The sequence below is a fragment of the Brevibacillus laterosporus DSM 25 genome, assembly GCF_002706795.1.
Classification (GTDB): Bacteria; Bacillota; Bacilli; order Brevibacillales; family Brevibacillaceae; genus Brevibacillus_B; species Brevibacillus_B laterosporus.
Genome location: NZ_CP017705.1, coordinates 2,407,672 through 2,465,342, shown reverse-complemented (window position 1 = coordinate 2,465,342; position 57,671 = coordinate 2,407,672). Strand labels below are relative to the sequence as shown.

Genomic DNA, 57,671 nt, shown 5'->3' with positions numbered 1-57,671 from the left:
ATCTCATTTCGTAACCTCCTATGCTTTTTTCATTTCCAGCTAATCATATCATAGGAATCTTACCTTTCCAAACATTCGATATTCATATGTCTGTTTTTAAAATGATAACTTTTGAACAAATTCATCCCTTGTATATAAGTATATAATGATTCATTATGGCACTCAGTAATTTACCTATCTTTCATGCATGAAAACATAAAAAAAGACCATCTTATGTGAGGAGAAGGTCTTGGTCAAATGTACATCTACGAACATCATTTACATGAATGATTCCTGTCGAAACTTTTTACTTATTTATTGAGCTCTATAACAACTTGCTTCCCATTAATCAAAACTTCCGCTACCGCCATTACGATTTCAACTGATTTTTTCACCATTCTCATTCCTGTCATCTCCTCAGTGGTTAGGTTCATTTCTTAGCTCTTGTCCTTATTGTAGGAAAAATAAGAAAGGCACACCATCGAATGGGATTACAAGAAGCTTACATGTTTGTAAGTATGCTGGCACTAGAAAGCACAGGAAACCTCTGATACATGATCTTCACATTCTTTTCACAAAAAAGACTGGACTTTAAGATTAATTAGTATTATTATTAATTTATAATTAATATAAAATAATACAAATTATAAAAAGGGAGTTGTTCTTCTATGGCACAACAAGTAATGGTAAGCAATCAAAAAGTAATCGACGTTCTTAATCGCCAAGTAGCAAACTGGAATGTTCTCTTTGTTAAATTGCATAACTATCATTGGTTTGTTAAAGGTCCCCATTTCTTCACTTTACATGAAAAATTTGAAGAATTGTTTAACGAAGCAACAACTAGAATTGATGAATTGGGTGAGCGCGTATTAGCTATTGGTGGTAAACCAGCAGCAACATTAACAGAGTACGCAACGCTTTCAACCATTAAAGAGGCCTCCTGTAACGAATCTGCTGAGGAGATGGTACAAGCAATCATCAACGACTTCCAAATCCTAGTAGATGAATGTCAAAAAGGTATGGATATCGCTCAAGAAGTTGGTGATGAAAGCACTAGCGATATGTTGCTTGGTACCCTTACTGATCTGCAAAAACATATTTGGATGTTAAATGCTTATCTCGGTAAATAAGATAAAAAGAAGCTCTCCATCTAGCTATCAAGCTATGTTGGAGAGCTTTATTTCATTGATAATTAATTCTCTAACAATATAGTCTATAGTCCGAACACCAAGCTAATAAATACAACAATAATAGCTACAGGTACTACATATTTGAGTAAGCAGTACCACGCTTTGAACCAGACTACTTTACCTGTTGAGCCTTGTTGTACTTCTGCTAGTAAGATATCACGCTTCATCTTCCACGCTACAAATATAGAAATAAGTAAAGCTCCAAGTGGCATTAAGATATTACTTACCAAGAAATCCGCTGCATCAAAGAAGCTTTTACCAAAGATCGTTATATCACCTAACACTCCGTATGCTAATGCAGAAGGAATTCCTAATACGAAAATCAAAATGCCTACCTTCCAAGCAGCGGAAGCACGTTTTGCCTGATTGCCCTTTGTGATCGCTGCTACACTAATTTCTAGCATGGAGAATGCAGAGGTTAAGGTAGCAAACAAGAACAATAACAAGAAGGTGGTCAAGAAAAAGGCTCCAAACGGAATATGATCAAACACTGCTGGCAAGACCACGAATAAAAGTCCAGGTCCTTCCGTAGGCTTCATTCCTAATGAGAAAACAGCTGGAAAGATTGCCAAGCCGGCTAACAGAGAGGTGATAATGGTCAAAATTACAATGGAAACTGTAGATTTTGGTAAGCTTTCATTCTTTGGCAAATAGGAGCTGAAGGTCACCATAACCGATACACCTACGCTTAACGAGAAGAAAGCCTGTCCCAAAGCATACAAAATTGATTTAGAAGTTAATTCGCTAAAATTTGGTTGTAGGAAGAAGGTAATTCCTTCCCAAGCTCCCGGCAACGTAACGGAACGAACAATAAGGGCGAGAAAAATCAGAAAGAGTGCCGGCATCATATATTTATTAGCTTTTTCGATCCCATTAGTAACTCCTCGGGACACAACCAAAATCGTAATTATCATAAATAAAAATTGAACAGACAACACTAGCCATGAGTCTGAAATGGTTTGACCAAATAATTGATTATAATCTAAACCTTGGCCAATCAATTGTCCTGTGATGCTTTTAATGAAATACAGAAGAATCCAGCCACCTACAACACTGTAGAATGATAATAAGATAAAACAAGTAACAATACCTAATCTACCCACCCAGTGCCATGGGGTATTAGGTGCGATCGCTTTATAAGCAGAAACAGCATCTTTTCCCGTGCTTCGTCCAACTATTAGCTCTCCTAGTAATAAAGGAGTACCTAGCAACAGCGTAAATAACAAAAACAGTAAGAAAAAAGCTCCTCCACCACTCGTACCAGCAACATAAGGGAACTTCCAAATCGCCCCTAGCCCTATTGCTGATCCTGCGGCAGCCAAAATAAAACCTAACTTTGAAGTCCACTGTTCACTTTTTGACATGTTTTTCTCCTCACTGCATTTGATTTCCGTACATTATAACAAACTTCACATCAAATGGTATGTTTATTTGTAAAATAATATAGTTTCCACTTTTTTTGAAAAGATTGAATCCAGATACTGCTTACCTTCATGAGTTCTCGAGAAAAATAAAACAACCCGAAGCTTACCCCCGGGTTGTTTATATCAGATAATAACTTGCAGGATATTTATCTACTTTTAACCAATATATCGACAGCTTCTTTAATTACCTGTTCTGGATCATTTCCCTTTTCCAATTCTTCACGTATACAATGCTCCAGATTACTCGCGACGACTAGACCAATTACACGATCTACAGCGGTACGAACGGCAGAAAGCTGTGTCACCACGTCTCGACAGTCCTTATCTTCTTCCATCATCTTCAGTACACCGCGTACCTGACCCTCTATTCGCTTCAATCGATTTTTGACAGAATCATTATAATCCATCCGTTTCACCTCTCTTCTCCAATGTCTTTTTCATTAAATAAATAAATTAAGTCCCGATTCTTGCGCATCGCTCAGATATGAAGCAACACCGGCTACATCTACTCCGTCAATTAATTCTTCTTGTTTAATCCCCATGATATCCATACTCATGGCGCAGGCTACCAATTTGACTCCTACTTCTTGAGCATTCTTCATTAGTGTCTCTAAGGAGTCTACATTTTTCTTTTCCATGACATGCTGCATCATTTTCGTACCCATTCCTGCCATGTTCATTTTCGATAATGTTAGCTTATTTGCCCCTTTTGGCATCATCATTCCAAACATCTTTTCCAGCGTATCCTTCTCAACTACCGGCGCATGTTCGCGACGTAAAATGTTTAGCCCCCAGAAAGTAAAGAACATCGTCACCTTTTTACCCATAGAAGCCGCTCCTGAAGCAATGATAAACGAAGCCATCGCTTTATCTAAATCACCACTAAAAACGACCATAGTAGCTCCCGTTTTATCAATTTGTTTTTCATCATTGGCTTGTTGCATAGCAGATCCTGCGATTGAGGTAGGCATGTTTGTACCCTTTTGAATAAAAACATGGGCTACTTTATTGCTATATTCGGAGGAGAGAAGGGTATTCCCTGTTTTGTTACACCACGCAGCAATATCGGCCATAAATCCAGGGTCTGTGGCTTTTACTTCAATTATCTGTCCGTCTTGGGCTCGTGATACAGCTTGGAAAACTTGCATAATTGGACCTGGACATTGTAACCCGCATGCATCAATAGTAATCGATGGGCTATCAATGGTAGAAGATGATAAATTGGATCGCTTTGATTGTGATTGTTCGTCTGATGAATGTTTTCCGGATTGGCTTCCTATCACTGGAGTTACATCCTCTTTTCTTGGATTGATCGCTTCTTCTGTCGATTTGCCCATACGATATGTTTTATAGCCACCATCTACATTTTTCACCTGATAACCATATTCACTAAGCAAACGTGCCGCTAAATATCCGCGTAATCCCACTTGGCAGGATACATAGATTGTTTGGTCTTTTGGTAGCTCAGCATGTCGATTGCGTAGCTCTGGTAGAGGAATATTGATAGAACCCTTGATAAAACCTGCTTCTCTTTCAATTGGCTCACGTACGTCGACCAGTAAACCACCATTGGCCACAATCTGATCGATCTCATGCCACTGAACAATATCAACCAAGCCGTCAGCAATATTGCTCGCTACATACCCTATCATATTAACTGGATCTTTAGCAGAGGAATATGGAGGGGCATAAGCCAATTCCAGATCAGGAAGGTCGTGAATGGTTAATCCTCCTTTAATCGCTGTTGCAATCACGTCGATACGTTTGTCAGCCCCATCTGCTGAAATCGCCTGCGCTCCATAGATTTTGCCTGTGGTTTTATCAAACAGAAGCTTCATCCAAATAGGCGCTGCTCCAGGGTAGTACCCAGCATGAGAAGCAGGATGTACATGGATTGCTGTATATTCCATTCCAGTTCGTAATAGGGTTTTTTCATTATTTCCTGTTGTGGCGACAGTAAGATCAAACACTTTGGCAATAGACGTACCAAGTGTGCCGTTATATTGAACATTACGTCCATTAATATGATCTGCTACTAAGCGTCCTTGACGATTGGCCGGCCATGCTAACGGTATATGTGTTGCTTGATTATTAATATAATCTGTTACCTCTACTGCATCACCAATAGCGTAAATTGCTGGGTCGTCGGTTTGCATATGCTTATTGACACGAATAGCTCCACGTACTCCTACGGAAAGTCCTGCTTCCTTTGCTAGCTGTGACTCAGGCTGTACACCAATAGCTAAAATGATCATGTCTGTCACTAATTCGCGCCCACTGCTGAGACGAACAATATTACCTTGATCGTTAAAAGCCTCTACTCCATCCTGAAGCAGTAGCGTAATGCCCTTCGCCCGCATATGCTCGTGTACCACAGCAGCCATTTCTATATCAAGCGGTGCCATAACCTGCTTACCCATCTCGACTAGAGTAACATCAAGCCCACGCTCAGATAGGTTTTCTGCCATTTCTACACCAATAAATCCACCGCCAATGACAACGGCGCGAGTAGGCTTTTGTTGATCTACATAGCTTTTAATCGCATCTGTATCTGGTACGCTGCGCAGTGTGAATAATTGTTTTGCCTCATCAATACCTGGAATAGCTGGTCGAATCGGCTTCGCACCAGGAGACAGGATCAGAATATCGTAACTCTCTTCGTATATCTCTTTCGATTGCAGATTGTGGATCGTAACCGTCTTCTGCTCTCGGTTAATGTGAGTGACTTCGCTTCTAATTCGAATATCCATGTTAAAACGCTGAGACATCCCCTCTACCGATTGTAAAAAGAGCTTGCTCCGTTGCTCGATGACCCCGCCAATATAATAGGGAAGACCACAATTAGCGTAAGAAATATATTCACCGCGTTCGACCATTATCAGTTCGTGTCGCTCACTTAGCCGACGTAATCTCGCTGCCGCTGTCGCTCCACCTGCTACTCCACCTACTATGATGATTTTCTTTTTCATAAGTTGTTTGCCCCTTTTGTATATTGAATGTCCAGTTCTTACATCAAACCAAACATACCCCTACGGGTATTAAAGAAGATAAAAAAATATCTCAACAAATCTATCCTTATAAGGTTTTTTATACCCCGATGGGTATATAATAAACTCTAATCCTCCTCCAAGTCAACAGGAGAATACACCATCCAAGAAAAATAACGTGTCTCACGAATATTTAATCATAACAAGAGCTTTATCGCGCTTCTGCTGCGTGATAAAGCTCTTGTTGTTAGCTACTTATTTAATAATAAAGACCGGGCACGGTGCTAATTGTGTGATACGATGACTAACGCTACCTAGCATCAATTCTTTAAAATCTCCCAACCCACGGCTACCCATCATAATAAGGTCAGCATTCTTTTCTTTAACCAAGGCGAGCAATTCATTGGCTGGGTCCCCTTGAAGCAGGATAGCTTCACATTGAACTCCTTCTTTTTCTGCCGCTTCGCATGCTTGATCTAGTAATTCTTGACCGTATTTTTTGGCTTCTTCTAGATATTCAGATTGAACATCGTGGACCATAAATACTAATTGACTAGCTACATAGGCAGGTAATTCTTTTACAACATGCACAAAAGTGAGCGAGGATTTATTCTCACGGGCAAATAAAATCGCCGCTTCCTGTACTTTTGGACTTAACTGTGAACCATCCAAAGCTATCACCATTTTATCAAACATAGTATGGCCTCCTTGTTAAATCGGTTCTATATTATCATTGTAGCATGTAGATCAGCAAAGATTTCACATATTTATGAAAAATCCGGAAACGTTTTTACGTAGAAAAATGAACGCTCAAAGTTAAAAGAACTTCCGCGCAAAGGATAGCAGCATGATTACAGCCACCACCATGCAAAGAATAAATAAGCCCTTTTCTTGTTTTTTAAATGGATCCATATCTTCTCCCCATTCCTTACACCATTCCTCTTAGGTTACCCCTATTATAGAAGGAGAACACATCCTTACCTGTCCTTTTGGATGTCTGTTCTGTGAAGGATTGCACAAGCTGTAAGAAAATAGAACGAGGCAAAGAGAGACCCACACGATCTGTGGATCAATCTATATAAATAGTCCGACCTTCCCTACTGCTTTGAAAAGCCACTTCAATTAGAAAAATATTCATACGCGCCTGTTCTGCACGGACGGGCACATTTTTACCTAGACGAATTGCCTCATACAACTTGTCATAGTAACGTTGATAGGAGCCTTTTTCAGACACGATTTTTTTTGTAACAGGCTTACCTTCTACCATTGTAGTTAACTCCCCATACCATTCTTTCTCTTCTTGACCCCAATTAGGAGCGTTCAGAGGCTGATTGTTGCGGATAGCACCCTCCTGCACGTCAAATCCAAACTTACTATAACTCCCCTTATCACCATGCACCTGAAAACGTGGACCCGGTTGAACTGTCAACATGCCAGCGTGTAAAATCACTCGCAAACGCTCATACTGCAAGATGACATGGAAATAATCATCTGTTTTAGCCCCTGGTCGTTGTGCTTGTACATCAGCTGTAACTGCTTTAGGCATTCCAAACATCATAATGGCCTGATCCAACAGGTGAGAGCCTAGATCATACAAAATTCCCGAGCCTGGCCCTGCGTTTTCTCTCCACCGATCACGTACTTCAGGTCGGTATCGATCATAATGAGATTCAAAATGATAGATATCACCTAGTCGTCCTTCCTGATACAGACGTTGGATTGTCAAAAAGTCATTATCCCACCGTCTGTTTTGATAAACGCTTAATACCTTACCTGTCGGCTTATTTAGCTCAATTAGCTCATCTGCTTCTTGGGTTGTTACGACAAACGGCTTCTCAACAACAATATGCACACCCGCATGTATCGCCTCTTTTACCATTTCATAATGAAGCGATGTGGGCGCGGTTATGATGACCAATTCCATCTTGGGATGCTGTAGTAACTCTTGTAATTGAGAGACCACCTGCACATCCCCCAGATCTGCTTTTACCTTTTCTGGTTTAGAAGATAGGACAGCCACAATCTCATAATGCTCTGACGCTTGTAAAAAAGGAACGTGAAAGGTAGTAGCTGACGGACCATACCCAACAATACCAACTCTGATTTTCTGCATTTTCATTCCCTCCTGCAAATGGAATCCTATCTCTATGTTATTCTGCATGCTCGTCTGGTTTTCTTATCATAAATGAAAAATATAGAGTTTCCAAGAATAGAGTGCGCGCTGAATAGTCTCATTTATATTAGTCCAACTTATGCACAAAAGATTACTAGTTTTTGGTCTTCTCTAATTATGTCATCCTGCTTTATAATGAGCCTAATAGAAGGTAATCATATCGATCATCTTTTGCTTCTATCCAATCTTTGCAAATTACCTGGCAACAGATCAACTGGCAAAGGAGGTTGTATCCATGTCGCTCGATAAACGAAGCGCTGCGATTTTGCATAAAATTATGCAAGCTGACTCATATGTAACCGTACAGGAGCTCTTAGAATCACAAGGAATTTCGAAACGTACACTTTATTATGATATGAACAAAATAAACGATTGGCTGGAAGAAAATCAACTCCCTACTGTTCAATATATCCGAAGCACCGGCTACTATATAGACGAACTGACCAAACAAAAAATACCTGATAAACTTCAAGGTATGAAGAAATGGCAATATGAGTATTCCGCCAAGGAGCGTAAGGCTTGGCTAACGATCTATCTCTTAACCCGAGAAGGGCGTATCTTGCTAGAAGATTTGATGAATCGGCTAGGTGTTAGTCGCAACACCACCCTGGACGATCTGAAAAAATTAAAAATGGAGCTTCATACCTTCCATATATCGCTCAATTTTGACCGCAAACAAGGCTACTTCATTCAAGGTGAAGAGCAGGACAAACGAAAAGCACTTATTTTCTATCTCTCTCAGGCTGTAACAACTCAAAGCTGGAATCAACTCATCTCCCACATTCAAACGATGGCACATTCTACTTCACTGGTAGCAGAGGAACAGCAAGAGGATTTCTTGAAAACAAAAGAAATTCAGGTGATCCGCGAAGCCCTATCAGTTTGCGAGCGCTTATTAGGCATTCAATATACCGATGAGGTTCTGGAGAGCTTAAGTATTCACATCCATTTGTTCCGTAAGCGATTTAGTCGTGGACAGCATGTCACAATTGATATGGAAGAGAAAGAAGTATTGAAAAAAACAAAGCATTTTGAAGCCGCGACCTATATAAGCAATGAACTGTCGAAAACTCTACAAATTGATATACCAGAAGATGAAACCTATTACATTGCTACGCATCTCTTAGGCGCTCGTGTGATGAACCAATATCATTCGGATCAGGAAAATACTCATACTCAAATGCTATTGGAAGCTGTTCGTCGTATGGTTACTGACTTTCAAAAGTTCGCTTGTATTATGTTTGAAGACCAAGATGGGTTAAAACGTGATTTAATGCTGCACCTCAAACCTGCCTTTTATCGAATCAAGTACGGAATTAATATGGACAATCCGCTGATTGATTCCATTAAAACACACTATCATGAAATTTTCTTACTAACTCAGAAGGTTATTGTTCATTTTGAACAGCTGGTCGGGCAACAGGTATGTGAGGATGAGATCGCTTATATTGCTATGCATTTTGGAGCATGGTTGCGAAAGCAAGGAGCGAATCCCGCACCGCGAAAAAGAGCACTGATCGTATGTCCAAACGGCATTGGTACCTCACTTATTCTGCAAAATCAGTTAGAAAACCTATTCTCATCCATTGATATTTATAAGACGGTTTCCTTACGAGAGTATGAATCCCAATCTTATGATGTTGATCTGATTTTTTCTACTACCACTTTGACAAAAAGCGATGCACCCGTCTATGTGGTAAATCCAATTCTTAACGACGCAGAAAAGGCTCGCTTATTAAGACGAGTAGGAGCCTATATCTCTGACAAAGACAAGCAGCCGACAGAATCGTTAGAAGGCATGATGTCTATCATTCGTCGTCATGCAGTGATAGAAAATGAAGAAGCTCTCCATCAAGAGTTAAAGGAATACCTTCTGGAACCTGCTGCTTTAAGTAAAGAGCTTTCCTATAAGCCCACTGTTGCAGACATACTTACGAAGGATCAAATTCAGGTAGCACAAACCGTGGCTAATTGGGAAGAAGCGATTCGACTCGCCTCAGCACCTTTAGTTCGCAATGGAAGTATTCTACCTTCATATGTGGACGCCATGATTCGCTCCGTGTATGATCATGGACCATACATTGTAATCGCACCGAAAATTGCTATTCCGCACTCTAGACCACAGGATGGCGTCCAACGATTGAGCATGAGCTTCCTACAATTAAAGCATCCCGTATCCTTCTCAGAAAGGCCAGAGCATTCTGCACAGTTATTTATTGTACTAGCGGCTGTAGATAATGAGTCACATCTGCGCGCATTGGCTCAGCTAACAGCAGTTCTCTCTTCTCCAGAAGCATTGCAAACCTTATTGCAGACCGATCAAATTGATGATGTTCTTCGATTATTAGAGATTTACTCCCAGCATCAGCTACCCGCTGGATTATAAAATAAAGCAAAAACCAACCAAAGCATTTCGCGATGGTTGGTTTTTGCATTTTCCTCACACCTTGATTTCTGACATCGTAAGCGAAACAGATTGCATGTTGACCCTTTTGACCGATTGGTGCTGAGATTGCTTGACTGGAAACAATCGAATTGATTTAAGGTTTACATAGAGTTGCCGAGAAGAATCCTCCCAAAGCTCTCGATATTGCTCGCCATTTAGCTCTAATTCAAACAACGTTCCATCTACCGTTAACTGACATTCTAGACGGACAAGTGGTCCCAATAAAGAGACATGTAACAAAGTAGCTTCAGCCCAGCTTTCCCCTTTTGAAGTGCGCGATAGCTCCATCTGATGAGGCCTGATGTAACCAACTGCTTCTGTATGATTCCAGTTCAAAACTTCTTCTGATTTCCACGATAGATGTCCCATATGAATAGTTCCTTCGTGTCCACAAACACGAAATTGATTTACTCTTCCTAAAAAGCTATACACGAAGGGATTACTAGGACTCTGATAGACTTCGATAGGCGTTCCCACTTGTTCAATTTTACCCTTGTTTACTATCACCACTTGATCTGCCATCTCCAGGGCTTCCTCTTGATCATGGGTCACGAACACGGTAGTGATTTTAAGCGTATTGTGCAATTGTTTGAGCCAACGACGTAGTTCCTGTCGTACCTGCGCGTCGAGTGCCCCAAACGGTTCATCCAATAATAATACGTTTGGTTCAATGGCAAGTGCACGAGCTAGTGCAACCCGTTGTCGTTGCCCACCAGACAGTTGACTAGGGAAACGTGATTCTAGTCCATTCAATTGAACTAAGCGAAGTAGCTCCATTACTTTTGTTCGAATGCTGTCTTTAGAAGGACGCTTTCCACGGGGAAGCACTTGTAGACCAAAGGCAATATTATCAAATACACTCATGTGACGAAATAGAGCATAATGCTGAAAGACAAATCCAACCCTTCTCTCCTGAACTGTTTTCCTAGTGGCATCTACCCCATCAAAGCGTATGACTCCCCGCTCCATCTGCTCAAGACCCGCAATAAGCCGAAGCAAGGTGGTTTTTCCCGATCCTGAAGGTCCCAATAGTGCAACTAACTCTCCACTTGGAATCTGTAAGTTAATATGATCAAGGGCAGAAAATGCCCCAAAGCTTTTGGATACCTGCTTAATTTCAATGCCCATGTATACCCTCCCCCGTTTCATAACCCCAGACAGTTACGTCTACATTCTTCTGTTTGTATTGCCGCTCAGCTTTCCATTCCATTATGCTCTTAATGATAAGGGTCACGATGGCTAAAAAGGCTAATAGAGTGGCTACGGCAAAGGCCGCTACAAAATTATATTCGTTATATAAAATTTCCACTTGCAGTGGCACCGTGTTAGTCATACCACGAATATGTCCTGATACGACAGAAACCGCACCAAATTCGCCCATGGCACGCGCATTACAAAGGATAATTCCATACAACAACCCCCATTTAAGATTAGGTAATGTGACGCGCCAGAAGGTTTGCCATCCCGTAGCTCCAAGTGACAATGCCGCTTCCTCTTCATCATTTCCCAGCGATTGCATGGCAGGAATCAGTTCACGTGCTACATAGGGAAAGGTAACGAAAATGGTTGCTAAAATAATGCCAGGCACCGCAAAGATGATTTTGATATCGTAGGTTTCTAACCACGGTCCAAGCAATCCTTGCGTACCAAATAACAGTACAAACAAGAACCCCGAGATAACAGGAGAAACAGCTACAGGCAAATCGATTAAGGTGAGTAGAATACTTTTCCCCCGAAACTGATATTTGGCAATGGTCCAAGCCGCCGCAATCCCAAACACCGCATTTAGTGGAACAGAAATTACAGCAACCAGCAGAGTAAGCTGTATTGCTGCTACCGCATCCGGTTCAGCGATTGCCTCCCAAAATGGTTGGAACCCGTGCTTTAGTGCCTCTGTAAACACCGATAATAACGGCACAATCAAAAACAATCCCAAAAACAGTACGGAGAGTACGATCATGATCCAAGCCCCTGGGTGTTTGGCAGTATCAGATTGGTTAGACAATGACATGTGTATCCTCTCCTTTTCTATGTGTCCATTCGATACATTCTCCGACTCCACCACTGTAAAACATTGGTCAACAGCAGAATAACAAACGATAACAACAGCATGACCGAAGCAATCGCTGTTGCTCCTGCATAATCAAACTGCTCTAGCTTTGTCATAATTAAAAGTGGAGTAATTTCAGTTTTCATCGGCATATTTCCTGATATAAATACAACAGAGCCATACTCGCCAACTGCTCTAGCTAAGGCTAACGTGAAGCCTGTTAGCAAGGCAGGTAAGAGCTGAGGGAAAATAACTCGCCAAAACGTAATCCACCGAGCGGCACCGAGACTCGCAGCTGCCTCTTCCATTTGCCGATCCACATCCTGCAATACAGGTTGAACAGTGCGAATCACGAACGGTATCCCAATGAAAATGAAGGCAACCGTAACTCCGAGTGATGTAAATGCCACCTTAATGCCCAGAGGCTCTATATATTGCCCAATCCAGCCGTTAGGTGCATAGACCGACGTAAGAGAAATACCAGCTACCGCAGTGGGTAAGGCAAAAGGCAGATCAACTAGTCCATCAAGAATTTTTTTGCCAGGAAAGCGATAACGTACCAGTACCCAAGCGATCAGTAACCCAAACACCGTATTTACTAAGGCTGCTACCAGAGAAGCTAAAAAACTAAGCTTATAGGATGCAATCACGCGATCAGCAAGTACAATAGCTAGAAATTGATCCCAGCTAAGAGAGCTAGTCGATAACACAAGCACAGATAACGGAAATAGAACAAGGAGGCTTACATAGACAACCGTATACCCTAGCGATAAACCGAATCCTGGTATGATACTCGACTGTTTCCAGCTGTTTTTCATGTTTTACACCACCTTGTGAGTCAGTTGATTCTAATACACGTTATGGTTGATAAATTTGATCAAAAATTCCTCCATCAGCAAAATGGACTCGATGAGCTTCCTGCCAATTTCCAGCTATTTCTTCAATAGTGAAGAGCTTGATGGTAGGAAATTGATTTTCATATGCTTTGGCTACAGACTCTAGTCGTGGCCGGTAAAAATTCGCAGCTGCAATTTTCTGCCCTTCCTCCGAATACAAGTATTTCAGATAAGCCTCTGCTACTTCTTTTGTACCTTTTTTGTCAGTGACTTTATCCACGACGGTCACAGGTGGCTCTGCTAAAATACTAACGGAGGGTACGACGATTTCCACTTTGTCCTTCCCGATTTCATTGATTGCCAAAAACGCTTCATTTTCCCAAGCAAGAAGTACATCGCCAATTCCCCGCTCGACAAAAGTTGTTGTGGAACCGCGCGCTCCAGAATCCAGAACGGGCACATGCTTAAATAGCTGTTGCACAAATTCTTTAGCCTTTTCGTCGCTGTTGGGGTTGAGTTGTTTGGCATAGCCCCAAGCAGCTAAGTAGTTCCATCTAGCCCCTCCTGACGTTTTAGGATTAGGCGTTATTACTTGAACGTCTTGTTTTAGTAAGTCGTTCCAATCCTTAATCTGCTTTGGATTACCCTTACGAACGAGAAACACAATGGTAGAGGTATAAGGGGAGCTTTTTTGTTCCAAGCGGGATTGCCATTCTTTTTGAATAAGTCCTTTATCTGCAATAGCATCAATGTCATATGCAAGCGCTAACGTGACAACGTCAGCTCCCAGCCCATCAATAACTGAGCGTGATTGCTTACCAGAGCCACCATGTGATTGCTTGATGGTAACAGTTTGACCTGTTTTGTTTTGCCAGTAATCAATAAAGCCTTTGTTATAAGCCTGGTATAACTCACGTGTCGGATCATAGGAAACATTTAGTAGCTCAATTGGTTTAGACGACTGTTTATCATTGCTAGAAACAGCTGTGGTGCTACCTGCTCCGTTAGCTCCTTTATCAGTCTCTGAACCTGTCGGGAATGCTCCCCCTCCGCATCCTGCTACTACAAGCGCCAAACTACCGGAAAGAAAACAGGTTAACCATCGAAGTCGCTTTTTTCTGTTTAGAAATGATGCATTGGTTATGATCGTAGAGCTTATTTTCATTGAGTTACCTCCCTAATCTTCTCTAGTTCATCCGATCAAGCATGTTGCACATGTATACAAAAAAAGACTCCTCTCGCTCATCCTTCACTGGCGAACGTAAGGAGCCTTCGGTTGTCCGATCGGCACTCTATCCTTTTTGTCTTTTTGAAAATTCTTTCTTTTCTAACGAATAACGATGACGCTCCACACGCTCAATTTGTGTGATGTTCGAATCATGGATCGTAATATGCACGGAGCCATACTCAATACCTTTCAAAGCATCTAAAATTTTCTGCATCCATAGGTCTTGTCGACTTGCCTGTTGTTGTTCAGACATACCGTTTGCCTCCTTTATGCCTGTTCCACCTTTTTGATAGACATCAAAAATTAGGAAACTTTGTATTTGAGTTTAATCACATAATTCCTATATGTCAAGTTGGAATTAAACAAAAAAAGCATATTTCCTGCGACATGCACAAGAATATGCTTAGGTGTGAAAATAAGGATTCTACTAAAGTGAATTAGCTCTATGACTACCGCATCATTTGCAAAAGAATGCCTTGCTGCAGTTCAATAAAAAATTGTTCCCGCTCCATCAGTAGCTTTTCAGATTCGTCCCTTTCTATCTCTGTAAACATGATCTCTTCCCCTGGCTTCATCTGGGCCAAAATCGGTAAATCTACTGTAGCAACCTGACCAATTCGTGGGTAACCTCCCGTCGTCTGTCGATCAGCGAGTAAAATAATAGGGTACCCCTCTGCCGGTACCTGAATCGTCCCAAAGGCTACAGCCTCTGATAATAATTCAATCGGTTCTACCAAATCAAGCATCGCCCCCTGAAGACGATAGCCCATGCGGTCTGATTGGGGCGTAATTTTATAGGGGGATTGAAATAAATTCTGTTGGCTTTCTGATGTAAACAAGGAAAAATGGGTTCCTCGACTAATGCGCACTTGTGGATTTCTTCGGTACGTCGCTAGGCAATCAGCGCTAACACTCCAATCTACACTTGTCCAGCTCCTCAATGATGTCTGCTTGGCCAACCTGTTGTACCATTTCTCCAGAAAAGCGCGCGTCACATTAGCTGGCTCGCCCACTGATATATAGTCGCCTGCCTGTAAGCTTCTGCCCTGATAGCCCCCCATTCCTGCACGCGCATATGTACTGCGGCTACCTAGCACCTGCTCGACCTCAATCCCACCTGCAATAGCTAGGTAAGCGCGACAGCCCGTCCGACAACCTCCACCTTTCACAACCGTACCTGATCTGACAAAAATAGGACGCCACATAGGTAAACGCTCACCATTGATTGTAAAAGACAACTCTGCTCCTGTAATTGCAATGAGGCTATCGTGCTCAAAAGCTAACTCTGCTCCTGTAAGCGTCATCTCTAACGTGGCAAGCTGCTCTGCATTGCCCACCAGCATGTTGGCAATTCGCAAGGCCATAGGGTCCATCGCTTCGCTGGTAACAACCCCATATTTTCGAAAGCCAAACCGCCCTTGATCCTGGATCAATGTGAGCAACCCCGGTTTGATAACACGTATACTCATGACTCTTCCCCTCCCCATTCCAGATATTCCTGTTGGGTAATCGGACGGAAGCGGACAGTATCACCTGCTTGTAAGTAGCTAGGTGGATTCTGTTTGGGGCGAAACAACGCAAGAGGTGTCCGACCAATCAACTGCCAACCGCCTGGGGTTTCTATCGGATAGACGCCCGTCTGCTCTCCACCGATACCTACTGAGCCAGCGGGAATCTGTAAGCGTGGGGAAGCTCTTCTTGGAGTAGCAATCTCAGTGGACATTCCTCCAAGATACGGGAACCCAGGTGCAAAACCAATCATATAAACCTTATACATAGCCTGGGAATGAATACGAATAACTTCTTCTGGAGCAAGCTGATGATACTTGGCTACCTCCTCCAAATCTGGTCCATACTCTCCTCCGTAGCAAACGGGAATTTCAATTACTCGGGAGTGACTCTCTAATTGGCTAATATGCCCTGCTAACATCCCACGCACTTTATTCACTACGATCTCATATGCGGTGCTGTCTGACTGTTGGTTCACTACCTGTTTAACCGTGATAGGATCATAATAAATCGCCACACTTGTAAAAGCCGGCACAAATTCAATCATGCCTGGAAACGGATGCTGTTCGATATGAGTAGCAAAAGCCTGTACAAGCTGGTAAATATCCGCGTTACCATTGTCCGCCAATTTGAATTGCACCAACACTGCTGCATCTCCAAGCGGTAGAATTTGAACAGGCCATTTTTGTTCGATCGTTTGTCCTTCTATCTGTTTATCTGGCTTTTGCTTCACCTGATCACCTCTACCATCTATCTCTAACTGATCTGTCCTTCTATCGCCTTAATATCTTGTTCGACTCCTACACTGGTCCGAACGACGACCTCCAAAGCCTTTATAACGCACATCAAGCTCATACTAGGCTGCCCAGGGAACCGAACGGCCTGTTCAGGTAAATAGGGAATATGAATAAAACCACCCTTTGTTCTTGTATAACGCGTAGAAATCAGATGAGCCAATCCATAAAAGAGATGATTACAAACGAATGTACCGGCTGTCTGAGAAACGGATGCAGGAATCCCGACCAGACGAACTTCTTTGACAATAGCCTTAATTGGCAACGTAGACCAATAAGCTACCGGCCCCTCTTCTATAATAGGCTGATCGATTGGCTGATTTCCTTCATTATCCGGAATGCGTGCATCATCTGTATTAATCGCTACCCGTTCTACTGTGATATCTGCACGCCCTCCCGCCTGTCCGACACAAATAACCACGTCAGGTTGTACCTCTTCCATGATGGTTTCCAAGACTTCCAGAGAGCGATGAAATACAGTAGGAATTTGTTTAATGATTACTTCGACATCGGGGATATCAAATTGTATGCATTGTTGTACTGCTTCCCATGCGGGATTAATCTGTTCCCCACCAAAAGGATCAAAACCAGTTAACAAAACTTTTTTCATCATGATATTCCCCCTAGAACAGCAAATAGTACATCAAAAAGATATTAATTCCTAACAATAGCAAAGCAGTAGGAGCCTGTGCTTTTATAACGGCATTCTTATCAGGTAAATCTAATAGAGCCGCTGGAACAATATTAAAGTTGGCTGCCATCGGAGTAAGCAAAGTGCCACAATAACCAGAAAACATACCAATTGCTCCTAACACGGCCGGGTTTCCTCCGTGCATTTGCACTAACAAGGGTAGACCAATACCAGCAGTCATGACGGGAAAGGCTGCAAATGCATTCCCCATTACCATCGTGAACAAGGCCATTCCCAGTACGTATGCAACTACCACTAAGAAACGATTATCCACCGGAATCGCAGAGCTTACCAGGTCAGCAATCACTGTGCCCACTCCTGCTGCTCCAAATAGCGCTCCCAATGTGGCTAGCATTTGAGGCAAGACAGCAGCCCAGCCGATCGCATCCAGCAGACGACGAGACTCTTTTACTGGTTGAATACCTTTGGTTTTGGTAATGCTCATCGCTACCACTAACGATACTAAGCAAGCTACTCCCAAGCTCACCAGTGTAACGTTCTGTTGATCAAGTAAAAATATTTCGCCTATTTTGGCATTTTTCAACAAAACACTACCAATTACGGTCACAACTGGAATTAATAGTGCTGGGATAAACAATCGATTCCCAAAGCGTTTGGCGCTAGCCTCTCTTTGTTCATCCGTTGTTTGCTGGTACGTCCCCAGTCGGACCCCGCCCAAGCCAGCAATAAGCGCCATTAGCAACACAACAATTCCCATTACAAATGAAGAAACCAGTTTGCCTCCTAAAAAGGAAAAGGCAAATAACGCCCAGAAAAGGGAGGTGGTAAAACGGCGAGAATTACTTTTATCTCTTAACGCTAAAATCGCAATAATGACAAGAAACACGCCGGCAAGATAATAGATAAAATCTAATTGGATGAACATAGCGGTCACCTTCCCTTCCATGTATTCCTACGCACTTTTGCGCAGTTGTTTGCTTTCTTCCATGTATCTTCTGATTTTTCCATCAAATAAATATAATCTTGTGCCATGAATCAGGAAGGCCGCAATGGCAGTTGGAATCCCCCATACTGCTATATGAAGAGGTTCAAGCGAGATACCGTTTTGTTGGAAGAATCCATGCATCAATAGGACTGCACCAAAAGCGATAAAAATATCTTCTCCAAAAAATAAACCAATATTATCTGTAGCTGCTGACTGAGCCTTAATCTTGTCACTTAGCTCTTTAGGTAGTTGACCGTGCTTGTTCTCAGCAGCCCCTTCTGCCATCGGTGCTACCAACGGACGAACCATCTGAGCATGTCCACCTAAGCTGGTTAGTCCTAGCATGGCAGTCACTTCTCGTACAAATAGATACAAAATCAATAATCGACCTGTAGTCGCTGCTTTTACTTTTCGAATTAATCGCTGTGACTGTTCCTTTAGCCCGTACCGTTCCAATAGCCCAATAATCGGTAACGTTAAAATAAACAACGATAAATAGCGGTTCTTTTCAAAAGCTTCTCCGAACGTAATTACTATTTGTTCAAACGATAAATTCCCCGCCAAACCCGTAGCAATCCCTGCCACTGTAACAACGAGTAATGGATTAAAGCGCAAAGCAAACCCGACAATAACAATTAAAATTCCGATCAGTGATAACATGGACAACCTCCCTTTATCTATTGGAATCTACCTGTTTATCTCTATCTAGTGAAAACTGTGTTTACTCATTACAGAGCACTATGCTTGATGTCCCACCGTTTCAACTCTGATCTGTTTGTTCTCTAATTGTGATCGAATCTGTCTGGCAAAGGATAGAGCATGAGCACCATCACCGTGAATGCAGACTGTATCTGCTTGAATCCTCACATCTGTTCCTTGCTGTGAGATGACTTTCCCCTCCTTAACCATTCGAATTACTTGGCTAACCGCTTCGTCCGTATCGGTTAAAACAGCATTAGGCTGTCGGCGTGGGGTAAGTGATCCATCGCTTTGATAGGTACGATCAGCAAATACCTCATGGGCACTGCGTAATCCAAGCTTCTCCGCTGCCTTGAGCAATTGACTTCCTGATAACCCGTACAAGATTAAATCTGAATCCATGCTATATACTGCTTCGGCAATCGCTTCGGCCAAGCTCTCACTTTGTGCGGCCATGTTGTACAAAGCTCCATGCGGCTTCACATGATGCAGAATACCCCCCTGTGCTTGTACAAAGGCATGTAGGGCTCCAATCTGATATATCACCATATCATGTGCCTCACGTGGTGAGATGTCCATCGTACGGCGGCCAAAGCCGATTAAATCAGGCAACCCTGGATGTGCTCCAATCGCTACCCCTTTTTCCAGAGCCATGTGAACCGTCTGACGCATGGTAGATGGATCTCCCGCATGATAGCCACAAGCGATATTTGCTGAGCTGATAAAAGCGAGAATTTCTTCATCATTCCCCATCTGGTAAGCACCAAAGCTCTCTCCCAAATCACAATTCAAATCTACGCGATACATCGCTTCCCCTCCCTTTGACCTGTGCTTTGTGGTACTCGGAAATACAGTACTACTCGTCCCGATATTCGGAATAATCGTTCCACTTTTTATATTTTTACTCATTATAGATTTAGTTTAATAGATTGACAAGAAGCAGTTTGCTGTCTCCACTGTTTCTTTAATCAGCAAAGGCAGTTTATCAGGCTGAAAGCGTACCTCTGGACCTGCAACACTAAGACCTGCCACTAGTTTACCCCGATGATCAAAAATAGGAGCCGCTACCGAGACAGTCTCATTCTCTAATTCCGAGTAACTAATCGTATAATAAGTTTGACGGGACTCTTCCAGCTTCTCAGTGAGCTCCTTACAAGTTGTAATAGTCCCTTTGGCAATACGTTCAAATTGAACGTTTTCTAGATATTCTTCAATCTCTGCATCTGGTAGAAACGCTAAAATAATCCGCGAACAGGCTCCTGCATATAAAGGAGAGCGCCTCCCTACTTTCGTATACAATCGCACTGGATGCTTGGTATCTAGCTTCTCGACATAAATGGCATCGGGTCCATCCTTCATAATAAGATGAACGGCTTCTCCCATCTCATCTCGTAGCTGATTCATCCAGGGAAGAGCCATTTGACGAATATCTAACCGATCGGACACCAACTGACCATATTGTAGAAAAGTTAGCCCAAGCGCATACCGTCCCTCCTCATCCTTTCGAAGAAATCCCATCTCTTCAAGTGACCCGACCATACGATGCACAGAGGTCTTGGGCTTATCAGTTACTTCTACTAATTGGGCTAACGTTAAATGTGGATGAGTAAGAAATAGAGAAAGTAAATCTAATGCTTTCACCACTGTCTTATTTTTGTGCTGCACCCTCCACTCATCCTTCCTATGGTTATAACTGCTCATGAAAATTTATATTATTATGACATATCTTATTACAGGTGTAAGTACTGTGCCAAGCAATTCGTAATCAGAAGGCAAAATAAAGTACCCTATTAGTTACAAAAAATTAGTAATAAGTTACAAATCTATACTACTTTTATGTACAAAAGGAAAAAAGCCAGCATTGCCAGGCTTTTACTCCTGTTGTGCAAATGCTAGCTTTTATCCGCTACTCATCTTAACCCTACATATTTATCATATGCTTGAAACACTGCTCGACTGATATTTGACGCAGAGCGCCCCCCATAACCACCCTCTGGTACAACCACTGCTACTGCTAGCTTAGGTTTGTCCGCAGGTGCATAGGCGATAATCACACCATTATTGACCCTGGCATGTTTTTGCCATTTCGTAATGGGTTCTCCTTTTGAATTGGTAGAAGTAACTGGGACGTAAATATCCTGTTCAGACGTACCAGTCTTTGCTGCTACCTGATAGGGAAGACCACGAAAAGCATTGACAGAGGTTCCGCCTGGTTGTGTTACCTGTACCATTCCATTACGTAAAATATCCCAATATGCTTGGGGTTGCTCTATTTTATTTAGAACCTTAGGCTTGGACTGAAGCACAATGCTTCCTTTTTCATCTACGATTTTATCTACAAGCTGAGGCTGTATCCGAACGCCATTATTGGCCAAGGTCGCGGCGTATTGAGCTAGTTGAACCGTCGTGGCTCGAACCTGTTGTCCAAAGGAGGCCTGTACCATTGCAGCCAGTGGCCCATAGTTCTTATTCATAACTAGATAATCCTCTTTGCCTTTATTCTCACTCGGTAGGTCCACTTCCGTCAACACACCTAAACCGAATTGATGATAGTACTCCTGTAATAGAGAAACGGCTCTGTTACCCTCCCTTTTGGCAACCCCTTCGCCAATACGGGCCATATACGTATTCGAGGATTTGGCTATCGCCTTTACTGGATTGAGCACACCATAATTATGACCGCTATCGTTCTTTACTCGATCGTTCCCACGACCATAGTAGTACGTAACGGGATCGGTCCATTGATCGCTCGGAGTTATAACTCCCTCATGTAAACCTAACAATACTGTAATTGGTTTCATGACGGAGCCTGAGGGGACAATTGATTTGGGGTGTTTATTATTTTCTTGTTCCGCTGAAGGGCCTGTTAATGGACGAACATCATAAGGCGCTTCACGAATTGTTCCATTGGTAACAGAGTACTTCATCTGCTCATAAGTAGCCTGATCAGGTCCATGCACCCAAACATTTGTATCATATTCTGGGTAGCTGACCATCGTAACTACCTTACCGGTATCCACTTCCATCGCTACTACATAGGCTGTTTTAGCTCCAGCAGCTAATGAAATACTTCCTCTTAATTCTGGTAGGAAATCTTTAATGAAATCTCTAGTTTCTGACTGTACACGTTCATCAATATTTAGATAGATATTTTGACCACGTATGGGCGATTCCTTCTTTAGCTCACGTTGTACGGACTGATCGGCTGCCACCTCATATAGGCGATAGCCATTTTTTCCACGTAGCTCCTTTTCATAGCTACGCTCGATACCGTCTAATCCAACCAGTTGATCAGGCAGATAATGCACTTGCTCCGTTTTATAAAACGGACTGTTCAAATTTTGAGCTACATGGTAGGGACGAACGTAGCCAATTGTCTGTACGGCTATTTGTTTGGTATCGTATTCTCTTATCGATTTCGTAACAACGTCTATCCCTGGTAAATCTTCTCGATGCTCTTCTAAATAAGCAATCTCTTCGGGGGTCAGGTCATACTTGATTTCTTTTTCCATATACTTCGGTGCATTGCGAGCGATGTTTTTCCGCTGCTCATTCTCCCAAGTAAAGCCTACATCTAGCTTTTTCACGATCGCACTTTGTGTCATTCCACGCAGGACTTTTTCTAGTTTCTTGGCTAGTTCAACAATCTCCTGTTGCTTGATACCCTCTGGTTCATGAAAAACAGCTGTGAATGAAGCTCTGCTATGTACCAACAGCTTGCCATTACGATCATAAATGTTGCCACGAACTGCTGGAATCGGATCTTTTTTGAGGGAGCGAGAGCTCAGTACCTTTTCAAACTCGCTCCCTTCAACAATCTGTATTTGAGCCAATCGAAGAATAATCGCTGAAAATAAAAAGAAAGTGATCAGAAAAATCCATTGCATACGCTTTAATCGCTGTTCCTGCTGCAGTTCTTGTTCTGCTTTATCCACAAAAGGCTCACCTTATCTTTCTCCTGTCTTTTCACTGGGAGTCTCTACTAACTACTTGCGCAAAAATTCGTTTTATCTTGGGATCAAGATAATGGCTTCCACCTCGACCTTTTACATTTTCTATCATCATCGTTAGCAATAGCCTTGGTTTATCCACATTAAATACGGTCATCCAGCCATACTCCAGCCCATTCTCACCTTTTCTTGCTTTTAATTCGGCTGTTCCCGTTTTTCCTGCCACGCGAATACCCGATGGTTTAGCAAACCGCCCTGTTCCTTGTGAATTTTCCATTACTTGAATTAGATCAGCTTTAATCAATGCTGCTGTTTCTTTCGACATCACATTTTCTTTCCAAAAGGATTGTGGCTTCACTTCCTGCTGAGTCAATGTGGGATAAACCATATTACCCTCATTTAAAAATGCGCTATAGGTCAACGTGAGATGAAGCGGTGTCATCGTTACTTCCCCTTGTCCGTACCCAGAATCAGCTAGCTGAATCTCATTCTTGATATCCTTGTTAGCTATTTTGGACTTTTTCAATGGATAGGTAAGCGGTAAATTTTCACCTATACCAAACTTTTTCGTCCCACCTAAAAAAGATTGCTCTCCCATCTGTAAAGCCGCTTGCGCAAAATAAATATTATCTGAATACACAAGAGCTTTTTCTAAAGTAACTGGGCTATGCGGGTCTTTCACTCGCGTTACCTCGTACTTACCCCATGAGGTATCCTTTTGCCAATGTAATCCCTTGACAGTCATGCCTTGCTCAGCCTTAATACTTCCTTGTTCAAGTCCGATTGCCGCCGTAATAGGCTTAAAGGTCGAGCCTGGTGCAAATCCAATGGCAAACCGATTGAGTAGAGGTTTAGCTGGATTGTTATTTAACTGGGTCCACTCTTTGTTAGATAGTCCTCGGATAAACGCATTGGGATCATACGCAGGTGTACTTAACATAGCTAATACTTCTCCAGTGAGGGGGTGAATTGCCGCTGCTGTTCCTGCATCGTTCTTCATTTCCTCATAGATAGCAAACTGTAGATCAGCATCAATGGTTAAAGTGAGCTTCTGCCCATCTTGTGCTAGTCTTTTTGCTAACACTTCCTTTTCTTGTCCTTGCTCATCAGCTATAATAATTCGCGCACCTGGCGTACCGTGTAAATGTTCCTCATAGACTTGTTCCACGCCCGCCTTCCCAACCAAATCAGTAGAACGATAACCTTTTGGTTTGTATAGCTTCCATTGCTCTTCATTCATACTTCCGATATAACCGATTAAATGAGCAGCAGCTTGACGATAAGGGTAATAACGCACCTCTCTCTTACGTATCATCAATCCCTCGATCTTTTCTAATTGATCTAAGCGATCGTCTTCCTTAGCTTGGGTTGCTAATGGAACAAATAACTCTGGCTTCACCCATTTCGCATTTCGTTTCGTGTCAATTTGTTCTAAGGTCATATCCAGTAGAGTGGCCGCTTTTTGTTTCTGGTCGTCTGAATTCTTATCCCATTTTACGGGTATTACCCCTACTTCATAAGCGACCCCTGTTGTAGCTAATAAAATTCCATTGCGATCTACAATTTCCCCTCGCTGTGGCAGGATTGTTTGGACCCTTACCTTATCTTTCTCCTTCATGCTAGGAAAAATGAGGGATTCATTCCATTTGATATACCAATCTTTTTTTCCACTTTGATTTTCGCGTACCATCGTTACTTTATGTGTAAAAGTAAGAGAACCAGCTATCGTATCCATGCTAACCTGATAGGGCAGGTGAATTTCCTCGTTTTCAGTGATGGCTTCACGTCCCAGTGAAGTATCTTTCATTTGCAAATGATTGGCTTCCATCCCGTTATAAATGGTTTCATAGCGGCCTATGAATTCCGCCTTCGTCATTTTTTTCTTTGTATCCACAGATAGTTGTTCATACATTTGGGCAAAATCCTGTTTACCCCAGCTATCCAAATACTCCTCAAACCGTTTTTCTGCCCGATCCTTTACAACACGCGGATCATCTTCCATTAGATGGGCGTAAATAAAAATTCCTCCTGTTGCAAGAAGAACCGCTGCTATAGATAAAAAGAGTATTCTTTTCATGATAAATCCACTCCCTTCTTCTAAAGATAGGTCATACGTCTCCCAATAAACATATTGTTCCATCATCAAATCGCTGATAAATCGCTCATATATACATGAGATAGCCCATCGTCGTATCAAAATTGTACATAGCAAAAAAGCCAGAAGAAAAACAACCGAACTCCCTCTCTTATCAGAACGGAAATCCCTTGTTTTGCCTTCTGGCTTTTCTGCTTTTTTATAAGTCCAACATATATCCGTACCGCGGTATGGTGATAATTTTATCACCGTACTCACCCAACCTCTTACGTAAACGGTAAACCAATGCATTAATTTCGGCTCGACCTACATCTGGCAATCCATCTACTGTGGATGTTCGTTCTGGCCACACATGCACTTTCATCTCATCATAGCTAACAGCTTGATTTACACGCTCGTACATGAGCATCAACAAATCAATATCTTTTCCCGATAAATAAAGACAATCCCCATCCAGCAGGATTTCTCTTCTCTCCACATTGATGGTTAAGCCCTTCACATCCATACTTACATGAACTGCCACTGGCTCAACCTGTTTCGCCATCTGATCCTTACTAGCACCAAGCGGTCGAATAAACTCCCTTGTTACATCCAAGTCATTTTCCAATGTAAAGAAAATAAATTCTGCCTCTCCTTTTGCCAATGTAATACGATCTCCGTATTGTAAAACATGCGGGGCATTCTGGAGCGGTTGTCCATTTACCTCAGTTCCATGTTTACTGTCTAGATCATAAAGAACGTATTGATTTCTCTCTTGGCGGATGACAGCGTGCTGTCTTGATATAAATAAACTGGTAAAAGATAAATCAGGTTGATACGTCGCCCCACGTCTACCAATTGTACATTCGGTCTCTGTAATGAATTTTTTGACCGTTGTCTGGTTGGAATCTCCTTTTTTAATGAAGAGATATGCTTCTACTCCCAACATGATATCACTCCAAATAACAGTTAATCCTTCACTCTATTATAAACGATTCTGATACGTCAACAAGAGCTGCTTAGTTTGCAGCCCTTGTTCTTTCCCTTTATCATCCTATTTGTTTTGGGATGGCGTTGGGAGCATGTTATATTTCTTGAGGATTTGTAATGTAATATTTTTAGCTTTTATTCCAGAAGAGCTTCCTTCTCCATTTACATTGGTAACAAAGATATAAGGATGTCCCTCTACCGTAACAAATCCTACAAACCAGCCAACTGGCGGTGTATTGCGTGTACCTGTTTTACCATAAAGCGTGTATAAATCCTCATCCTGCTGAATCATCATACGTTTAACAGTCTTCATTACTTGCTTATCAAACGGTAATTGTTCTTTATATAGCTTTTCTAAGAAATCAGCTTGTTCAAGCGGTGTGATCTTTAATGAGCTGTTTAGCCAAAACTTATCAATCCCACCAGTAATATCCTGATTTCCATAGGAAGCTTTATGTAACCATTCCTTCATTCGATCTGCACCGATATCACGGGCCAACTGCTGATAGTACCAAACGGTTGAATAGCGCATCGCCGAACCAAGCGTATGATCCTTGTTCCAGACATCAAGGTCGCGCTTCACACCATCCCAGCGCTTCACGGTATATTCATCGTCCACTGCTTTTACTTGAAGACCAATTAAAGCATTCATGACTTTAAAAGTAGATTCAGGTGCTTGCGGTTGTTTCGCTCTTTCTTCATTAAAAATAAAGGTCGAATTTTTTTCCAGATCACGTAGGATAAACGTACCTTCGTCGTTCGGAAAAAATTCTTTCACTTCCATTTTTGATAAATTAACGATCTCTGTTTTTTCAGGTATATTTGCAGGTCTTTGTAGCTCAGACTCCTTTGCCATTACTGAGCATCCAGCCATTGCCACACTTAGTAGTAACACCGCACCATATTTAAGTAGTCTCATTATCGACACCCCACTTTATTTTTACAATTGTTTTCTATTTATAACGATTTGTAATGTCCTCTATCGCTTCCTGCCTATACCAATATATGCTAGCAGGAACACTAAAAACATGCTTGGATCGTTATAAACCTATGAGAATATGATGATAAAACCATGATACGACGCTCAACTTGACTGACACCTAACGGAATGATACTCTAAACGCGACTCTTGACCGGAATAAATAAAAGAAGTGGAGGTGTATGTGTGACATGGGACTTCTTCAGGTAACAAACGTTAGCAAAATATATGGGGGGAAAATTCCCTATCGAGCTTTAACCGACGTGAATTTCCACATAGAAGAGGGCGAGTTTATTGCGATAATGGGGCCGTCAGGTAGCGGTAAAACGACCTTATTGAACCTTATCGCTACAATTGATATCCCGACCACTGGACATATTCTATTAAATGGTGAAAACCCACATAAAATCAAAAAATCAAAATTAGCAGTGTTTCGCAGACGTAATCTAGGCTTTGTGTTTCAGGATTTTAACCTATTAGATACGTTAACAATGGGTGAAAATATCTTATTGCCACTCGCGCTTGATTTTTACAAGATTCCTGACATGAAACAGAAATTGGATGAGATCGCTACGCAGCTAGAGATTAGCCACATTTTACAAAAACGGCCCTATGAGGTATCGGGGGGGCAAAATCAACGTGCTGCCATTGCTAGAGCCATCATCCATTCTCCCTCACTTTTACTAGCAGACGAGCCTACAGGTAATCTGGATTCCAAATCAACACGTATTGTCATGGAGACCTTGCAAAACATTAACGTTACAAAAAAAACCACGATGATGATGGTGACACACGATCCTGTAGCGGCAAGCTACTGTGATCGCGTTTTATTCATCAAGGATGGCACCCTATATAATGAGATTCAACGCGGAGAGAGTCGCCAGGTGTTCTTCCAACAAATTTTAGATGTTCTTGCGCTTTTAGGGGGAAGTACCTATGACCTTTCTACAGTTCATCGCAACTAATGTACGGCGTAAATTTAGGTTTTATTTAGCTTATTTTTTAAGTGTCACTTTTGTCATTATGATTTATTTTACCTACGGCATGTTTATTTATCATCCAGGAACAACCACACAAGGTCTACATTACTTGGTGGTTAATGGAATGACTGCAGCCGAAGTAATCATCTTTTGTTTTTCCTTTGCTTTCATCTGGTACTCTACGAATATCTTTCTTAAGATGCGTAAAAAAGAATTTGCCGTTTTAGCTATACTTGGTATTTCGCGTTGGCAAATTAATTTTATGATATTTATGGAAAACCTGTTGTTAGTCACTTTATCTATGGTAGCTGGTATTGGATTTGGCCTGCTATTCTCCAAATCCTTCTTCATATTCGCTTCAGCCATTCTTGATATGGAGGAAATACCATTTTATATACCTACCGAGGCACTTTTGCTTACAGTTGCTTCATTTTATACTGCATTTTTGCTGATCTCTTTGTTTACTTTGTTTACAACGAAGCATCGGAGTATCAAGGTTTTACTTGATGAGTCACGTAAACCTAAAAAGGAGCCTAAAGGATCTGTTATTTTAGCTCTTTTCTCTATCCTTTGCATTGGATCAGCCTACTATATTACGTTTACACTCAAAAACGATATCTTTGAAGTCATAAGGTGGATGTTTATTGTCATCCTATTAACCTGTGTTGGTACTTACTTTTTCTACTCACAATTTGGGGCATTCTTAATTAATTGGGTTAAGAAAAAACCCATTCTCTACTGGCGTGGAACCCGGATCATCTGGCTATCCGATCTAGCTTATCGCATTAAGGATAATGCCCAGATGTTTTTTATGGTAACCATTGTCTCCACCGTCGCCTTTACTTCGGCAGGAGCCTTGATCAGTGTCCTAGGTATACTTGGTATGGTAAAGGATACACTTCCACTGACAATCGAGTATACGTACCATAACGATGAGAAGCTTGAGAGTAAAAAATCGACACAAATCATTGAAGATCACCTAACTAATTATCATGTAAACTATCAGCGAGTCGAGGTAGAGGATTTATATTTTTCCAAGCCTGCACGTGCAGATGTAATAAAGGTATCGGCTTATAATCAATTAGCAGCACTTCTAGAGCGTGAAACGTATCAAATTAAGAAAGGGGAGGCCCTTTGGATTAGAGCAAACTATTTACCTCAGGATGGTAGCCCTGAACTTCTTACAAAAGACGGCAAGCCTTTTCGCTTGGTAAACAAGATAGACAAGCCAATCCTTTCTTACCAATGGAACACATTAGCTGTATCCGATGAAGACTTTGCCTATTTGAAGGAAAAAGCATCCTCTAGCTATACCGTTGTAGGCTATGTTGTTCATGAGTGGAGAAAGGGAGGACCTATCAATAAAGATGCGGTAGCCTTCTCAAAAGAAATAAACCAAAAGCTGGCTCAAGACCAACACCCTCTAGTCCGTGACGCCTACTATTCTGAAGCTAAGCGGGCAGTTGGCAGTGCGCTATTTATCGGCTTATTTGTAGCCGTCATATTTTATGTTTGTGCGGGAAGCTTTTTATACTTCCGACTCTACATGGATCTTGACCGGGATAAACAATATTATCAAACAATCTCTAAGATTGGCTTATCAATAGAAGAATGGCAAAAAAGCATGACTGTCCAGATCGCTCTACTCTTCTTTGTTCCATTCACATTGGCTATCGTTCACACGTCAGTCGCTTTAGTTGGCCTGCAAAAGGTATATTCAAGTGGTACCTTCGTTTCCATTTTTAAAACATCGATTCTAAGCATTCTGATCTTCTTTGTACTTCAACTCGTTTATTTCCTAATTGTTCGCTCTCACTTTTTACAAAAACTAAAAAGACACCTTGTTTAAAGATACAAGAAAACAGCCATTGCGTTGCTTATACTGCTACGCAATGGCTGTTTTGATTCTTCATAAGAATTAAGTTGTCGCTCTTTCTTTCCGTTTAAAACCGTACGTTAATTTTCTCCAAATAAACTCTAACGGACCCTGCTTGAATTTCAAGAAATACAGATTACTTATGATCAATTGAATGACAAGGATGATCATCGCCATGTAGAAGGATTGAACTAATGTATAACCATTCGACCAACCAAGCAGAGAAATGATAATAGACCCAATTATATTTTGTGTAAAATAAGAGGTTAAGCCTAGACGACCGTAATTAGCAAATGGTTTTAAGATAGTAGCCACTCGCTCATTACGTAACAGAAGGAACAGACTACTCATGTATAACAAGGCCATTGGATAAGTATCCATGCGGGAGAAAAATGGTTTGAGTATTTCTTTTAGAGGGTTATCTGTAAAATGGCACCACAGAATACCGGCAAAAGGAATGATACTCAGTATGAATGTAATAAGCTGTGTACGTCTAAACAGATGTACGTGTTTATCTACTTCCGCTACAATATTTTGTTTACCCACATAGAGTCCTAGTAAAAACATCCCCAAAATGGCAAAAGTATCGCTCTTGAAAGTGCTGATAAACTCTGGCACTGGAGTACCAAGATATGTTTGTAGGGCAGCAATCCCACTAGCTAATACTGTTATAGCAAAAAGTCCCATTGACCAACTCAGGATGGTTCGTGCCGACCTACGATAGAAGGGCATCAACAAAAATCCCATAATAGCATAATAGACTAGAATATCTCCAAACCAAGTAAGTATGTGTAAAATACCGAATAAAAAGAGTGCCCCCAGACGACGGACAAAAAGAATAAACGGTTTATCGCCACGCGCTTCTGCACGACTCATGAAAATATAGAAACCAAGTCCAAACAGGAACGAAAAAATACTGAAAAATTTCGTTGTAATGAATAAATCATACAAAAGGCGTAAGGTAGGATCAAAAGCATGCTGACTCACGGTTTGTCCTTCAATATAAGTCATATAGGCCGGTGCATTTACCAGCAAAATACCCATAAGTGCAATTCCACGCAAGATATCCATCGAAACGATACGCTCTTTTTTTGTGACCGATAGTGCGGTCATAGACACCAGTCCTTTTTCATCATAATAGTTTCGTTCGCTAGCGACTCATTGTAATTATTGTAATTAATACTAGATTTTTTAACCATGCAAGAAGATTACACGCCTCTTACATTTTTGTAAGGTTTGAAGTAAAAAAAGCTGCCCAGAATTCCTCTGGACAGCCTTTATCGCTTACGAAGCTTGATTCTTAAATTGTGTATGATACAGATTATAGTAAAAGCCCTTTTGCTCCAGTAATTCTTGATGGCTACCTCGCTCCATAATCTCTCCCTGGTTAATGACCAAGATTTGATCTGCTTCCTGAATGGTACTCAAGCGATGAGCAATCACGAAGCTAGTACGTCCTTGCATCAACACTTTCAATGCTTTCTGTATTTGCATCTCAGTTCTTGTATCAATACTGCTGGTTGCCTCGTCCAAAATCAAGATGGATGGGTCTGCTAAAATAGCTCGCGCAATGGTCAGCAATTGTCGCTGTCCTTGGCTGATATTGCTAGCATCCTCCGTGAGCTTCGTATGATAGCCGTCTGGCAAGCGCTCAATAAAGGAATGGGCATTCGCCATACGGGCTGCATACATGACCTGCTCATCTGTAGCATCAAGCTTACCGTAGCGAATATTTTCCATTACAGTTCCTGCAAATAGATAGGTATCCTGTAGCACCATACCGATAGATGAACGCAGATCCTCTTTTTCAATCTGACGTATATCCTGTCCATCCACGATGACACTTCCCTTTTGCACATCGTAGAATCTCATCAATAGATTTACAATTGTTGTTTTACCTGAGCCAGTAGGTCCCACCAGAGCGATCATCTGTCCAGGTTCGGCTGTCAGATTAATCGCTTGTAAAACAGGTTTATCTGACTTATAACCAAAAGTAACATCCTTAAATTCTACTTTTCCTTCCACTTGTCCAAGGGAACGAGCCACCGTCTGATCAGCGAATTCCGGTTCCTCATCCAATACCTCAAATACACGTTCTGCACCAGCAAAAGCTGATTGTAGCATGTTAAATTGATTTGCCATCTCATTTAGCGGACGAGCAAACTGCTTAGAGTAATTTAAAAAAGCAGTTATGATCCCGATCGTAATAGCCCCTTGTACAGCCATGTACCCTCCGATGCCTGCAACCAACGCAAAGCTTACATTATTAATAGCATTCATCAGTGGGGGAATGATTCCAGAGAAAACCTGAGCTTGAGCCCCCACTTTTTTCAAACGTTGATTTTTTTCGGCAAATTGATCGATAGTCTCTTGTTCCCGATTAAAAGCTTTTACCACCCGTTGCCCTGAAATCATTTCTTCAATATATCCATTTAATTGCCCTAGCTCTGTCTGTTGTTCTAAAAACAGCTTACGTGTACGTTCGGCAATTTTCTTTGTAATAAATAAACCAAGTGGAACCACGATGAGACTCACTAACGTTAAAGAAGGGCTTAACATCAGCATCATTCCAACTGCCCCTATAACAGTAATGAGACTGGAAAAGATTTGTGTTGTCGCTTGTGATAGTGTGTTGTTAATATTCTCCACATCATTGGTTAGACGACTCATTAAATCGCCGCGAGGCCTTTCATCAAAGAAGCGCAAAGGCAGTGTCTGTACCTTATCAAAGATATCCTTCCGCATACTCTTGACCGTCTTCTGCGATACGCTTGCCATTAGATAGGTTTGTAACCAGGAAGCAAGCGCCCCTAATATATATACGATGATTAAACTACCAACAATCTTGGCTAACAGGGGGAATTGAACCTGCCCAGTGGTTATCCCCATGCTATCAATAGCCTTTCCAATCAGTAAGGGCCCCATCAAAGCAAAGCCAGAGCTAGCCAGCACTAGGAAAAAAACCAAGAATAACGGCCAGCGCTGTTCCCGTAAATATCCCCAAAGCCGTTTGAGCGCCTCCATGGAATTTTTCGGTTTAACAACTGGAATGCCAGTCATCCCTTTTTCCATGGGACCACCCATTCCTTTTGAACGTTCCGGTCCTGATACTCCTCGATTCATCTAAATCGCCTCCTCTCTCACTTGGGAACGATAGATATCCTGATAAACATCCGAGCGTTCTAACAGCTCTTGGTGAGTTCCAATAGCTGAAATCTGGCCGTTCTCTAACACAATAATTTTATCTGCTTCGATTACAGAGCTAATGCGTTGTGCAACAATAAAACAAGTCGCATGTCCTAATTGCTCTTTTAGCGCTTTTTGAATGAGAGCTTCGGTGGTCAAATCAACTGCACTCGTGCTATCATCCAAAATAAGAATGTCTGGTTTTGTCAGTAGAGCACGAGCAATAGACAAACGCTGTTTTTGTCCGCCAGATAGATTGACTCCACGTTGACCAACCACTGTATCATAGCCGGCAGGTAATTTATCAATAAATTCATCAGCTTGAGCTGCCTTTGCTGCGGCCATCACTTGATCATCTGAAGCTTCGGGATCACCCCAGCGAATATTATCGCGTATTGTTCCAGAGAACAGTACTGCCTCCTGTAGAACCATTCCAATGTTTTTACGAAGCTCCTGTAATTTCAGCTCACGAATATCAGTTCCATCCAATAAAATGCGTCCCTCTGTCACATCATAGAAACGTGGAAGTAAATTGACCAATGTAGATTTACCTGAACCCGTAGCTCCCAAGATCGCAATTCGTTCTCCTGGTGTCACCGTAAACGATAAATCTTTCAGTACAGGTTCGCCACTAGTACCAGCATACTGAAAGGAAACATGGTCAAATTCAATCATTCCTGTATGCATTTGAACATCTTTATGCCCAACATCCGAAATCGTGGTTTTGGTATCCATTACCTCCATGATCCGATCGGCAGACACCTTTGCCCGTGATACCATCATTAGCATCATCCCAGCCATCATTAAGGCGAACAAAATCTGCGTCATATAATTGGTAAAAGCAATTACTTCTCCAAGCTTCATACTACCTATATTCACTTGAAAACCACCAAACCAAATGATCGCGACGATGCTTAGATTCATTAATAGCATCATAATCGGCATCATCAGAGCCATTGTCCGCGCTGCCTTTACGGATATATCGGCTAATTGGTCATTCTCTGTTTGGAAACGTTCCTTTTCGTAATCAGAACGAACGAAAGCCTTTACTACCCTTACCCCCGCCAAATTTTCACGTGTAACTCCGTTTACTTTATCCAAGCTAGCCTGAACTTTTTTAAACAAAGGAAAGCCTTTCTTAATAATTACCATAAGCGCTAGGATCAAAAGGGGGACTGTCACAACCAGCACAAGCGCCATTTTGGCATTCAATGAAAATGCCATAATCATCCCACCTATAAATAGCAGCGGGAATCGTGTTAGCATGCGTAACATCATCAGTACTACGTTTTGTACCTGTGTAACATCATTAGTAAGTCGTGTAATTAAAGAAGAGGTTTTGAACTGATCCAGTTTGTCAAAAGAAAAGGTCTGTATATGACTAAACAGATCTTGCCTTACATCTGCACCAAAATTTTGGGACACGATGCTGGCAAAGTAAATACAGCCTACACCGCCAACAATCCCTAAAAGAGCAACCCCTACCATAATCAAACCTGTTTGAATGATATAGGTCACATCTCCATTAGCGACACCTTGGTCTACAATATGAGCCATCAGCGTCGGTTGCAGTAAATCCATAACCACTTCAAGAAACATGAGCGCAATAGCTGCTACTGCATATTTCTTGTAAGGTAACATATACCTAAAAAGTTTACCCATTTCGCTTGGCATCTCCCTTCGTATTACTTTGATAGCTACATAAATTTAGAGGAAACAGCCAAATGATAAGCAAGCTTGCCTTGCCTTTCACTTACTCCGATAAATTTCGATGCATATGAGTTAAAAATCGTCGAAGTAAGATTTTCTCTTCCTCTCGAAAACCTTCGAAGCATTTCTTCTCAATCTCTTTAATCACTTCTTCAATCCGCTCTAGTTTCTCTTTTCCCAATTCAGTTAAATAAACTCGGGATGCTCTTAGGTCATCAGGGTCAGGATGACGTTCAATCAATCCAGATTTCTCCATACGATTAAGCATGACGGTAACCGTAGCTGCCTTTACCTTCATCTTATTGACCAGTTCCTTTTGTACTCTTCCATTTTTCTTTTTCAACAGAAACAAAACAGGCAATTGTCCTGGGTAGATTCCTACTTCATGCGACATTTGCCACATTTTATAATTATACGTTCGCACCACACGCGATAGTAGCAGTTCTAGAGAATCTAGATAAGGAGTCTCTTCCATGTTTATCACCTCATTTAGTTAGCTAGCTATATATTATGATAAACAGGATTATACTCTCTTATTACACAAGGTGCAAGAGTCCTTGCTAGAGGTAAATAAAGGGAACTATTATCAAGTAAATAAAAGGAATCGACTACCAATACTAGGCAAAATCGATTCCTCTGTATATGTATCTAGTGATTCTATTTAGGTGCCAGTGATCGGCTTGCCAACCTTCTCTACTGGGTTACTCTCTATCCTTTCATTGCATTTATCTTTTTTCTTTTCATTTTGGTAACCATAAAAAAGACTCCAACCGCTATTACCGGTAAAATAATCAGGAGATATTTGCTATAATCAGCAATCAGGTACCCAACAGAAGCAGCATTGCTACCTAAGAGGTGACCGAGAATAAAAAATATAAGTGTCCAAACAAATCCAGTCGTAAAAGAGAACAAAGCGTAACGTCGAAAAGACATTTTGCTAATCCCAACCAAGTAAGGTACTACATGGCGCACAATCGGTAGAAAGTAACTAATCACCAATGCTTGGCTCCCATACTTTTGCAAAAGATATTCAGCTCGTACAATATAGCTATCCATATGCCTTTTACGTCGAATGCGATCTAATACGGGAACTCCAATCTTATATCCTAATATATATCCAAGTGACAACCCAGAAATTACTCCTAAATAGGTAACAAAAAAGGCCGGAACCGATTGAAGAATACCAAATGAACCAACCATTCCTCCCGTCATGACAATCACTTCATCTGGAATCGGCATACCAACAATGCCTAACCATAATGCAAAAAACAAGGCAAAGTAGCCGTATTGATTAATTAACTCTAGTATCGTGTCCAAATGCACGTAATAACCCCCTGAATGTATGACAGCAAGGAAGGATTCAAGTCTACTTGTAACTCTGCCATGTTTTCTTCATATAACCATATCATATCGAACAGTTCTTACCTTTTTTATAACAGAGTTCTAAAGAATTTCTTAACTTTCTGCCTGTAGTACAAAGATTTACAGCTTTTTACGGTTTTATCTTATTCGTTCGTTACTAGCCTGTTTCCTTGTTTCAACTTTGTGTGTGACAACCTTTTCTTACATTTCATATAGTATGACGGGAGCATTTCTCTTCTATTCCACTCCCAAAAGGAGGAGGTTTTATTACTACTGTCATTTCGCATTTTTATAATGAGGAATATTTGCTTCCATGGTGGTTAATGCACCATACTCAAATATTCGACCACGGTATTCTCATTAATCGTGGTTCAACAGATCGTTCTGTTGAGATGTGTCAACTTTTTGCTCCTCATTGGGAGGTGAGAAATTCAAGGGTACCGGAATTTGATGCAATAGAAGTTGATCGTGAAGTAATGGACATTGAAACAGAGTATACAGACTGGAAAATGGTGTTAAACACTACTGAGTTTCTTTGTTGTCAAAATAAAGATGAATTTTTCTCTTCCCTGAATGCTTTAGGTGAAAACATGTATTCAATCAGAGTGATTATGCTGGTTGATGATCCAAATCATGGCTATACAGACCCTGTTTATACAATCCCCTTAGTTAATCAGCGATACCATGGTTACTTCCCCATAGATAATACACACCCCTGTGTAGGTAGACTTATTCATAAGCATGAACACGGTGCTTATACAGCCGGCAGACATTGGTCCCCACATAAATTCATTGTTTACCTAACTGCCCCTGCCTTCGTTGTAAAGTTTTTTTATAGCCCGTGGAATGATTTAACCCGAAAACGAAAACTACAAATAGGCCCCACACTCTCAGCACACAGTATCCAGAACGGTTTGGGTATCTACCATGTCACTACTCCTGAGAAGCTCGAACAATCCTATATGTATTATGCGAGCGCAACTCAAGATCTTCGTTTGATTCCGGAATACCTTGAGCTGTTTACGCACTTAAAATAATGATCCAAGCTGCTTTATCGAACCATTATTGATCATTTACACGAAAACTACACCATTATAAGGAATATTGCATAATGTAAAAGCATGAAAAGGCTTCTTAAAGGAACATTTCTGCAACTATGGGGGATAAAAATGAAAGCAGTTATTCTTGCTGGTGGGTATGGAACGAGGATTGGAGAAGAAACTCATTTAAAGCCTAAACCAATGATTGAAATAGGGACAAAACCCATTCTTTGGCATATCATGAAAATCTTTAGTTATTACGGAATCAATGAATTTATCATTTGTTTAGGATACAAAGGACATCTCATTAAAGAATATTTTTCAAATTATAACTTGCATATGTCAGACTTTACGCTCGATATGAGTAAAAATGAAGTCATTAATCATTCCAACAACGCAGAGCCTTGGAAAGTAACACTTATCGATACCGGTGAAGGTACGGAAACTGGTGGACGTATTAAGAGGATACAAAAATACGTTGGTAACGAAACGTTTTGTCTTACGTACGGAGACGGTGTAGGGAATATTCATATAAAAAAACTGATTGAATTTCACCAAAAGTATGGCAAATATGCTACGGTTACTGCGGTTCAGCCACCTGGAAGATTCGGCTCTCTTATGCTTTTGGATCAAATGGTTATAGACTTTAAAGAGAAGCCTTTAGGAGACGGTGGCTGGATAAATGGTGGATTTTTTGTTTTAGAGCCTGCCATTTTTTCCTTTATCAGTGACGACCAAACCATTTGGGAAACAAATTCTTTAGTCAAATTAGCAAAACAAAATCAGCTTGCTGCCTATCGTCACGATGGATTTTGGCATCCAATGGATACATTACGAGATAAGCAAAAGTTAATGGATTTATGGGATAGGAAAAATGCCCCTTGGAAGGTTTGGTAGAATGGAGAAATCCTTTTGGTATCAAAAAAAAGTGTTGATAACAGGTCATACTGGATTTAAAGGTACATGGCTTACTTTGTGGTTAACATCGCTTGGGGCAGATGTAATTGGGTACTCTCTTAATCCACCATCTACCCCTCATTTATTTGGAGTAGCGGAGGTATCACAAGAATGTTGTTCTATAAAGGGTGACATCACTGATTACCCGCTACTCCTGCAAACCCTCACTGAGCAGCAGCCGGAGATTATTTTTCATCTGGCGGCCCAGCCATTGGTTCAACAATCGTATACAGACCCCCTTACCACCTACCATACGAATGTATTGGGAACCGTTCATGTCCTCGAAGCAGCACGACAAACGAAAAGTGTTCACGTGATTATTAATGTTACAAGCGATAAATGTTATAAAAATGATGGGTTAGGTAATCATTCCTTTCAGGAAACGGACCCACTTGGGGGGCACGATCCATACAGTGCTAGCAAAGCATGTGCAGAGGTAGTCACTGAGTCCTACCAAAAATCATTTTTTCAGCCTGCACTTTCTTCCGTTCCACGACTAGCATCTGTGAGAGCTGGTAATGTGATTGGCGGTGGGGATTGGGCCGCAGATCGTCTATTTCCAGATATCGCAAGAGCACTGATTCATTCGTCTAAACTCAGCATTAGAAACCCAAACGCCATCCGCCCTTGGCAGCATGTCCTAGACCCCTTACATGGATATTTACTTCTTGCCGAAAAGCTATGGAATAACCCTACCTATACCCAATCCTGGAATTTTGGACCAATCGATCATTCTTATCTGACAGTTAGAGAAATGGTAGATCAAGCAGCAAGCATTTGGAACGAAAATATAGAGATAGCAATACCTTCAACTACTCCTCCCTATGAATCTCCCATTCTAACCCTTGATAGTAGCAAAGCTATCCATTCATTAGGATGGTATCCAAAATTAACTACCACGGAAGCTATTACATGGACTGTTCAATGGTACCAGCAATCTCAAGCAGGTAAAGATATAAAGTCATTCACTCGCCAGCAAATCAACAGGTTTATAAATTTATAAGGAGTTAGGAGTCTTCAGAAAATGTCCGATAAACAATGTCGTTTTTGCAATTCATTGCTAACTCATACATTCTTGGATTTAGGAGTTTCACCTCTCGCTAACTCATTCATACCACCAGACTGTGTAGATGATATGGAACCGTTTTATCCGTTGCATGCCTATGTTTGTGATAAATGTTTTCTCGTACAAGTAGGTCAATTTGAATCACCAGATCAAATTTTTCATCACTATCTTTATTTTAGCTCGTATTCCTCTAGTTGGTTATCCCATGCTGAAAAATATACGGAGATGGCTATCGCTAGGTTCCAATTAAATAATCATTCGCAAGTAATTGAAATCGCAAGTAATGACGGGTATTTATTACAATACTTCCACAAGCATAATATTCGAACACTAGGAATTGAACCAGCAAAAAATGTAGCAAAAATTTCTAATGATAAAGGAATTCCCACGAAAGCTGATTTTTTTGGCGAAAGATTAGCAAAGCAATTGGTACAGGAAGGTTATAAAGGAGATTTAATTGTCGCAAATAATGTGCTAGCACACGTACCTCAATTGCATGATTTTATAGCAGGGCTAAAAATACTGTTGCAACCAAATGGTATGATCACAATCGAGTTCCCCCATGTCTTACACCTCATTCTCGGTAACCAATTTGATACGATCTACCATGAACACTTCTCTTACTTTTCACTACTAACCGTTCAAAGCATCCTATCTAACCATGAGCTAAAGGTTGTAGATGTGGAGGAACTCCCTACCCACGGTGGGTCTTTACGTTTATTCGTAAAACATAAAGAGGATAAAGAACAAATTCGGCCAAGCGTAACAGAGCTCATTGGGAAGGAACAAGAACACGGTCTTGACCACTTACCAACATATCTGGAGTTTTCCAAGAAAGTGGAACAAATGAAGATCAACATTCTATCCTTTTTCGTTAAAGCCCATGATATGAAAAAGAAAATGGTTGGCTATGGGGCTCCGGCTAAAGGAAATACTCTCTTACACTTTTGTGGAATAGGAAAAGAGCTCATCCCCTATACAGTGGATCAAAACCCGCATAAACAAGGACTTATATTACCTGGTTCTCGTATTCCGATTAAAAAGCCAGATGAAATACAACGAACAAAACCAGATTATGTACTCATTTTACCGTGGAACTTGAAGGAAGAAATTATGGAGGAATGCTCCTATATTCGAAATTGGGGCGGAAAATTTGTCGTGTTTGTTCCAGAAGTGGAAGTGCTATAGAGCATGGAAAAAGTTCTCGTTACAGGTGGAAATGGCTGGATCGGCAGATATGTAGTGAGCATGCTACATCAAATGGGATGCGAGGTTCATGCGACGTATCGAAGGGCGCCTCTTTTGGATATTACCTGTACTTGGCATCAAGTCGATCTTTTATGCCATACAGAAGTAGCCGACCTGATTGATAAGGTGAAGCCTTCTCATCTAGTACATTTAGCTTGGGAAGCAGTACCTCCCCACTGTTATCATTCACTTGCTAATTACTATTGGGTGCAATCCAGCATGGCATTATTTCGTCATTTTGTCGAATGTGGTGGAAAAAGAGCCGTAGTGGCTGGAACTTGTGCAGAATATGAATGGGTGGAAGGCTATTTATCTGAAACCACCTCCATTTCCTCTTATAAAACACCTTATTCTGTTTGTAAAAACACCTTACGTTTATGGCTCCAATCATATTCTGAACAGGTTGGTTTATGTACCTGCTGGGGTAGAATCTTTCATTTATATGGTCCTCATGATCCCGGCAATCGGCTTGTTTCTACCCTTATCACCGCTTTATTGAAAGGCGAAGAGGCTTTATGCACGCATGGGAATCAATATCGTGATTTTCTCTATATCACTGATGTAGCCGATGCCCTTGTCTCTTTATTACGAAGCGATATACAAGGAACTGTTAATATCGCTTCCGGTCAACCGATCCAATTGAAACAGATAGCTTCTCTTATCGGTGAAAAAATAGGGAACGAGGAATTAATCAAATGGGGAGCCATTCCATCCCCGCAAGATGAGCCTTTATTTGTAGGTGCAAATATTGAGCGGTTGCAACGAGGAATAAATTGGAAACCAAAGTACTCCTTAGATGCTGGTTTAGAAGAAACGATAGTATGGTGGAAGAATAGCTTAGATAAACATTCCTCTTTATGAATAAATACCCAAATACAAGCTGATTCCATGAGTATATGGTATCAGCTATTTATGTCTTCCTATCATTAAACTTGTTTCTATAAAACTACAGTATTCAAAAAAATGAATTCGAAAGAGGTTTTTGGTAAATTATGACGAATTTAATATTGTTACTTTTTTCCTACATAAATGCTCAGTCAGAAAGGAGTTAGTAGATTGCAAAGAACTACTAGAACGACAAATAATCAACCTAATAGGTCAACTTCCAACCAGACAAATAGAACGGTGAGTAGTCAGACCAGGGTAACTAACACGCAAGGTAATAGGGGAACAAATAGTCAAATGAGAACAGCGACTAATCGACAGTCCTCACCTCAACAACAAGCCACTCAACAGAAGCGTCCCGTTAAGAATCAGCCCAAGGACAGATTAGGACAAGCGGTAGTATCAATGATTTTTGGTATATTTGGTATTATTTTATTTTTTATGGCATGGTTTATGTTGAATTACAATTCAAGATACTACACGGTATCACCTGGTACGATGCTAACCATTTTCTTGGCCTTTATCATTAATGTTACGGGGTTTATCTTGGGAATAAGAGCAAGGAATTCTTCCAAAGGCAGAGGTATGGCAATTGCGGGTATTACATTAACTTCATTACCATTTGTCGTTATGACACTTTTTTTTGTAGCAGGTTTCATTTCAATGTTTAGGCTGTGGATGTAGGTTCTACCCGCTCAAAATAAGCGAGGCTCCCTTGTTGGGGGAAGCCTCGCTTATTTTGTTGTATGCATATAAAGACCTGTTTCTTGGTCGTAGTAGGCTAGAATACTTGATAGGCTAACGGGAAGTAAGAGAATTCCTAGGGTCATTCTCCCGTCCTTTTTATTGGCAAATGCACCCAGCATGTAGTCCCTTTATCCATATCGCTCTCAACCTGTACCTCTCCACCATGTGCCTCTACAATGGCTTTTACGATAGCCAATCCAATTCCAGCGCCACCTGATTTACGGCTACGTGACTTTTCACCCCGATAAAATCGTTCAAAAACGTAGGGGAGCTCTTCCTTCCGGATACCAACTCCCGTATCCATCACTTTGATTATGATATTGGTCCGTTGTTCTTCGATAGTAACCCGCACTTCTCCATCTTCAGGGGTATATTTATAAGCATTGCTAAGTAGATTCGTAAAAACCTGCAATAGTCTACGATAATCCGCATACAAAAAAATATCGTCCATGATAGGTGGAACGTATCGAATCCTTTTTTTGTCCCATAATTCCGCGATACCTTTTTGTGCCTCCGATATGATAGCAGATACGTTCACTTGTTCCTTTTGTAAACGGAGCATCGGGTTCTCGGCTTCCGTTAACTTCTCTAAATCCTTTATCAGCAGAACAAGCTGTGAGGTCTGTTCCTGACAAATCTTTAATTTTTCTGAGGTTGGCTCCCATATTCCATCTTCAAAAGCTTCCATGTAGCTTTGAATCGTTGCAAGTGGCGTTCGTAACTCATGGGCAATATCGGCTGTTAAATTTTTGCGTAATCGTTCCTGTTTTTGCAGGCTCTCTGCCAAATGATTTAGCGCTTGACCTAGCTCCTGTATTTCTCCATGTAATGCGTCCGTCTCAACTCGCGCTGTGAGATCTCCTGTCCGCATTCGATTCGCTTTCTCTTTAATGTGAAGCAGTGGATGACTAATACCGCGAGAGATGCGAACGCTATAATAATAAACACCGACAATGACAATAAGAAGCGCACCTCCAACCATTCCATTGAATCTAGTAATGAATTCTCGCTCCTGTTCTTGAAATTGACCATCTGGAAGCGCGACATGTAATGTACCCTCCTGCTGATCTCCAATGATGATTGGAGCAGAGTAGGTAGAGTGTGGAAGCGCATCATCTACAGCACAGGTATGCTTGGAATTTTGACTTCCCATATGCATACCCATCTTAGTCGAGTCCCAGATCATGTTTCCTTCTGCATCAAGCAAAATGACAGCCATCTCACGCTGCATAGCCCGGTGTCCAATACCCATAAGCGCCTGCTTTTGCCATCCATTCGTTTTTACATAAGATTCCGTCAGGTCTTTTAGGATCGAATCTGCCTCCGCTTTTAGTTGATTTTCAACATATTTTCCAAATGTAAAGGAAACAGAGATATTAACAATAATGATAATGACTAACAAGGAAACGAGTGCAACACCTAAATGCGAAAGGAAAAGCTGTCGTTTCATCCCTTTATGCTTCATCACGGTTCACCAAAAATTTATAGCCCACACCAAATACTGTCGAAATAAAAGAGGGGTGTTTGGGGTCATCGTTTAATTTTTGCCTTACGTTTTTAATGTGTACGTCAATGGTGCGTTCATATCCATCAAATCCATAGCCCTGTATTTGATTAATTAGTTCCAGACGACTAAACACTCTTTTGGGTTGACTAGCTAATGTATACAGCAATTTAAATTCAATGGGAGTCAGTGTGATACAAGCCTGATCTAGCGTAACCTGATGGAGTTCTGGTTCCACACATAGACGTTTTTGTAGAAACGTAAGAACTTGCTCTTGTTTTTTAGTAGAGCTTGTCCGCCGTAACAAAGTAATAACCCGAGCCACTAATTCACGTGGACTGAATGGCTTACTAACATAATCATCTGCTCCCATTAATAACCCATTAATTTTATCATCCTCAGCACTTTTTGCTGTCAGCATAAGAATAGGAATATTCGAGGTTTTACGTAATTGTCGGCATATATCCTCTCCCGACATATCAGGTAACATCAAATCTAAAATCATGAGATCTGGCTGTAAAAGTTGATGAAGGTGAAGTGCCGCCTCCCCCGTCTCTGCTACATAAACAATGTAACCACTTCTCTCTAGGTAAGCTCGAATTACCTGCAAAATATTTTCTTCATCATCAACAACTAAAATCTTGTGTTGACCCATCTTGCTCTCACCCGCCTCGCTTACTATGTGCAAAAATGCACAAGTAGGCAGCCCCTCCTTTACGGAAAGTCTGCCTTATCCTGTTTTCTTCTCTTATTATAAGCGATTATTTAACGATTTGGAGTCTGGTCTGTATAATTCTTCATCATTCTATCATGCATGCCGTTTTGCCCGTGACAACTTTCATACATAGATTTGATTTGTGCATCTGTCATTTGTGGGTGCATTTGTTTCATCCAAGGGCGCATCTGTTCAAATTCCTTTTGCGTTTGGTCTGGTGTTACCTGTGACGTGCTTGCGTATACCCCTGTAGCAATTCCCATGACTACTAGCAACGACGTTAGAGAAAAAATCATTTTTTTCATATATGCTCCTCCTCTTTTTTTCTAGCATACAGAAAAGAAGTGAGGAACTTATGAAGTATATATAAAGAAGTTATGAAGAGCATAAGATACGCATATATATATGAACCTGACAGGAAAAAATCAACATTATAGTTAGACGCTTGACAAAAGTGAACAATGACATTATTATACTTATAATTAGTAAGTAACTAAATATTATCTGAAAGGAGCTACACAAAAGTGGCAAACAAACAACAGCTTGGCGCACTTATTCTTCGTGTCGTATTAGGTTTGACCTTCTTGCTACACGGTCTTGATAAATTCCAGGGGGGCATTGAAAACATTGTAGGATTTTTCGAAAGTATCGGCCTACCTGGTTTCCTAGCTTATGTGGTTGGAACCATCGAATTAGTAGGAGGTATTCTATTAATTTTAGGGCTAGGAACTCGTGCCATTTCGTTTTTACTCATGGTCATCATGGTAGGAGCTACCTTAAAAGTTAAATTGGCAGCTGGTTTCATCGGTGGCTATGAATTTGACCTAGCTCTCTTCACAATGGGACTATATCTTGCATTGAATGGCAGTAGTATGGCAGCCGTAGATAGCTTGCTTCCTTATGGAAAAAAAGAGCGCGCGTAACTTACAGTACGAATTAACGCTTTTCCAAGCATAAGAAACCATTTCTTTCTACAAACAAAAGCCTGGAGTTATATGCTCCAGGCTTTTGTATTAAATACTGTTTAACCCTATCATCTAGGCCCTTGCTTTATACAGCAGGTAAAGGAAGTATGGTCCCCCTATAATCGCAATTACAATTCCTACAGGAAGCTCCGCCGGCGAGAAAACAGTCTTTGCAATAAAATCTGACACAAGAACCAAGAGCATTCCCATCAAAGCTGATACTGGTAATACACGCGCGTGATGATTCCCTACCAAAGCTTTAGCAATATGTGGTGCCATTAGTCCAACGAAACCAATGCTACCTGACACTGATACACATGCACTAATGATCCCGATACTAGCAAGTAAGAGCACCATTTTTTCTTTTTCTGTGGACACACCAAGCCCTCTAACGCTGCTTTCATCTAGCTGTAATAGATTTAAGATGTTGGCTTTTCGAAAAAGGACCGGAATAAACAAGATAAACCAAGGTAGCATAGCCACAATATAAATCCAGTTAGCACTCCAAATACTGCCTGTCATCCACACTGTTGCCATCTCAAAATCCTTTGCGTTCATGCGTAAAGAGAGATAGAGAGTAAATGCCCCTAAGCCCGTTCCAACTGCAATTCCAACCAGAATAAGGCGCTGTGGATCTAACTTCCCCTTTTGCCAAGCAAATAGATAGATAAGCAAAGCAGAGAGTAACCCCCCCATCAACCCAAACATAGGCATGGCTAATGTTGTTAATAAACCTTCGTTACCCATCTTCCCTTCAAATAGAAAGATAAACAATACAATTGCAGACCCTGCACCCGCATTAATACCTAATATTCCAGGATCAGCAAGTCCATTTCGGGTAATTGCTTGAACAACGGTACCGGCCATCCCTAGCCCCATACCAACAAGTGCCGCAATCACAATACGCGGTAAACGAAAATCAAAGATAACCAGGTCATGTTCAGGATTAGGATCAATACGCAGCAGTGTGTTTATAACGTCTTTGATCGTCATATCAAACTCGCCGTTTGTAACACTAATATAAGTAGCTAGTAATCCCAGACAAATACTTGCCACAATAACCGTCCAAAATCGAGTAGTCGACGTCTTAGCAAATGCATGCGATTGTTTTTTGTTAAGAGCCATGTTTTTCTCCCCCTTTTTTAACAATCAAATAGAGGAAGAATGGAATACCAAACAGTGAGGTAACTACTCCGATTGGTGTTTCAAAAGGGTAATTCATAAACCGACTAAGGATGTCGCAAAATACTAAAAATATTCCACCAATCACTGCTGAGCACGGTACGATCCATCGATAATCTATTCCTACCAAAAAGCGAGCAATATGTGGAACAATTAATCCAACGAATCCAATCTTACCTACCAAAGCAACAGAAATACCAGTCAAAATGACAACAGTCAGCATCGTCAGCCCTTTAATCAGAGCTGTACGCTGTCCTAAATTGACCGCTATCTCCTCACCCAATGACAGGATCGTAATGGATTTAGACAAAAATAACGCCAGCAAAATACCTACGATTGCAAATGGAATGGCTAATGTGATCAAATCCGGATCAATCTGGTGTAATCTCGAGTTATACCAAAAACTGAGATTCTGCGATATTTGAAAATAGGTGGACAAGGCTTGCGACATGCTACTCAGGACTGTTCCAATAACGGTCCCGATTATAGCCAATCTGACTGGGGTCATACCATTAGGCAATAGAGATGCAAACCCCAATACAATTCCTACCCCTATCGCTGAACCAATCAGGGAATACATTATCATTTGTAGAGAAGATGTGTTTGGCATAAAGATCATACACACTGTAATAACAAATGCTGATCCGTCTGATACCCCCATAATGGAAGGAGATGCCAGAAAATTTCTGGTCATCCCCTGCATTAAAGCTCCCGACATTGCTAAGAATGCCCCAATCAACAGTGCTCCTATAGCTCTTGGCAATCTGGAATGCATGATAATCTGATGATCAACATTACCAGAATCAAAGTGAAAGATAGCATCCTGAACTGCACTTAATTCTATGTTTTTAGTTCCATAGACAATGGATAGTGCCATCAGGATCACAATAAAAACTGGTGATGTCAACAAAATGGCAACTGGTACTGATTTCTTTACTCTCATTGTACTCTTCTCGCCTTTTTATCTACTTGGACAGCTTTTCCACCGCAGCTTTCAAGAAGTTAATTTTGCTCCATGCTGTACCACCTTGTGCTAATGGATCGACTACATTCACGTAAACATGACCATTTTTCACAGCATTTATGCTTTGCCAAATTGGATTTTTCTCTAGATCCTCTAATGATTTAGGTTGGTCTTTATTTTCATCAGGTGAAAATTGTACAAAGATATAGTCTGGATTCATGGCACTAAATTTTTCTAACGACATAGCCTCTTGTGCTTTTGCTGCCTTAACTTCCTCTGGTGCTGTAAAACCTAATTCCGCATATAAGGATGGGTTAAAGAAAACCTTTTCTGGGTAGATATTGATCGTACCCTGACGCAGGCGTATCGCTACTACTTTTTTATCTTTCAGCTTATCGCCCAAAGAAGCTTTTGCCTCTTCTACATTTTCTTTATATTTTTTCAATACATCTTCTGCTTCTGCTTGCTTTCCTGTTAATTCAGCTAATAGGTGCAGGTTAGCTTCCCAATTGCTTGAGATATGAGAAACCGGGAACGTTGGTGCGATCTTACCAAATTTCGCAAATACTTCTGGTTTAAATTTAGACGAACCTAAGATCACGTCTGGTTTTAATTTGAGGATGGTCTCCAGATTTGGTTGCATTTTTTCACCTATGGATTCTGATGAGCCTGTAATACTTGCAAAAATATCTGGGAATTTACCACCTACAGAAATCGCACCTACTGGTTGTACACCTAGAACCACAGCGTCTTCCATAGACTCCATACTACCTGTAATGACAATGCGGTCTGTCTTGGCTGGAACTTTATATTCTTGATCGAGATACTTAATCGTTCTTGTTTCACCTGTGGTTGATTCTGATGCTTTTTGACTGTCACTGCTAGTAGCTGTCGTATTGGTAGGTGCTGTAGTCTCTGTTTTCGCACCGCAAGCCGTTACCATCAGAGCCAATATGGCTACTAGACCTACTCCTAGAAACTTACGTTTATTCATGTTTATAATGTCCCCTCTCGATAAGACAACCTGAAATGTTTGATAATAATTCTCATTTACGATTATAGAGGAGTAGACTCTGCTCGACCATGAACGATTTCCGGAATCAATATGGACGATTTCCAGAAAAGAGACGATAGACATCCTCGATTAAACGCTCATGAGCTAGTGGGGAGTAATCACGCCAGGGATTTGATAAGATTTCATGGACTTTATTTAGACGAACCGCCCTAAGCTCTTGCCACTCGGCTGTCATTTGTAGATGTTTCCAGTAATTTAGTGTCTCAGTTTCGGGGCATGCAAGTACCAATATATGATCGGGATCATACTTCGCCAGCTCCTGTATTGTTATTTTTTCATCAATCCCCCCTTCATACAAAGGATGAGCGGGAATCATTTGCAGATCACCATAAAATACCTGAGTCATACTAGAATTACTGTATACATATATATTTTGCTTTAATAGACGGATAATTAGAAAGGTATCGTTCTTTATTGTTTCACTGATTTTCTCTCTGATCATCTTCACCTTGCGATCATAAGACGAAAGCCACATGACTGCATCCCGAGATACTTGTAATAACTCGGCTGTTTGCAGAAATTGTGTTCTCCAATCTGTATCACTCCATGAGACATAACTCACTGATCCCGCCTGTTCCAATTTTGCTTTCTCTTTTACTTCTAATTGATCTATGCTGATAATAAGATCGGGATTGATTTGTTCTAATACCTCAATGTTGCTTTGCCATTTGTAATCAATACGGTACGCACTTAAATGAATAGGTATTTCGCTACGATATTTCTCATAGTATATGGACGACCATTTTGGATGCAGAGGAGCTGCATAAGGAATCACCTCCAATGCTAAGACATAACCAAGAAGCCGATGACTATATATAGCTATTCTTTTCTGACGTCGCTTCATGTAAGTGGTGGGCGATACACCTACCTCCTGTTTAAACTTACGGCTAAAGTAAAACTCATCGTTATAACCAATCTGATGAGCAACGTCCTTTAACCGAACCTGCGGTCTACTCATAAATTGCTTTGCTTGATTCATCCTCACCTTTGTTACATATTCGATTGCACCTATCCCATACGTCTTTTTAAACAGCTCGCCAAAATACTTTGGACTTACCCCCGCAATTTTAGCTAGATCGTCTAAACAAAGGCTTTTGTTAAAATGAGTATCTATATAGGTTTTTGCTTTAGCAATCGTAGTTTTGGAATCCTCAATGCGAACATAACTATTGTTCATAAGCGTATGAATAAGCTGTAGAAAAGAGATTTGCCCCAAAAAACGATCCAGCGATTTCGGACTTTTCCATTGCTTGTCGATCGTTTGGCACATCATTGTAAGTTGGGAGATCGTATGCGGAACTTCTCCTCCCCTCCCAAAGAGCCCCTTATCACGCACAGATTTCAAATGTGACTTCCGCTTTCCCGATTCCTGATATACATGAAAGTAAATCACATAACAATGAGCTTCGGCCTCTGAGGTTAATTCAATCCCAAGTGTTTGACCTGGTGTGCATACATAGACCCCATCCTTTAGTAGTGGATGAGCTTGTTCATCAATTAAGACATGACCTTGACCTTGAAGTGCTATAAGCAGAGCATAGGAGTTCGTTAGCTGATGGATCAACGGTCTTGGTTTATAATGATTCCCTTTAAGCAGTTCTATCTCTTGTAGCTTCCATTGGTATTGATCCAATCTTCTAGTCGATTCATCAGGATACAGATGTTGTTGTTGTTGATCTGACATATTTGTCGCCACTTTCTATGTTTTGTCATCATTAGTTCATTGATAACGATTCTCAATATTTTGGAGTTATATGTAGTATAGCAAAGCTGGTTATATATTTGAAACCAATTGACATACTGTATCGTCTGATATCATATAGATATTTTTTACATAAATTACTAATTGACAAAATAATAACAATAGATGCGGAGTGGTTCCTATGAAATATTCAGGATATCTGGTGCTTAGCTCAGTGTTAGCCGTTGGATTAGTAACAGGCTGTGGAAATACTTCAACAGGCTCCCCCCCGGCACAAGGAGAAACCACACCTCAGACAAGTACTACGCAGAAAAATCAACAAAATGCAGAACAAGACGTAATAAAACAAATGCAGGAGATCGCATCGCAAACGAAAGAGCCTGCTGAATTAATCGCCTACTTGGATAAGACTATCAAAAACGTAAAAAGTGAAACTGCCGATCAACTATTCGTGATTCTGGATGAATATTATGCCACTCACCTGATTGGATTGAATGAAAGCTTTTCGAAATTATTAGCGGAAAATAACAATGCTCAAAAGCTATATGAGATCGGATTCCCTGTAGATGTGACAAAAATGAAAGATGAGCCTTTAAAGAAATACATGCAGGATAAATTTGCTGGTAAGCTTGCCTTAACAGATAACGAGGGAGATCTATATTGGGTGGTAGATTATGATGCCTTGAAGCAATACTCTAGCTATTTCACTGGCGACCTGAAGGCGTACATGGAGTTACAATGGGACGAATACAATAAACCCATTTCAAGAGATGGTCGTTTAAGTATTACACGTCAAGAGCTGGGAGAACGCATCGTAAAAGTAGAAAAGTACTTAACCACCTATCATAACGGAATCAAGAAAACAGATGTTAGGAATCTATATCAAACCTATTTACAAGAATATCTCAGCAACTACCGTTACGATGCCATTGATGAAAAAACAATGAAGCTGTTGCCAGAGGTAAAAAAATCGTACGAACAATTCATAAAAGCTCATAGTGATACCAAGACCACAAGCATCATTACGGAGTACGTACAGATTGTAAACAAAAACAAAGATATGATTTACGAACATGGAAAAGCAGATGAGAGTATCATCGGTGACGCTAAACCAGACATCTCTAAGTTTTGGGGCTCGTTACCGCAAAAGGTTGAGCAACTGTTCGGAGCATAACAACAAACAGGCTGAAGAAGTCTACTCACGTCTCCTTCAGCCTGTTTTACTAATGTAAAATCTTTCGTTATTCTGTTTCCGTGATTGACAATATGTTGGACTACCTCAGCATAGCTAACCTTTAATTCACCGAAATGGGGATGTCGATAAGATGAAATTGTGTGCAAATCCTGTTGCTGTTCAAAGAATGAAAGAAAATGCTTAGACAGTGCGGTATACCGACTAATCCATTCATATCCATCCCCCATGCCTCCTATTCTATTTTCACTGCCTCTACAAAATTGGTGTAATACGTTGCTCCACCGCCCAGATCAGTTAATGCTTCTGAGGTGGTTACATTCACATTCTTTTGCCATAAATTAATAGGGGTAACTAGCACACCTGCTCCCACTTTTTCACTGATTTTAGCTGGGAGGACGATCTCTCCACGATTATTATATACTTTCACTTGGTCTCCCTCTGCGATCCCCCGTGAAAGTGCGTCCTGAGGATTCATATAGAGGACCGGCTCTTTTTCCCGCTTCTTTAGTGTCTCTACATTTCCAAAGCTAGAATTTAAGAAATGCTTTGATTTCACCGTCAAAAAGTGTAGGGGATATTGCTCAGGATTCTCCTCCTCTTGCTCAAGCGGTGTGTAATTAACCAACGGCTCTAAGCCTAGCTCTTTCATTTGTGGAGCAAGCGCTTCGACCTTCTTACTTGGAGTTAGGAAGCCATGCTGAAAAGGAAAGAAATGCTCCCCTTCAAATGCTATTTTCTGATATTTCTTTTCCTTAAGCGTCTCATACGTGATTCCTTTAAGAAACGGGTGGGTAGAGTCCAAAGCCTGCCTAATTAAATCCTCATCACTATCCTTAAAGCAGTCTTCCGTATATCCCATCGCCTCCGCTAACAAACGAAATGTCTCCGTATTAGATTTGGCTTCTCCTAAGGGTGCAATAGAAGGCTCATTTAACTGAATATATAAATGCCAATAGGAGGTATGAATATCCAGATGCTCCAGAGTTGTGGTCGCAGGCAATATAATATCTGCATAACGGCAGGTTTCTGTCATATGTTGCTCATGGACTACTGTAAACAAATCGTCTCGCAGTAACCCTTCCGTAACTTTATTAGCGTCAGGAGTCACTAAAGCTGGATTACTGTTGTAGACATAAAGAGCCTTTACTGGGTTGTCTTGCTGCAATAGAGCGGAGCCTAGTTGCGCACAGTTTATTTCCCGCGGGGTTCCCTCATACACATCCGTTCGATACAAATTCTCATAATTAATTCCAACATCCATATTAGCAAGTAGGAAGCCTCCACCTAGCTCTTGCCAGGCTCCTGTTAATGCTGGAAGCACTGCCAACGTACGAATGATTTCTCCCCCAGTCGTATGGCGCTGCGGACCAAATCCACAGCGAATAAGGGAAGCTTTGGTGCTTGCATATAATTGAGTAAATTCAATGATCTCTTGCTCAGAAAGCCCCGTAATGCTAGCTACATGTGCTGGTGTATATGGTTTTACTCGCTCTTTTAGCTCATCAAAGCCTTGTAGATAGTTGGCAATGTATGCATGGTCTAGCTGATCGTTATGAATTAATAAATGAATCATACCCAGTGCAAGAGCGCTATCTGTCCCTGGTTTGATTTGCAAATGAATATCTGCCTTTTCTGCCGTCTCATGCCTATACGGATCGATGACCACCAAGACTGCCCCGTTCTTCCGTGCTTCCTCCATAATCGGAAACTGATGGACGTTCGTATGAATCGTATTGGTGCCCCATGCGATAATCAAGCGAGAGTGCACCATATCCTCTGGATCAACACCAAGTCGTGTTCCATATACAGAGTGTAGAGCCGCTGAGGCAGCAGATGCACATAAAGTACGTGCCAAACGAGAAGCACCCATTTTGCCAAAAAAGCGTCGGTCCATACTACCATAATTAATCAGCCCCATGGTACCAGCATAACTATAAGGTAATACAGCCTCAGGACCATATTGACGTATGATTTCCTTGTATTTATCTGTAATGAGCTGGATGGCTTCCTCCCACAAAATTTGTTCAAAAACTCCTTCTCCTTTTTTACCGCTTCTTTTCATTGGATATAAAATCCGCTCTGGATGATACACCCGCTCCAAATAATTATTGACCTTTATGCACAGAAAGCCTTTGGTTACAGGGTGTTCTTTGTTACCGCGAATTTTTACTGCTTTCCCCGATTCATCCACAGTCACTGTCATACTACAGGTGTCCCAGCAGTCGTGGGGGCAGATATTGGTATGCTCTTTTGTCATGGCTTCTCCTCCTCACTACTTCTCTTTTCTACTGTTTTTCATTTTATTTACAGGCTTTTGTTTCTATACTATAATGATTGAATAATCTTTACCTTTCAAAATATACCCTTTAAAAATAATAAAAAGGATATAAAATCAGGCTATAGTGCTCCTTCCTTCTACAACTAATGGATATTAGGGGCACTGCTCTCCTGATTTTTTTACTATGCCAATGAAAAATTCTATCTATCTAAGACGAAAATGTAAGCTACTTGTGCCTACTGGAATCAGTCATTTACCTCTTCCTTACCTAGCTACCGCCTTAAAAAACATGGAGCGTCTCGGCTACACCTTCTCCCAACCATTGATCGAACGGTTGCAAACCCTATCTATCGAAGATTTTACTACTTTCTTTCAACAACTAGAAGAAGACGTAAAGAAACTGGTCGGGGATCATGTAAGATACCGTCCAATGTACCAAAATTTCCCCCAACAACTAATGGAAGAAAGTCAAGCAAGCCTATACGTGAACGCCATTATTCACTATCTCACCCTTTCTCTTCCTATTGAAGAAGTAAAGAAACGCCTTCCATTGCTTGATCGTAGCCAGTTAACTGTTATTGGACTTGGGTATGAAGAGGAATTAGAGCAAATTTTCTGGAATCTTGTACAATCCAAAACCTCTCTGTCCGAAACTGACAAGGATGATCTCAGCTTCTTTATACAAGAATATCAGGTTTTGGATCCTCTTGTGCAGTTAGATATTCCGTTAAAAGAAAACATTGCTCTGGTAGCAGGCTTACTATTCACATCTAGTAAAATGTCCCCTGGCTTTTTTTCTAAACATATCAAGACAGCAACAGATGTCTTACGGGTAGCCACAGCCTTATCTGGTGGTGATATCAGTCTATCTCGTACTACACCATTCCGTAAATTTACACGTGCCCAAAGACGTTTTATCTTGGGATTATTAGAGAATTGCCATGCCCTTGAAGAAGACATGCTACGCTATAAGAATCGCTGGATTCGATTAGGGGAAATTTTACACCCTACTGAATACAAGCAACGCTTCCCTCGGTGTGCTGATGCATTTTATCTGATTCGAAATAACCAAAAAATCGAGACATTTAACAGTAAAGTAGAGCAAGCTCTATTACATAGACAGCTACCGGAAGCAATCGAGCTACTGTCCACTAGACCGGGCGAATTGGCACGCCGTCTCGATCACATGATACGTCTCAGTGCGAATTGGCAACCAATCGTTTATGCCTTTGAACAAGTGATAGATCAGGTTTCTTCTCCCGTTTTATTGCAGGTGATGACGCATTTTGCTAACCGTCACACTCCACAAGTCATTCGTACATTTTTCCCAAAAGGAAATGTAGCTAAAGTTCAAGTGAGCGCTGATACATTGGCTCCTCTTACTAAGGAAATCGGGGATTCAATCACATCCATCTGTCAAAAAGAATTCATACACCGATTTTCTCAACTGCCACCGCTGGGCTATGTATATATCGATGAACGATTACGTCATTATACTGTTCCCTTCTCCCAACGTTCAGCTCAGAAGGCTCTTTGTACGATTACGCGAGGTTCTAAGCTTGATTTACCAGCAGGAGATACCATTCGCTTTTTTACATGGTGGCGAGAAGGCGTTGTGAATCAAATTCCGACAGATCGAGTGGATGTTGATTTATCTGCTGTGATGTATGATCACAACTGGAATGATTTAGAACACATTTCCTATACCAATCTAGTCTCAGCTTCCTTTAAGGCCTACCATAGTGGGGATATTACTACTGCTCCACAAGGTGCCTGCGAGTTTATTGATATCGATTTATCTGCTGCTACAAAAGCAGGGGCTCGTTATATTTCTATGTCTCTACATTCCTTTACCAGTCACCCTTACTGTGATCTTCCTGAATGCTTTGCTGGCTGGATGATGCGACAGCACCCTAATTCTGGTGAAATCTTTGAACCATCTACCGTTCAAAATAAGATCGATATCACTGCTGACACAACGATTTGCATTCCCGTTATTATTGATGTAGAGACTCGCCAGGTCATCTGGACCGATCTAGCTCTTACTACTGATCCAATATATTCCAATAACGTTGAAAATAATCGAAACAGCATGCTGCTCATGGGAAAGGCCATGACCAATCTAATTAAGCCTAATTTATATGACCTGTTTTTATTGCACGCCTTAGCCAGAGGAACACTTGTCGACAGTCCTGATCGCGCTCAATCCGTCTTCTCTGTAAATAGCGGGGTAACACCATTTGACACCGACAAAATCATGTCAGATTATTTATAGCGTATGTAGCTTGATGCTGTAGTCACAGTACCGTCATTTGACACATACGATATATTGATGTAATTTGTAATTCGTAGACTATATATAGTGCGTATAACCACATTTACGGAAGCATTTTCTCTTATTTATGAGGGAATGCTTCTTACATTTTGAGTGCATTAGTACCATTTTCTACCACTACAAACTTATTTTCAGCTTACACATCAAGGTTTTTTTACATTACAGGAGGCTTTTTTTCATGCTTATAACGAAACGCGATGGTCGTCAGGAAATCTTTCAGTTAGAAAAATTAATCACAACAATTACCCAAGCCTGCTTACCTGCAATGGGCACAGTAAACGTGGCACTTAGTGAAGAGATTGCCCTGTATATCCAGGAACAACTTAAACAGCAACTACGTATGCATCAACTCACCGCAGAGCAACAGCAACATAACTACATAAATCCAATATCTACACAGACAATTCACGAGTTAATTATTGCACATTTATGTGAAAAGGATCACAATGATATTTCTCATTTCTTTTCTACCTACCGTCAACAACGTGATCGCCTTCGTTTGCAGCAAAGCGAGCTTTACAACATTAGTGAAGCTGTCATCGGCCTACAAGATATGGATTTACTACGGGAAAACGCGAATGTAAACGGTGAATCATTCAGCGGAAAAATGAGTAAAATGGGCTCTGAATATGCAAAATGGCATGTGAAACAATACGTTTTGCCTAACGAGCTACGTGAAGCAATTGATCATAATTATGTCTATGTACATGATTTAGACCAATATGCAATCGGCACAACCAATTGTATTTTCATTCCTTTTGATCGCCTACTAGCTGAGGGCTTTAATACAGGGAACGGGTCAGTCCGCACCCCACAAAGTATTATGACGGCCATGGCTCTAGTCGCAATTATCTTTCAATCGCAGCAGAACAGCCAATTCGGCGGTGTTTCCGCTAACAAGATTGACTGGGATCTCGCTCCCTATGTTCGGAAATCATTCGTCAAACATATGAAAAAAGGGCTCCATTATTTTAATGAGGGTTCCGATCTTACTCTATCCGCCTTGTCTGATGATCATCTTTATATGGATAACGAAAAACTAAAGCAAGACTTTCCCAAAAGCTATACCTATGCCTTTGAAGAAACAGTTTCAGAAACCCATCAGGCTGCTGAATCTCTTATCCATAATCTAAATACGATGAGCAGTCGAGCCGGGGGACAAATTCCTTTTACTTCTCTTAATTATGGGATGTGTACTTCTACAGAGGGGCGTCTGGTATCACATGCGTTACTACAGGCAACAAGTAATGGCTTAGGAAATGGAGAAACGCCTATTTTCCCACAGCATATTTTTCAATGCAAAACAGGAATTAACCAGTCAGAAGGTGATCCAAACTACGATCTGTTCCAAAAAGCGATTGAATGCTCCAGCAAGCGCCTCTATCCTAACTTTGTCAATGTAGATGCGACCTTCAATCTCATATACTATCGTGAGGATGATCCGAATACGATTATTGCTACAATGGGATGTCGGACAAGATCAATATCAGATCGTTTTGGGCGAAATTATAGTAGCGGAAAGGGAAATCTTTCGTTTAATACGATCAATCTTGTAAAATTGGGTATCGAATATGGGATTTGTCAAAACCAACGCGATCAAGCAGACATAGCCGGCTTCTATAATGCCCTACAAAGCTATATGGATGTAGCTATCAGCGGCTTGATCCATCGCTTTGGTATCCAAGCAAAACAACCAGCCAAAGCATCGGATTTCATGATGCGCGAAGGTGTCTGGGAGGGAGGTAAAGACCTGC

The 57,671-nt window shown here is 41.1% G+C and carries 50 protein-coding genes (2 of these 50 only partly in view); 14 read left to right on the top strand and 36 right to left on the bottom strand.

Annotated elements, in window-relative coordinates:
• Together BrL25_RS11800 and BrL25_RS26250 are read right to left on the bottom strand one after the other, a co-directional pair.
• Window positions 1-7: the 5' end (the start) of a DUF1516 family protein gene (locus tag BrL25_RS11800; RefSeq protein WP_018671991.1), read on the bottom strand. 347 nt of this gene lie to the left of the window's left edge; 7 of the gene's 354 nt are visible here — the first part of the coding sequence; it begins with the start codon at window positions 5-7; its stop codon lies off the left edge, out of view.
• Between the two features lie 283 nt (window positions 8-290).
• Window positions 291-413: a hypothetical protein gene (locus tag BrL25_RS26250; protein ID WP_255193709.1), complete on the bottom strand. Its 123-nt coding sequence runs from the start codon at window positions 411-413 to the stop codon at window positions 291-293.
• 249 nt (window positions 414-662) lie between these two features.
• On the opposite strand from BrL25_RS26250, the gene BrL25_RS11795 reads away from it, so the two are divergent.
• A complete protein-coding gene (locus BrL25_RS11795; protein ID WP_372486618.1) occupies window positions 663-1,109 on the top strand; it encodes a Dps family protein in 447 nt (148 codons plus the stop codon).
• Between the two features lie 83 nt (window positions 1,110-1,192).
• Here the strand turns inward: BrL25_RS11795 and BrL25_RS11790 are convergent, their stop codons facing one another.
• The 5 genes from BrL25_RS11790 to BrL25_RS11770 form a co-directional block, all read right to left on the bottom strand.
• Window positions 1,193-2,533, bottom strand: coding sequence for a sodium-dependent transporter (locus tag BrL25_RS11790; protein WP_018671994.1), 1,341 nt, complete (start codon window positions 2,531-2,533; stop codon window positions 1,193-1,195).
• Between the two features lie 206 nt (window positions 2,534-2,739).
• Window positions 2,740-3,000, bottom strand: a complete 261-nt coding sequence (locus BrL25_RS11785) for a metal-sensitive transcriptional regulator (RefSeq protein ID WP_018671995.1) — start codon at window positions 2,998-3,000, stop codon at window positions 2,740-2,742.
• 33 nt (window positions 3,001-3,033) lie between these two features.
• Window positions 3,034-5,562 (bottom strand): CoA-disulfide reductase, encoded by a 2,529-nt coding sequence (locus BrL25_RS11780; protein WP_018671996.1) that lies wholly within the window; start codon window positions 5,560-5,562, stop codon window positions 3,034-3,036.
• Window positions 5,563-5,835: 273 nt separating this feature from the next.
• A complete protein-coding gene (locus BrL25_RS11775; protein WP_018671997.1) occupies window positions 5,836-6,276 on the bottom strand; it encodes a universal stress protein in 441 nt (146 codons plus the stop codon).
• Between the two features lie 373 nt (window positions 6,277-6,649).
• Complete coding sequence (locus BrL25_RS11770) at window positions 6,650-7,693, bottom strand: oxidoreductase (RefSeq protein WP_018671999.1); 1,044 nt, start codon at window positions 7,691-7,693, stop codon at window positions 6,650-6,652.
• A gap of 295 nt (window positions 7,694-7,988) precedes the next feature.
• On the opposite strand from BrL25_RS11770, the gene BrL25_RS11765 reads away from it, so the two are divergent.
• Entirely contained in the window at window positions 7,989-10,139 is a 2,151-nt protein-coding gene (locus BrL25_RS11765) for a BglG family transcription antiterminator (protein ID WP_018672000.1), read from the top strand.
• 54 nt (window positions 10,140-10,193) lie between these two features.
• Here the strand turns inward: BrL25_RS11765 and BrL25_RS11760 are convergent, their stop codons facing one another.
• The 16 genes from BrL25_RS11760 to blaOXA all read right to left on the bottom strand — a co-directional run bounded on the left by BrL25_RS11760 (window position 10,194) and on the right by blaOXA (window position 26,885).
• The gene (locus tag BrL25_RS11760) at window positions 10,194-11,327 is read right to left on the bottom strand and encodes a sulfate/molybdate ABC transporter ATP-binding protein (protein WP_018672001.1); all 1,134 of its coding nucleotides are present in this window, start codon (window positions 11,325-11,327) and stop codon (window positions 10,194-10,196) included.
• Window positions 11,317-12,210 carry a sulfate ABC transporter permease subunit CysW gene (gene cysW, locus BrL25_RS11755; protein WP_018672002.1) on the bottom strand — a complete coding sequence of 298 codons (894 nt, stop codon included), beginning with the start codon at window positions 12,208-12,210 and terminating at the stop codon, window positions 11,317-11,319. Before cysW ends, BrL25_RS11760 begins: the two co-directional genes overlap by 11 nt.
• A gap of 17 nt (window positions 12,211-12,227) precedes the next feature.
• Entirely contained in the window at window positions 12,228-13,067 is an 840-nt protein-coding gene (gene cysT, locus BrL25_RS11750; protein WP_018672003.1) for a sulfate ABC transporter permease subunit CysT, read from the bottom strand.
• 40 nt (window positions 13,068-13,107) lie between these two features.
• Window positions 13,108-14,250 (bottom strand): sulfate ABC transporter substrate-binding protein, encoded by a 1,143-nt coding sequence (locus BrL25_RS11745; RefSeq protein WP_018672004.1) that lies wholly within the window; start codon window positions 14,248-14,250, stop codon window positions 13,108-13,110.
• A gap of 127 nt (window positions 14,251-14,377) precedes the next feature.
• Window positions 14,378-14,527: a YezD family protein gene (locus tag BrL25_RS11740; protein ID WP_373413112.1), complete on the bottom strand. Its 150-nt coding sequence runs from the start codon at window positions 14,525-14,527 to the stop codon at window positions 14,378-14,380.
• Between the two features lie 235 nt (window positions 14,528-14,762).
• Window positions 14,763-15,782 (bottom strand): 5-oxoprolinase subunit C family protein, encoded by a 1,020-nt coding sequence (locus tag BrL25_RS11735; RefSeq protein WP_018672006.1) that lies wholly within the window; start codon window positions 15,780-15,782, stop codon window positions 14,763-14,765.
• Window positions 15,779-16,555 (bottom strand): 5-oxoprolinase subunit PxpB, encoded by a 777-nt coding sequence (pxpB, locus tag BrL25_RS11730; RefSeq protein ID WP_018672007.1) that lies wholly within the window; start codon window positions 16,553-16,555, stop codon window positions 15,779-15,781. The genes BrL25_RS11735 and pxpB overlap by 4 nt, the downstream gene beginning before the upstream one ends.
• A gap of 23 nt (window positions 16,556-16,578) precedes the next feature.
• Entirely contained in the window at window positions 16,579-17,226 is a 648-nt protein-coding gene (gene pcp, locus BrL25_RS11725; protein ID WP_026315190.1) for a pyroglutamyl-peptidase I, read from the bottom strand.
• 13 nt (window positions 17,227-17,239) lie between these two features.
• Window positions 17,240-18,193 (bottom strand): DUF979 domain-containing protein, encoded by a 954-nt coding sequence (locus BrL25_RS11720; protein WP_018672009.1) that lies wholly within the window; start codon window positions 18,191-18,193, stop codon window positions 17,240-17,242.
• Window positions 18,194-18,220: 27 nt separating this feature from the next.
• The gene (locus BrL25_RS11715) at window positions 18,221-18,913 is read right to left on the bottom strand and encodes a DUF969 domain-containing protein (RefSeq protein WP_018672010.1); all 693 of its coding nucleotides are present in this window, start codon (window positions 18,911-18,913) and stop codon (window positions 18,221-18,223) included.
• A gap of 78 nt (window positions 18,914-18,991) precedes the next feature.
• The gene (gene pxpA, locus BrL25_RS11710) at window positions 18,992-19,759 is read right to left on the bottom strand and encodes a 5-oxoprolinase subunit PxpA (protein WP_018672011.1); all 768 of its coding nucleotides are present in this window, start codon (window positions 19,757-19,759) and stop codon (window positions 18,992-18,994) included.
• A gap of 114 nt (window positions 19,760-19,873) precedes the next feature.
• Window positions 19,874-20,617 (bottom strand): IclR family transcriptional regulator, encoded by a 744-nt coding sequence (locus BrL25_RS11705; protein ID WP_018672012.1) that lies wholly within the window; start codon window positions 20,615-20,617, stop codon window positions 19,874-19,876.
• A gap of 245 nt (window positions 20,618-20,862) precedes the next feature.
• The gene (locus BrL25_RS11700) at window positions 20,863-22,887 is read right to left on the bottom strand and encodes a peptidoglycan D,D-transpeptidase FtsI family protein (protein ID WP_018672013.1); all 2,025 of its coding nucleotides are present in this window, start codon (window positions 22,885-22,887) and stop codon (window positions 20,863-20,865) included.
• A gap of 31 nt (window positions 22,888-22,918) precedes the next feature.
• The gene (locus BrL25_RS11695) at window positions 22,919-24,979 is read right to left on the bottom strand and encodes a penicillin-binding transpeptidase domain-containing protein (protein ID WP_026315191.1); all 2,061 of its coding nucleotides are present in this window, start codon (window positions 24,977-24,979) and stop codon (window positions 22,919-22,921) included.
• A 217-nt stretch (window positions 24,980-25,196) separates the two neighbouring features.
• Window positions 25,197-25,925, bottom strand: coding sequence for an FHA domain-containing protein (locus tag BrL25_RS11690; RefSeq protein WP_018672015.1), 729 nt, complete (start codon window positions 25,923-25,925; stop codon window positions 25,197-25,199).
• 105 nt (window positions 25,926-26,030) lie between these two features.
• The gene (gene blaOXA, locus BrL25_RS11685; RefSeq protein WP_018672016.1) at window positions 26,031-26,885 is read right to left on the bottom strand and encodes a class D beta-lactamase; all 855 of its coding nucleotides are present in this window, start codon (window positions 26,883-26,885) and stop codon (window positions 26,031-26,033) included.
• Window positions 26,886-27,136: 251 nt separating this feature from the next.
• On the opposite strand from blaOXA, the gene BrL25_RS11680 reads away from it, so the two are divergent.
• Together BrL25_RS11680 and BrL25_RS11675 are read left to right on the top strand one after the other, a co-directional pair.
• Window positions 27,137-27,910 carry an ABC transporter ATP-binding protein gene (locus tag BrL25_RS11680; protein ID WP_018672017.1) on the top strand — a complete coding sequence of 258 codons (774 nt, stop codon included), beginning with the start codon at window positions 27,137-27,139 and terminating at the stop codon, window positions 27,908-27,910.
• Window positions 27,882-29,774 (top strand): ABC transporter permease, encoded by a 1,893-nt coding sequence (locus BrL25_RS11675; protein WP_018672018.1) that lies wholly within the window; start codon window positions 27,882-27,884, stop codon window positions 29,772-29,774. The genes BrL25_RS11680 and BrL25_RS11675 overlap by 29 nt, the downstream gene beginning before the upstream one ends.
• Window positions 29,775-29,843: 69 nt before the next feature.
• Here BrL25_RS11675 and BrL25_RS11670 read toward each other — a convergent pair whose 3' ends face one another.
• The 5 genes from BrL25_RS11670 to BrL25_RS11650 all read right to left on the bottom strand — a co-directional run bounded on the left by BrL25_RS11670 (window position 29,844) and on the right by BrL25_RS11650 (window position 36,020).
• Window positions 29,844-30,914, bottom strand: a complete 1,071-nt coding sequence (locus BrL25_RS11670) for a DUF418 domain-containing protein (protein WP_018672019.1) — start codon at window positions 30,912-30,914, stop codon at window positions 29,844-29,846.
• Between the two features lie 171 nt (window positions 30,915-31,085).
• Window positions 31,086-32,924, bottom strand: coding sequence for an ABC transporter ATP-binding protein (locus BrL25_RS11665; RefSeq protein ID WP_018672020.1), 1,839 nt, complete (start codon window positions 32,922-32,924; stop codon window positions 31,086-31,088).
• The gene (locus BrL25_RS11660; protein WP_018672021.1) at window positions 32,925-34,649 is read right to left on the bottom strand and encodes an ABC transporter ATP-binding protein; all 1,725 of its coding nucleotides are present in this window, start codon (window positions 34,647-34,649) and stop codon (window positions 32,925-32,927) included. It abuts the gene before it with no gap.
• 91 nt (window positions 34,650-34,740) lie between these two features.
• Window positions 34,741-35,172, bottom strand: coding sequence for a MarR family winged helix-turn-helix transcriptional regulator (locus BrL25_RS11655; RefSeq protein ID WP_018672022.1), 432 nt, complete (start codon window positions 35,170-35,172; stop codon window positions 34,741-34,743).
• Between the two features lie 233 nt (window positions 35,173-35,405).
• Window positions 35,406-36,020 carry a DedA family protein gene (locus BrL25_RS11650; protein ID WP_018672023.1) on the bottom strand — a complete coding sequence of 205 codons (615 nt, stop codon included), beginning with the start codon at window positions 36,018-36,020 and terminating at the stop codon, window positions 35,406-35,408.
• A 362-nt stretch (window positions 36,021-36,382) separates the two neighbouring features.
• Here BrL25_RS11650 and BrL25_RS11645 point away from each other — a divergent pair, with 362 nt between their 5' ends.
• From BrL25_RS11645 to BrL25_RS11620, 6 genes are all read left to right on the top strand, one after another.
• Window positions 36,383-37,096 (top strand): glycosyltransferase family protein, encoded by a 714-nt coding sequence (locus BrL25_RS11645; protein WP_018672024.1) that lies wholly within the window; start codon window positions 36,383-36,385, stop codon window positions 37,094-37,096.
• Window positions 37,097-37,228: 132 nt separating this feature from the next.
• Window positions 37,229-37,996 (top strand): glucose-1-phosphate cytidylyltransferase, encoded by a 768-nt coding sequence (gene rfbF, locus BrL25_RS11640; RefSeq protein ID WP_018672025.1) that lies wholly within the window; start codon window positions 37,229-37,231, stop codon window positions 37,994-37,996.
• A 1-nt stretch (window position 37,997) separates the two neighbouring features.
• Entirely contained in the window at window positions 37,998-39,059 is a 1,062-nt protein-coding gene (rfbG, locus tag BrL25_RS11635) for a CDP-glucose 4,6-dehydratase (RefSeq protein WP_018672026.1), read from the top strand.
• Between the two features lie 21 nt (window positions 39,060-39,080).
• The gene (locus BrL25_RS11630) at window positions 39,081-40,310 is read left to right on the top strand and encodes a class I SAM-dependent methyltransferase (RefSeq protein ID WP_018672027.1); all 1,230 of its coding nucleotides are present in this window, start codon (window positions 39,081-39,083) and stop codon (window positions 40,308-40,310) included.
• Between the two features lie 3 nt (window positions 40,311-40,313).
• Window positions 40,314-41,231 carry an NAD-dependent epimerase/dehydratase family protein gene (locus tag BrL25_RS11625; protein ID WP_018672028.1) on the top strand — a complete coding sequence of 306 codons (918 nt, stop codon included), beginning with the start codon at window positions 40,314-40,316 and terminating at the stop codon, window positions 41,229-41,231.
• A 321-nt stretch (window positions 41,232-41,552) separates the two neighbouring features.
• Entirely contained in the window at window positions 41,553-41,939 is a 387-nt protein-coding gene (locus tag BrL25_RS11620) for a hypothetical protein (protein ID WP_236847775.1), read from the top strand.
• Between the two features lie 142 nt (window positions 41,940-42,081).
• Here BrL25_RS11620 and BrL25_RS11615 read toward each other — a convergent pair whose 3' ends face one another.
• From BrL25_RS11615 to BrL25_RS11605, 3 genes are all read right to left on the bottom strand, one after another.
• Window positions 42,082-43,452 carry a sensor histidine kinase gene (locus tag BrL25_RS11615; protein ID WP_236848103.1) on the bottom strand — a complete coding sequence of 457 codons (1,371 nt, stop codon included), beginning with the start codon at window positions 43,450-43,452 and terminating at the stop codon, window positions 42,082-42,084.
• A gap of 4 nt (window positions 43,453-43,456) precedes the next feature.
• Window positions 43,457-44,161 (bottom strand): response regulator transcription factor, encoded by a 705-nt coding sequence (locus BrL25_RS11610; RefSeq protein WP_026315194.1) that lies wholly within the window; start codon window positions 44,159-44,161, stop codon window positions 43,457-43,459.
• Between the two features lie 110 nt (window positions 44,162-44,271).
• Window positions 44,272-44,526, bottom strand: a complete 255-nt coding sequence (locus tag BrL25_RS11605; RefSeq protein ID WP_018672032.1) for a hypothetical protein — start codon at window positions 44,524-44,526, stop codon at window positions 44,272-44,274.
• A gap of 219 nt (window positions 44,527-44,745) precedes the next feature.
• Here BrL25_RS11605 and BrL25_RS11600 point away from each other — a divergent pair, with 219 nt between their 5' ends.
• A complete protein-coding gene (locus tag BrL25_RS11600; protein ID WP_018672033.1) occupies window positions 44,746-45,144 on the top strand; it encodes a DoxX family protein in 399 nt (132 codons plus the stop codon).
• 114 nt (window positions 45,145-45,258) lie between these two features.
• Here BrL25_RS11600 and BrL25_RS11595 read toward each other — a convergent pair whose 3' ends face one another.
• From BrL25_RS11595 to BrL25_RS11580, 4 genes are all read right to left on the bottom strand, one after another.
• Window positions 45,259-46,311, bottom strand: a complete 1,053-nt coding sequence (locus tag BrL25_RS11595; RefSeq protein WP_018672034.1) for a FecCD family ABC transporter permease — start codon at window positions 46,309-46,311, stop codon at window positions 45,259-45,261.
• Entirely contained in the window at window positions 46,301-47,311 is a 1,011-nt protein-coding gene (locus tag BrL25_RS11590; protein WP_018672035.1) for a FecCD family ABC transporter permease, read from the bottom strand. The genes BrL25_RS11595 and BrL25_RS11590 overlap by 11 nt, the downstream gene beginning before the upstream one ends.
• Before the next feature lie 22 nt (window positions 47,312-47,333).
• On the bottom strand, window positions 47,334-48,326 hold the full coding sequence (locus tag BrL25_RS11585) for an iron-hydroxamate ABC transporter substrate-binding protein (RefSeq protein ID WP_018672036.1): 993 nt from the start codon (window positions 48,324-48,326) through the stop codon (window positions 47,334-47,336).
• 106 nt (window positions 48,327-48,432) lie between these two features.
• Entirely contained in the window at window positions 48,433-50,091 is a 1,659-nt protein-coding gene (locus BrL25_RS11580) for a helix-turn-helix domain-containing protein (protein WP_018672037.1), read from the bottom strand.
• Between the two features lie 199 nt (window positions 50,092-50,290).
• On the opposite strand from BrL25_RS11580, the gene BrL25_RS11575 reads away from it, so the two are divergent.
• Window positions 50,291-51,283: a hypothetical protein gene (locus tag BrL25_RS11575; protein ID WP_018672038.1), complete on the top strand. Its 993-nt coding sequence runs from the start codon at window positions 50,291-50,293 to the stop codon at window positions 51,281-51,283.
• A gap of 253 nt (window positions 51,284-51,536) precedes the next feature.
• Here the strand turns inward: BrL25_RS11575 and BrL25_RS11570 are convergent, their stop codons facing one another.
• The gene (locus BrL25_RS11570; protein WP_018672039.1) at window positions 51,537-53,561 is read right to left on the bottom strand and encodes a molybdopterin-containing oxidoreductase family protein; all 2,025 of its coding nucleotides are present in this window, start codon (window positions 53,559-53,561) and stop codon (window positions 51,537-51,539) included.
• Window positions 53,562-53,772: 211 nt separating this feature from the next.
• Here BrL25_RS11570 and BrL25_RS11565 point away from each other — a divergent pair, with 211 nt between their 5' ends.
• The gene (locus tag BrL25_RS11565) at window positions 53,773-55,857 is read left to right on the top strand and encodes a TerD family protein (protein WP_026315195.1); all 2,085 of its coding nucleotides are present in this window, start codon (window positions 53,773-53,775) and stop codon (window positions 55,855-55,857) included.
• 238 nt (window positions 55,858-56,095) lie between these two features.
• Window positions 56,096-57,671, top strand: the 5' portion of a protein-coding gene (locus BrL25_RS11560) for an anaerobic ribonucleoside triphosphate reductase (RefSeq protein ID WP_018672041.1). Its footprint extends 695 nt past the window's final position; 1,576 of the gene's 2,271 nt are visible here — the first part of the coding sequence; the start codon lies at window positions 56,096-56,098; its stop codon lies beyond the right edge, outside the window.

Bases quoted from the DNA above. Each gene is read 5' to 3' on its own strand.
- cysW (WP_018672002.1), bottom strand. From the start codon at position 12,210: ATGTCATTGTCTAACCAATCTGATACTGCCAAACACCCAGGGGCTTGG.
- BrL25_RS11570 (WP_018672039.1), bottom strand. From the start codon at position 53,561: ATGACAAAAGAGCATACCAATATCTGCCCCCACGACTGCTGGGACACC.
- BrL25_RS11645 (WP_018672024.1), top strand. From the start codon at position 36,383: ATGCACCATACTCAAATATTCGACCACGGTATTCTCATTAATCGTGGT.
- BrL25_RS11660 (WP_018672021.1), bottom strand. From the start codon at position 34,649: ATGGGTAAACTTTTTAGGTATATGTTACCTTACAAGAAATATGCAGTA.
- BrL25_RS11765 (WP_018672000.1), top strand. From the start codon at position 7,989: ATGTCGCTCGATAAACGAAGCGCTGCGATTTTGCATAAAATTATGCAA.
- BrL25_RS11720 (WP_018672009.1), bottom strand. From the start codon at position 18,193: ATGTTCATCCAATTAGATTTTATCTATTATCTTGCCGGCGTGTTTCTT.
- rfbF (WP_018672025.1), top strand. From the start codon at position 37,229: ATGAAAGCAGTTATTCTTGCTGGTGGGTATGGAACGAGGATTGGAGAA.
- BrL25_RS11675 (WP_018672018.1), top strand. From the start codon at position 27,882: ATGACCTTTCTACAGTTCATCGCAACTAATGTACGGCGTAAATTTAGG.
- BrL25_RS11580 (WP_018672037.1), bottom strand. From the start codon at position 50,091: ATGTCAGATCAACAACAACAACATCTGTATCCTGATGAATCGACTAGA.
- rfbG (WP_018672026.1), top strand. From the start codon at position 37,998: ATGGAGAAATCCTTTTGGTATCAAAAAAAAGTGTTGATAACAGGTCAT.
- BrL25_RS11595 (WP_018672034.1), bottom strand. From the start codon at position 46,311: ATGGCTCTTAACAAAAAACAATCGCATGCATTTGCTAAGACGTCGACT.
- BrL25_RS11625 (WP_018672028.1), top strand. From the start codon at position 40,314: ATGGAAAAAGTTCTCGTTACAGGTGGAAATGGCTGGATCGGCAGATAT.
- BrL25_RS11770 (WP_018671999.1), bottom strand. From the start codon at position 7,693: ATGCAGAAAATCAGAGTTGGTATTGTTGGGTATGGTCCGTCAGCTACT.
- BrL25_RS11565 (WP_026315195.1), top strand. From the start codon at position 53,773: ATGAAAAATTCTATCTATCTAAGACGAAAATGTAAGCTACTTGTGCCT.
- BrL25_RS11655 (WP_018672022.1), bottom strand. From the start codon at position 35,172: ATGGAAGAGACTCCTTATCTAGATTCTCTAGAACTGCTACTATCGCGT.
- BrL25_RS11785 (WP_018671995.1), bottom strand. From the start codon at position 3,000: ATGGATTATAATGATTCTGTCAAAAATCGATTGAAGCGAATAGAGGGT.
- BrL25_RS26250 (WP_255193709.1), bottom strand. From the start codon at position 413: ATGAACCTAACCACTGAGGAGATGACAGGAATGAGAATGGTGAAAAAA.
- cysT (WP_018672003.1), bottom strand. From the start codon at position 13,067: ATGAAAAACAGCTGGAAACAGTCGAGTATCATACCAGGATTCGGTTTA.
- BrL25_RS11740 (WP_373413112.1), bottom strand. From the start codon at position 14,527: ATGCAGAAAATTTTAGATGCTTTGAAAGGTATTGAGTATGGCTCCGTG.
- BrL25_RS11715 (WP_018672010.1), bottom strand. From the start codon at position 18,913: ATGTTATCACTGATCGGAATTTTAATTGTTATTGTCGGGTTTGCTTTG.
- pxpA (WP_018672011.1), bottom strand. From the start codon at position 19,759: ATGTATCGCGTAGATTTGAATTGTGATTTGGGAGAGAGCTTTGGTGCT.
- BrL25_RS11615 (WP_236848103.1), bottom strand. From the start codon at position 43,452: ATGAAACGACAGCTTTTCCTTTCGCATTTAGGTGTTGCACTCGTTTCC.
- BrL25_RS11690 (WP_018672015.1), bottom strand. From the start codon at position 25,925: ATGTTGGGAGTAGAAGCATATCTCTTCATTAAAAAAGGAGATTCCAAC.
- BrL25_RS11735 (WP_018672006.1), bottom strand. From the start codon at position 15,782: ATGAGTATACGTGTTATCAAACCGGGGTTGCTCACATTGATCCAGGAT.
- BrL25_RS11610 (WP_026315194.1), bottom strand. From the start codon at position 44,161: ATGGGTCAACACAAGATTTTAGTTGTTGATGATGAAGAAAATATTTTG.
- BrL25_RS11760 (WP_018672001.1), bottom strand. From the start codon at position 11,327: ATGGGCATTGAAATTAAGCAGGTATCCAAAAGCTTTGGGGCATTTTCT.
- BrL25_RS11630 (WP_018672027.1), top strand. From the start codon at position 39,081: ATGTCCGATAAACAATGTCGTTTTTGCAATTCATTGCTAACTCATACA.
- BrL25_RS11670 (WP_018672019.1), bottom strand. From the start codon at position 30,914: ATGACCGCACTATCGGTCACAAAAAAAGAGCGTATCGTTTCGATGGAT.
- BrL25_RS11585 (WP_018672036.1), bottom strand. From the start codon at position 48,326: ATGAATAAACGTAAGTTTCTAGGAGTAGGTCTAGTAGCCATATTGGCT.
- BrL25_RS11695 (WP_026315191.1), bottom strand. From the start codon at position 24,979: ATGAAAAGAATACTCTTTTTATCTATAGCAGCGGTTCTTCTTGCAACA.
- BrL25_RS11795 (WP_372486618.1), top strand. From the start codon at position 663: ATGGTAAGCAATCAAAAAGTAATCGACGTTCTTAATCGCCAAGTAGCA.
- BrL25_RS11605 (WP_018672032.1), bottom strand. From the start codon at position 44,526: ATGAAAAAAATGATTTTTTCTCTAACGTCGTTGCTAGTAGTCATGGGA.
- BrL25_RS11590 (WP_018672035.1), bottom strand. From the start codon at position 47,311: ATGAGAGTAAAGAAATCAGTACCAGTTGCCATTTTGTTGACATCACCA.
- BrL25_RS11790 (WP_018671994.1), bottom strand. From the start codon at position 2,533: ATGTCAAAAAGTGAACAGTGGACTTCAAAGTTAGGTTTTATTTTGGCT.
- BrL25_RS11745 (WP_018672004.1), bottom strand. From the start codon at position 14,250: ATGAAAATAAGCTCTACGATCATAACCAATGCATCATTTCTAAACAGA.
- BrL25_RS11665 (WP_018672020.1), bottom strand. From the start codon at position 32,924: ATGAATCGAGGAGTATCAGGACCGGAACGTTCAAAAGGAATGGGTGGT.
- BrL25_RS11680 (WP_018672017.1), top strand. From the start codon at position 27,137: ATGGGACTTCTTCAGGTAACAAACGTTAGCAAAATATATGGGGGGAAA.
- BrL25_RS11620 (WP_236847775.1), top strand. From the start codon at position 41,553: ATGAGAACAGCGACTAATCGACAGTCCTCACCTCAACAACAAGCCACT.
- BrL25_RS11775 (WP_018671997.1), bottom strand. From the start codon at position 6,276: ATGTTTGATAAAATGGTGATAGCTTTGGATGGTTCACAGTTAAGTCCA.
- pcp (WP_026315190.1), bottom strand. From the start codon at position 17,226: ATGAAAAAAGTTTTGTTAACTGGTTTTGATCCTTTTGGTGGGGAACAG.
- BrL25_RS11780 (WP_018671996.1), bottom strand. From the start codon at position 5,562: ATGAAAAAGAAAATCATCATAGTAGGTGGAGTAGCAGGTGGAGCGACA.
- BrL25_RS11575 (WP_018672038.1), top strand. From the start codon at position 50,291: ATGAAATATTCAGGATATCTGGTGCTTAGCTCAGTGTTAGCCGTTGGA.
- blaOXA (WP_018672016.1), bottom strand. From the start codon at position 26,885: ATGAGACTACTTAAATATGGTGCGGTGTTACTACTAAGTGTGGCAATG.